36 protein-coding genes and 2 pseudogenes (2 of these 38 cut by a window edge) are annotated in these 57,671 nt (G+C 69.1%); 22 read left to right on the plus strand and 16 right to left on the minus strand.

The genetic code is table 11. From position 1 onward, the window contains the following. Positions 1-2,919: the 5' portion of a DEAD/DEAH box helicase gene (locus SSP24_RS06690; protein ID WP_141307858.1), read on the minus strand. Its footprint begins 39 nt before the window's first position; 2,919 of the gene's 2,958 nt are visible here — the first part of the coding sequence; its start codon is at positions 2,917-2,919; the stop codon falls past the left edge of the window. A gap of 43 nt (positions 2,920-2,962) precedes the next feature. Beyond that, complete coding sequence (locus SSP24_RS06695; protein WP_141307859.1) at positions 2,963-9,286, minus strand: protein kinase domain-containing protein; 6,324 nt, start codon at positions 9,284-9,286, stop codon at positions 2,963-2,965. Between the two features lie 122 nt (positions 9,287-9,408). Here SSP24_RS06695 and SSP24_RS06700 point away from each other — a divergent pair, with 122 nt between their 5' ends. Continuing rightward, positions 9,409-12,570 carry an AAA domain-containing protein gene (locus SSP24_RS06700; protein ID WP_218037068.1) on the plus strand — a complete coding sequence of 1,054 codons (3,162 nt, stop codon included), beginning with the start codon at positions 9,409-9,411 and terminating at the stop codon, positions 12,568-12,570. 154 nt (positions 12,571-12,724) lie between these two features. Then, entirely contained in the window at positions 12,725-13,765 is a 1,041-nt protein-coding gene (locus SSP24_RS06705; RefSeq protein WP_141307860.1) for a beta family protein, read from the plus strand. Between the two features lie 162 nt (positions 13,766-13,927). On the opposite strand, the gene SSP24_RS06710 is transcribed toward SSP24_RS06705, so the two are convergent. Next, positions 13,928-15,457: a helix-turn-helix domain-containing protein gene (locus tag SSP24_RS06710; protein WP_141307861.1), complete on the minus strand. Its 1,530-nt coding sequence runs from the start codon at positions 15,455-15,457 to the stop codon at positions 13,928-13,930. Positions 15,458-15,733: 276 nt separating this feature from the next. On the opposite strand from SSP24_RS06710, the gene SSP24_RS06715 reads away from it, so the two are divergent. Next, entirely contained in the window at positions 15,734-16,219 is a 486-nt protein-coding gene (locus SSP24_RS06715; RefSeq protein ID WP_141307862.1) for a MarR family winged helix-turn-helix transcriptional regulator, read from the plus strand. Positions 16,220-16,299: 80 nt separating this feature from the next. Here SSP24_RS06715 and SSP24_RS06720 read toward each other — a convergent pair whose 3' ends face one another. Further along, entirely contained in the window at positions 16,300-16,950 is a 651-nt protein-coding gene (locus SSP24_RS06720) for an FMN-dependent NADH-azoreductase (RefSeq protein ID WP_141307863.1), read from the minus strand. A 162-nt stretch (positions 16,951-17,112) separates the two neighbouring features. Between SSP24_RS06720 and SSP24_RS06725 the strand changes: the two genes are divergently transcribed. Together SSP24_RS06725 and SSP24_RS43920 are read left to right on the plus strand one after the other, a co-directional pair. Then, positions 17,113-17,781: a nitroreductase gene (locus SSP24_RS06725; RefSeq protein ID WP_141308226.1), complete on the plus strand. Its 669-nt coding sequence runs from the start codon at positions 17,113-17,115 to the stop codon at positions 17,779-17,781. Between the two features lie 4 nt (positions 17,782-17,785). Beyond that, positions 17,786-17,914, plus strand: a pseudogene (locus SSP24_RS43920) (LysR family transcriptional regulator); the annotation flags it as partial. Between the two features lie 51 nt (positions 17,915-17,965). On the opposite strand, the gene SSP24_RS06735 reads toward SSP24_RS43920, so the two are convergent. From SSP24_RS06735 to SSP24_RS43925, 5 genes and pseudogenes are all read right to left on the minus strand, one after another. After that, positions 17,966-18,211: a DUF6368 family protein gene (locus SSP24_RS06735; RefSeq protein WP_268255073.1), complete on the minus strand. Its 246-nt coding sequence runs from the start codon at positions 18,209-18,211 to the stop codon at positions 17,966-17,968. A 173-nt stretch (positions 18,212-18,384) separates the two neighbouring features. Beyond that, on the minus strand, positions 18,385-19,275 hold the full coding sequence (locus SSP24_RS06740) for an aminoglycoside phosphotransferase family protein (protein WP_174864623.1): 891 nt from the start codon (positions 19,273-19,275) through the stop codon (positions 18,385-18,387). 70 nt (positions 19,276-19,345) lie between these two features. After that, entirely contained in the window at positions 19,346-20,077 is a 732-nt protein-coding gene (locus SSP24_RS06745; RefSeq protein WP_141308228.1) for a class I SAM-dependent DNA methyltransferase, read from the minus strand. A gap of 385 nt (positions 20,078-20,462) precedes the next feature. Then, positions 20,463-20,813, minus strand: a complete 351-nt coding sequence (locus SSP24_RS06750; RefSeq protein ID WP_141307866.1) for a hypothetical protein — start codon at positions 20,811-20,813, stop codon at positions 20,463-20,465. Between the two features lie 198 nt (positions 20,814-21,011). Further along, positions 21,012-21,251 (minus strand): annotated as a pseudogene (locus tag SSP24_RS43925) (hypothetical protein); the annotation flags it as partial. A gap of 243 nt (positions 21,252-21,494) precedes the next feature. On the opposite strand from SSP24_RS43925, the gene acnA reads away from it, so the two are divergent. Together acnA and SSP24_RS06765 are read left to right on the plus strand one after the other, a co-directional pair. After that, complete coding sequence (gene acnA / locus SSP24_RS06760; RefSeq protein ID WP_141307867.1) at positions 21,495-24,212, plus strand: aconitate hydratase AcnA; 2,718 nt, start codon at positions 21,495-21,497, stop codon at positions 24,210-24,212. A 270-nt stretch (positions 24,213-24,482) separates the two neighbouring features. Continuing rightward, positions 24,483-25,583, plus strand: coding sequence for a lytic polysaccharide monooxygenase (locus SSP24_RS06765; protein WP_141307868.1), 1,101 nt, complete (start codon positions 24,483-24,485; stop codon positions 25,581-25,583). A 79-nt stretch (positions 25,584-25,662) separates the two neighbouring features. Here the strand turns inward: SSP24_RS06765 and SSP24_RS06770 are convergent, their stop codons facing one another. Beyond that, complete coding sequence (locus tag SSP24_RS06770; protein ID WP_141307869.1) at positions 25,663-27,252, minus strand: alkaline phosphatase D family protein; 1,590 nt, start codon at positions 27,250-27,252, stop codon at positions 25,663-25,665. A 236-nt stretch (positions 27,253-27,488) separates the two neighbouring features. Next, positions 27,489-31,238: a GH92 family glycosyl hydrolase gene (locus tag SSP24_RS06775; RefSeq protein WP_141308230.1), complete on the minus strand. Its 3,750-nt coding sequence runs from the start codon at positions 31,236-31,238 to the stop codon at positions 27,489-27,491. Positions 31,239-31,652: 414 nt separating this feature from the next. Between SSP24_RS06775 and ngcE the strand changes: the two genes are divergently transcribed. From ngcE to SSP24_RS06825, 10 genes are all read left to right on the plus strand, one after another. Then, on the plus strand, positions 31,653-33,116 hold the full coding sequence (ngcE, locus tag SSP24_RS06780; protein WP_141307870.1) for an N-acetylglucosamine/diacetylchitobiose ABC transporter substrate-binding protein: 1,464 nt from the start codon (positions 31,653-31,655) through the stop codon (positions 33,114-33,116). 59 nt (positions 33,117-33,175) lie between these two features. Then, on the plus strand, positions 33,176-34,102 hold the full coding sequence (locus SSP24_RS06785) for a carbohydrate ABC transporter permease (protein ID WP_141307871.1): 927 nt from the start codon (positions 33,176-33,178) through the stop codon (positions 34,100-34,102). A gap of 3 nt (positions 34,103-34,105) precedes the next feature. After that, complete coding sequence (locus SSP24_RS06790; protein WP_141307872.1) at positions 34,106-35,029, plus strand: carbohydrate ABC transporter permease; 924 nt, start codon at positions 34,106-34,108, stop codon at positions 35,027-35,029. Positions 35,030-35,219: 190 nt separating this feature from the next. After that, positions 35,220-36,431: an ROK family transcriptional regulator gene (locus SSP24_RS06795; RefSeq protein ID WP_141307873.1), complete on the plus strand. Its 1,212-nt coding sequence runs from the start codon at positions 35,220-35,222 to the stop codon at positions 36,429-36,431. 133 nt (positions 36,432-36,564) lie between these two features. Continuing rightward, positions 36,565-37,671, plus strand: coding sequence for a substrate-binding domain-containing protein (locus SSP24_RS06800; RefSeq protein ID WP_167529536.1), 1,107 nt, complete (start codon positions 36,565-36,567; stop codon positions 37,669-37,671). A 164-nt stretch (positions 37,672-37,835) separates the two neighbouring features. Next, on the plus strand, positions 37,836-38,627 hold the full coding sequence (locus SSP24_RS06805; RefSeq protein WP_167529532.1) for an ATP-binding cassette domain-containing protein: 792 nt from the start codon (positions 37,836-37,838) through the stop codon (positions 38,625-38,627). Continuing rightward, a complete protein-coding gene (locus SSP24_RS06810; protein ID WP_141307875.1) occupies positions 38,624-39,919 on the plus strand; it encodes a sugar ABC transporter permease in 1,296 nt (431 codons plus the stop codon). The genes SSP24_RS06805 and SSP24_RS06810 overlap by 4 nt, the downstream gene beginning before the upstream one ends. Positions 39,920-40,044: 125 nt before the next feature. Then, on the plus strand, positions 40,045-41,967 hold the full coding sequence (gene dxs, locus SSP24_RS06815; RefSeq protein ID WP_141307876.1) for a 1-deoxy-D-xylulose-5-phosphate synthase: 1,923 nt from the start codon (positions 40,045-40,047) through the stop codon (positions 41,965-41,967). Positions 41,968-42,121: 154 nt separating this feature from the next. Further along, positions 42,122-43,645, plus strand: coding sequence for an amino acid permease (locus tag SSP24_RS06820; RefSeq protein ID WP_141307877.1), 1,524 nt, complete (start codon positions 42,122-42,124; stop codon positions 43,643-43,645). A 74-nt stretch (positions 43,646-43,719) separates the two neighbouring features. Then, complete coding sequence (locus tag SSP24_RS06825) at positions 43,720-45,192, plus strand: glycosyltransferase family 39 protein (RefSeq protein WP_141307878.1); 1,473 nt, start codon at positions 43,720-43,722, stop codon at positions 45,190-45,192. On the opposite strand, the gene SSP24_RS06830 is transcribed toward SSP24_RS06825, so the two are convergent. Continuing rightward, on the minus strand, positions 45,189-45,554 hold the full coding sequence (locus SSP24_RS06830) for a PIN domain-containing protein (RefSeq protein ID WP_141307879.1): 366 nt from the start codon (positions 45,552-45,554) through the stop codon (positions 45,189-45,191). The genes SSP24_RS06825 and SSP24_RS06830 overlap by 4 nt on opposite strands. A 68-nt stretch (positions 45,555-45,622) precedes the next feature. Here SSP24_RS06830 and SSP24_RS06835 point away from each other — a divergent pair, with 68 nt between their 5' ends. Together SSP24_RS06835 and SSP24_RS06840 are read left to right on the plus strand one after the other, a co-directional pair. Next, a complete protein-coding gene (locus SSP24_RS06835) occupies positions 45,623-46,648 on the plus strand; it encodes a PLL family lectin (RefSeq protein WP_141308234.1) in 1,026 nt (341 codons plus the stop codon). Positions 46,649-46,792: 144 nt separating this feature from the next. Beyond that, positions 46,793-47,938 carry a DUF8189 domain-containing protein gene (locus SSP24_RS06840; RefSeq protein WP_141307880.1) on the plus strand — a complete coding sequence of 382 codons (1,146 nt, stop codon included), beginning with the start codon at positions 46,793-46,795 and terminating at the stop codon, positions 47,936-47,938. A gap of 63 nt (positions 47,939-48,001) precedes the next feature. On the opposite strand, the gene SSP24_RS06845 is transcribed toward SSP24_RS06840, so the two are convergent. The 4 genes from SSP24_RS06845 to SSP24_RS06860 all read right to left on the minus strand — a co-directional run bounded on the left by SSP24_RS06845 (position 48,002) and on the right by SSP24_RS06860 (position 54,874). Further along, positions 48,002-50,131: a 3-hydroxyacyl-CoA dehydrogenase NAD-binding domain-containing protein gene (locus SSP24_RS06845; protein ID WP_141307881.1), complete on the minus strand. Its 2,130-nt coding sequence runs from the start codon at positions 50,129-50,131 to the stop codon at positions 48,002-48,004. Then, positions 50,128-51,348, minus strand: coding sequence for a thiolase family protein (locus tag SSP24_RS06850; protein ID WP_141307882.1), 1,221 nt, complete (start codon positions 51,346-51,348; stop codon positions 50,128-50,130). Before SSP24_RS06850 ends, SSP24_RS06845 begins: the two co-directional genes overlap by 4 nt. 131 nt (positions 51,349-51,479) lie before the next feature. Further along, positions 51,480-52,508: a LacI family DNA-binding transcriptional regulator gene (locus SSP24_RS06855; RefSeq protein WP_141307883.1), complete on the minus strand. Its 1,029-nt coding sequence runs from the start codon at positions 52,506-52,508 to the stop codon at positions 51,480-51,482. After that, positions 52,505-54,874: a glycoside hydrolase family 2 protein gene (locus SSP24_RS06860; protein WP_141307884.1), complete on the minus strand. Its 2,370-nt coding sequence runs from the start codon at positions 54,872-54,874 to the stop codon at positions 52,505-52,507. The genes SSP24_RS06855 and SSP24_RS06860 overlap by 4 nt, the downstream gene beginning before the upstream one ends. Before the next feature lie 158 nt (positions 54,875-55,032). On the opposite strand from SSP24_RS06860, the gene SSP24_RS06865 reads away from it, so the two are divergent. The 3 genes in view from SSP24_RS06865 to SSP24_RS06875 are tightly spaced (each overlapping or abutting the next) and all read left to right on the plus strand, a layout consistent with a single transcriptional unit that may run on beyond the window. After that, entirely contained in the window at positions 55,033-56,349 is a 1,317-nt protein-coding gene (locus SSP24_RS06865; protein ID WP_141307885.1) for an ABC transporter substrate-binding protein, read from the plus strand. Then, complete coding sequence (locus tag SSP24_RS06870; protein WP_141307886.1) at positions 56,349-57,296, plus strand: carbohydrate ABC transporter permease; 948 nt, start codon at positions 56,349-56,351, stop codon at positions 57,294-57,296. The genes SSP24_RS06865 and SSP24_RS06870 overlap by 1 nt, the downstream gene beginning before the upstream one ends. Further along, on the plus strand, positions 57,293-57,671 hold the 5' portion of the coding sequence (locus tag SSP24_RS06875; protein WP_141307887.1) for a carbohydrate ABC transporter permease. 452 nt of this gene lie beyond the right edge of the window; the window shows 379 of its 831 coding nt (coding positions 1-379); the start codon lies at positions 57,293-57,295; the stop codon falls past the right edge of the window. The genes SSP24_RS06870 and SSP24_RS06875 overlap by 4 nt, the downstream gene beginning before the upstream one ends.

Genomic DNA, 57,671 nt, shown 5'->3' on the forward strand with positions numbered 1-57,671 from the left:
CGGCAGGTAGACGTACACGCCGAGGACGTCGGCGGGCTCCTGCGGGACGACCTTCAGACCGCGGACGATCTCCTCGTTGGCCTTGCGCACGCGGCGGTGCGAGGCGTCGAGTTCGGCGGCCAGGCGGGTGCCGTACTCGGTGAGGTGCGCGGACAGGTCTGGCAGGCCGTCGAGGGCACGGGTGATCTGGTTGCGGGCGAGCTGCTCGTGGGTGTTGGCGGCGGCACGGGCCGCCAGGAGGGCGGCTGCCGCGTCGTCGTCCAGCCAGCGGGCGCGCGACGGCATCCCCTCGTAGGCGAGCAGCCGGGCGTCCTCCGCGACCAGCTGCCGCTCGCCGGTGCGGGACGGCAGTGTGAGGTGGAAGCGGTAGCGGACAAGGAGGAGCGTGGTGCGGATCGTCACCGCGTCCGTCGTGACCACACCGCAGCGGCGGGCGGGGCGAGGGCCCGGGGTGTTCGCGTCGAGCGCCGAGTCCAGGACGTACGAGGCGATGGCGCCGATCGCCGGGTCGGTGCGGACCAGCGCAACCTCGCCGCGGGCGATCGCCGGTGTCGTACGGAACGGGATCTCCCGGTCCTCCTCGATCAGCCGTCCGCCGAGGGTCGCGGCGAGCGCGTCACGCAATCCGGCCGGGGCGCCGCCGGCCTGGGCGGTGAAGTCGCCGGTGCCGTCAGGCGGTTCGCGGACCAGCGCGTCCAGGTCACGCAGTGCCTCCAGGGCGAAACCGCGCACCTCGTCGGCGCCGCCGAGTGCGGCCCGTACGGCGGTGACCTCTCGGGCCACCTCCTCCGGGTGGATGGCGCGCTGGGCGTACTTGGAGCGGGAGGTCTTCTCCCGCTCGGCGGCCGAGTTCCACTCGCGCTCGACGCGGTCGAAGGACTCCTGGTGGCCGTCGAGGTCGAACAGGCTCTCCTGGCTGCCCTGCCGTCCGTGCAGCAGCAGCCACTCCACGACAGCGTCGGTGACGCCGGAGGCGGTCTCGTCGGGGACGGAGACGGAGATGCCCAGGTCCTTCTTGATCTGTCGGTGCTTCTTGAACAGCACCTCCAGGACCTTGCCGTCGATGCCGTTGTCCTCGCCGTACATGGTGATGACACGGACCTGGTCGCGCTTCTGGCCGTAGCGGTCGACGCGGCCCTCCCGCTGGTCGTGGCGGGTGGGGTTCCAGGCGAGGTCGTAGTGGACTACGGCGTCGAAGTGGTGCTGGAGGTTGACGCCCTCGGAGAGGCAGTCCGTGGCGATCAGCACGCGGCGGACGGCCGGGTCGCCGGCCTCCTCGCCCGATGCGTCGGACTCGGCGGCTAGCTGCTCGATGCGCTCCAGACGCTGCTGCGGGGAGAGGGTGCCGGTCACCGCGGCGATCTTCGTCCTCTTGCCGAGCTTGCCCTCCAGCTGCGTGGCCAGGTACTCGGCGGTGGGGATGTAACGGCAGAAGACGATCGGGTGATACCCGTCGGCGATCAGGCCCTTCAGATGCCGGGTGAGCGCCTTCAGCTTCGCGTCCTCGGCCGGACCGACCAACTGTGCGGCCCGCTCGGCGAGTTCGAGCAGCCGGGCACCCGCCTCCTCCGACTCGGCGGCGCCCGGCGCGACGTCCATGCCCTCCAGCCGGTCGTTCTCGGCGGAGTCGGCCGCCACCGGGGCGCCCAGCGCGTCCGCCTCCTGCGCGGTGCGAGCGGTGGCGGACTCCGAACGGGTCTTCAGGGTCTGTGCGGCGGCGGCCGGTGAGGACACCATCGAGCGCAGCAGCGCGATCACCGACCACCAGGCGATACGGGCCTCCCGCTTGCCCTGCTCGCCGGCCGCCGTCACGCGGTCCCGTGCGTAAGCGATGGCGTCGTCGAGCAGCGCCCGGTAGGCGGGCGTCAGCTTGTACGGCTCGTCCTTGGTCCAGCGGTCGGACGGGAAGGCGGTCCGCTCGGCCAGGGAGTCGTCGGCGAGGCCGTCCTCCTTGGTGAGGTAGTCGCGGACGTCGGCGCGCTTGCGGGCCACAAAGTGCTCGGCGAGCTTCGCACGCCCCGCCGGGGACTCCAGGTCCAGCGTGGCGAGTTCGGGACGCACCAGGCCGAGCAGGTTGCGGAACGCGGACTCCTTGCCGGAGTGCGGGGTCGCGGTCAGCAGGAGCAGGTGCCGGTCGGCCTTGGCGGAGATCCTGCGCAGCAGCTCGTACCGGAGTTGGTTCGCGGCGGACGACGCGCCGCCCTGCGCGGTGTCGTCGGCCGCCACGCAGGCGTGGGCCTCGTCGACGATCACCAGGTCCGGGCAGTGCCGTACGAAGTCCTCGCGGTGGCGGGTGGACTTGATGAAGTCCGTCGAGATGATCGTGCAGGGGTGCTTGTCGAACAGGGACTGGCCCAGCTCCAGACCGCGTTCGAGGCGCGACACCGTGGAGGCCAGGACCAGTTCGGCGTCGATGGAGAACTTCTCCCGCAGCTCGCCCTGCCACTGCTCGGCCAGGGCGGGGGAGCAGAGCACTGCCAGCCGGGTCGCCTCGCCCTGGGCCAGCAGCTCCTTGGCGATCAGACCCGCCTCGACCGTCTTGCCGATGCCCACGTCGTCCGAGATCAGCAGCCGCACTGTGCGCTGCCGCAGCGCCATCAGCAGCGGGACCAGCTGGTAGGCCCTTGGCTCCACCGCGATCGACGCCAGCGAGCGGAACGGGCCCGCTCCTGAGCGGAACCCGATGCGCAGCGCCGTACGCAGCAGACCGGCGGCCCGCTGGTCGCCCAGGTCGGCCGGGCTCGGCGCCGCGAACTCGGCCGGACGCACCTCCTCGAAGGTGGGGAACACGGCCGCGATGTCGTCCTCGCTCCCGCCCAGGGGGCGCAGCACCAGCATGTCGGGGGCGCTCTCGGGCAGCACCACCCATTCCCGGCCACGGGCGGCGACCAAGGAGCCGGCTGTGTACGTGAGGCTCATGAGATGTCTCAGTTCCTAGAGGTCGAGAGGGGCGGCGAGGCGATCAACGGAGGTGGAAGTAGGCGGCGTTGTGGTTCACGATGGCGTCCCAGTCCGCCTCCGCCGGGAAGCGCAGGACGTCCCAGCCGGCCTCCTCCAGGCGATACCCCGCCTCGACGTCACGGGTGGAGTCGGGCGAGTGGCCGGGGGCGTCCACGAACACGGCGAGGTTGGCGCCGTCCAGGCGGAAGACGAGGTCGGGGCAGGCCCCGGCCTCCGGGACGAGGACTTCCACCTCGTCCGGCAGCCGATAGCCCTTCGCCCGCAGCCAGCCCAACAGATCACCCCGCGCGACCAGGTCCGCGAGGTCCGCCTCCACCGGGGTCGGCGAGGCCCCCGGGGCCAGCCTGCGGAACCGCTCGCTGCGGGACTCGCCGCGGCCCTCCCGCTCGGTACAGGAGTTGGCCAGCCGTACCAGCAGCGGCTTGGCAGCGTGCCGACTCAGCTGACGGTGGTGGGTCTGGTTGGCGTACGTCAGCAGACAGGCGTAGCAGCCGCGGGCGCACTTCTCGCCGTCCGCCGGTCCGCCCTCGTCCTCGCCGGTCTCCGGGTCGAAGTGGCAGATGTCCAGGGCGGTTTTGGCGGCCTTGGCGAGAGCGTGCTTGTCGTGCTGGATCCGGCGCAGCACACCGGCACCGCCCTCGGCGGCCTCCGTGAACAGCATGCGGCGGCGCGGCCCCTCGTCCGGCGGCAGCAGCTCCGCGGTCAGTTCGGAGTCCTCCAGCTCGAACGCCGCCTCGATGCCCCGCTCCAGCGCGTACAGGAACGACAGCGCCACCGGCTCGGGCAGCGGCTCCTCCAGGGTGACCACGAGGATGTTGCGGCGGTCCTCCACGAAGGGCAGCACCCGCTTCTTGCGGCGCTTCTCGTTGCCGTCCTCGTCGACCACCGGCATGCCGGTGCCCTCGATGGCGTCCGCGGCTGCCCGGTCGTTGAGCCAGCGGCCGTCGCCCAGGTCCAGCCAGTAGCCGTCCGGCTCGCCCTCCTTGTCGCGGACGCGGCCGAGGTTGGTGATGCGCACGGTCGCCGAGTCGCCGTAGTCCAGGTCGAGAACGGGTGCCCCGCCGGCGTCGGTGACATGCGAGGTGAGGCGTCCCTTGCGGGCGCCGTGGTCCTGGAACGCGTACGAGGTCTCCAGGCGGAAACCGGCCCGGCGGCGCTCCTCCTCGTCGGAGGAGATCCGCTCGCGCGGTGTGGTGTACACCGTGTGCAGGTGGAGCAGGCCGGTGCGCTTGCCGCGCAGCTCCTCGCCGCACATCGTGCACTTGTCGGAGCCGGGCTTGACGACGTAGTGGTAGCCGCAGCCGTCGCAGCGCCTGGCCTCAGCCGTCGCCAGCTCGCCCGAGGCGTCCGGCGGCAGCTGAACCCGGGTGACCTGGTAGCGGGCGCCCTCGTGGTAGATGAGCGCGCCGGGGCCGAACTCGCGGATCGCGAGGAACCGGGGACGCTGGAGATAGTCGCCGTCGGCGTTGCGACGGTTGCCGGAGCGCGGGATGTAGGCGGCCAGCGGCAGCCGCGGGAAGCTGTAGCCCGGCAGGAACCCCTCGGACGCCAGATAGCGGTACGGATTGAAGTCGCTCATCACCGACTTGCTGTCGGTGGAGCGGTTCAGCAGCAGGTTCGTCTGTGTCTCGGCCTCCCGGCGGCGAGAGCGCGCCCGGCTCTGCTCGCCCGGGGAGAGAGTGTGGTCGACGACGCGCTTGTTCTGCTCGTACTGGTCGATGACGGCCGCCCGGAACAGGTCCCGCCACCGGTCGAAGGCGGCGTTGAACTCATCCGGAGCCCGCTCGATCCGGTCCTCGATCCACTCGTCGTACCACCAAGTCGTCGACTCGAAGTCCGCGATCAGCGGGGCGAGGACGGTACGGGCGGTGGCGGCCGCGCGTCTGCGGGCGTCCTCGTCCAGGGACCGGTTGAGGATGTCGGAACGGAGCGGCAGCGGCATCTGCGGATCGGGGCGGTCGTTGCCCTCGGGATCGTAGGTGACGTCGATGACCTCCGGGATCGCGGTGCCGAGCTTCATCTCGGTCTCCGCCAGCCAGATGCCCTGGAGATGCGAGCGGACCAGATCCTCGTTGGCCAGGTCGAGCCGCGGCGGGGCCACCTGTCCCGACACCATGTCCTGGGAGCGGCGGAAGTAGTACTGGTCGTGGCTGTTGCCCGTGGCGCAGTACGTCGTCACCAGCGCAGGCTGGCCCGAACGGCCGGCCCGACCCGAGCGCTGCGCGTAGTTCGCCGGGGTCGGCGGCACATTGCGCATCAGCACGGCGTTGAGCGAGGAGATGTCCACGCCCAGCTCCATCGTCGGCGAGCAGTACAGCAGGGGCAGTTTGGCCTCCCGGAACTGCTCCTCCCGCTCCAGCCGGTCCTCCGGAAGGACCTGAGCGGTGTGCTCCCGCGCGAACAGACCGGCCAGCTCGGCGGCCGCGGTCCGGTACAGGTCTCGGAAGAACGGGTTGACGCGCGGGCCCTCCCCGCTGCTGTAGGTGCGCGCGAGTGGGTCGACCGCGCCGCGTTCACCGTTCCCTGCGCGCCAGATCAGGTGGGCGGCGGACACCCGGTAGCCGGTGCGCTTCTGCGCCGCACGGCGACGGTAGGCCGGGCCGGAGGACTCGGGGGTCGCGTCCACCTCGCGCACCAGGTCGGCGTCGCGCAACACCTTCAGCAGGTCTTCGATGACGGACTGAACGTCGTCCAGGCTCACGGACGCCTCGCGCAGCTCGGGCATGTTGCGCCGCAGGTACTTGCCGAACTTGCCGCGGGCCGACAGGAACAGCGCGGTGCGCTCCATTCCCGGTCGTGAGCCGTACGGGTAGGCGGTTCCGACGGCCGGCCGGTCACTCTCGCTCAGCACCCACGCCCCGGTCAGCCGCTCCTCGCTCGCCCGCTGAAGGGTGTCGAAGTCGTCGCGGAAGTACTGCACGTCGATGGCGAGGGCCCGACGCATGAAGTCGAGCAGCGTACGGGCGATCTCCTCGCGCAGCGCCGGATCGGCGTCGCGCAGCACGGCGTGCGCGGACTGCCAGCGCTCGTCGTTGGCGGCGAGCCAGTCCAGATCCTCGTAGTCGATCCGCAGCAGTCCCGTCTGCTCCAGGTTCGGCATCGTGATGCGCCAGCCACGCTCCAGGTCGCGGTAGAGGCGGTATCCGACGACGTCCCGGAAGGCTTTGACGGCCCGGCGCTCCATAGCGGGAGTCAGGTCCGCGCCGTCGGTGTACTCGCGGGGGGTCAGGCCCATCACCTCGGTGACGGCCTCGGCGAGGTCGTCGTGGCCCAGCCCCTCCTCACCGGCCCGCACCGCGGCCTGGTAGAGGGCGCCACGCAATTGGGTCACCTGAGCGAAGTCGTTGAAGTGCCCGGCCTGGAGCGAGGCGTCCTGCCGGTTGTCGACGAAGGTGAGGAGCTTGCGCGCTTCCTTGCTGAGGCTCTCCTCCGGCACCGCCCGCAGGGACTTCACGATCGATGCGGAGATCAGCGACGTCGCCGAGGAACGGCCCTCCTGGTCCAAGGTGGCCAGCTTGGCGAAGTCCCGGCCGCGGGTCTGCTCGTAGGAGACCTGGCAGTGCACGCAGAACAGGAACGGTGCCGGGACGAACGCCGCCACGAGCCCCTCGCCCGCCTCGTTTCCGTAGGCGTCCACGAGGACACGCTTGGGCAGCCGCGGTCTGTAGGACTTCTTGACGACCGTCACGCCCTGCGCGTCCGGCTCCAGCCACGACTCCGGCAACCGTCTGTCGTCCACGGCCTTCTGCGGATCGGCCGGCCACTCGTAGTCCTCGCCGGGCATGCCCAGGTACAGGTAGCCCTCGCCCGCGCGGCCCCCGGAGGCGGAGGTGTCCCGGCGCGGCTCGTACCGGAACGCGCCGCCGTCCTCGGTGCGCCAGACCGTCAGGTACTCCTGGCCGCACTCACGGCAGAACGCCAGCGGGAACAGCGGCTTGCCATCGCTGTCCGGCTGCTCCAGCTGGTAGGTGCGGGTCAGCGGCCGGGTGAGCGGATCCTCGAGCGTCGTGTAGACGGTGTCGCCCTTGGAGAGGAACTGGTGCAGCCGGAACGCGAACAGCGGCCGCTCCGTCACCGGGTGTTTGGCCTGCGCGCCCGCCTCCAGGGTCGTGCGGATCGCCTCACGCACGCTCTCCTCGGGCACCCCGGACTCTTCGGCCAGCTCGGCCGCCGCCTCCTCGACGGTGCCCGGAGGGCAGCGGCGCAACCGCCCCGTACCCTCTTCCTCCTCCAGACCGAACCGGGACTCCACCCAGCGAGCCAGGGGATCCTTCGTCAACGCCTCGTACGAGCGGGGCGCCGCCGGCACCCGCAGCCGCTCGGCGGGCACGGACTCGGGGGCCTCCCCGGTCGCCCGGACCAGGGTCTCCCCGATGACCCGCTTCGGCAGCACCGTCGTACCGAACAACCGGCCCGCGACCCTGGCCACCTCACGCTGCTGGTCCTCCCAGGACCCCTCGGTGGACATGGTCGCCGAGGTGCCGATGCACTGCAGCGTCGTGGACGCGCGACAGGCCTCACGCACCCGGCGGATCAGGAACGCCACGTCCGCGCCCTGCCGGCCCCGGTAGGTGTGCAGCTCGTCGAAGACGAGGAACTGGAGCCCCTCGGCCATGCGGATCAGGCTGGACCGGTCGTCCGGCCGGGTCAGCATCAGCTCCAGCATCACGTAGTTGGTCAGCAGGATGTCCGGAGGGTTCTTGCGCAGCTGCCGGCGGTCCTCGTCGGACTCCTGGCCGGTGTAGCGGGCGAAGGTGACCGGCTCGCGCCCCTTCCCGAAACCGTGGCGCAGGTACTTCTCCAGCTCCCCCAGCTGCGAGTTGGCCAGCGCGTTCATCGGGTAGACGACGATCGCGCGCACCCGGCCGCCGGCGCCCGGCCCCGCCGCCTGACGCTCCTTCAGTACGTGGTTCACGATCGGGACGATGTACGACAGGGACTTGCCGGAACCGGTGCCGGTCGTGAGCACATAGGAGTCGCCTGCCTGCGCGGCCTCGATCGCCTGCCGCTGGTGGAGGTGGAACGTCAGCGGCCGGCCGTCCGGGCGCTGCGAGGTCTCCTTCTTGTCGGCCTGGAAGATCTCCGCGCACTTCGGGTGCAGCACTCCGTCGCGCACGAGGTCGGTGACCTGCCCGCCGTCGGCGAAGAACGGATTCAGCGACAGCCACGGGTCGGGCCATTGCGACTTCGCCGCCAGATCTTCCTCGACGAAGTTGTCGATCCGGGCGTCCCGGATCACCGTCGCGCTCTTGGTGAAGTTCTTGTACTCGCTGATCAGGTCGGCATGGATGCCGAAGACGTCCATCGCCTCGGGCAGGCGCGGCTCCCTGCGCGGCACGGGTGCGGGGGCGGCCGTGACAGGCTCGGGGAGCAGGGCACGCAGCTGTGCCACCGGGTCCATCACCTGCCAGTGCGGAGCCAGCAAAGCGGCCGTGTCGTCCGGCGCGAGCGCGAGCGGGACCAGCGCCTCACGGACCAGGGCGGCGTTCTCGGGCCGCAGTTCGGAGTCCTTCTCCAGAAGCCGGTCCACCAGCCGGACCAGTTCGGCAGGCAGGTCCGGGCGCACCAGAGTGAGCCGCGGTGGCTTCTCGTGCTGGTGCTGTTCGGAGAGTTCGTAGGGGGTTCTGGCGGAGAACGGCGGCCGCCCTATCAGCAGCTCGTACAGGATGCAGCCGAGTGCGTAGAGGTCGGCCGACGCGGAGACCCGTTCGGCACGGAACTGTTCGGGCGCCATATAGCGAGCCGTGCCGACGCTGACGCCCGTGCTGGTCAGACGGGTCTGGTCGGGATCGTCGACGACCGAACCCATGCCGAAGTCGAGGACCTTTATGGTGCCGTCGCGGGTCAGCATCGCATTGGCCGGCTTCAGATCGCGGTGGACGACCCCGGCGGTGTGTGCGGCGGCGAGACCGGCGGCGAGCTGCGCCCCGATGGCGGCGACCCAGGAGACCGGCAGCTGAGGCTCCTCGTCGATGAGGTCAGCGAGCGGATGGCCGTCCAGCAACTCCATGGCCAGGTAGGGCAGGCCGCTGCCGCCCGGCGCAGTGTCCACGCCACCGGCGATCAGCAGGGTGAGGTTCGGGTGGCCCTGGGAGAGCATGCGCATGATCCGCACTTCGCGGCGGAAGCGGTCGATCTCCTTGCCGGACCCCGAGGCGTCGACGGCGACTCCGGTCCGGCTGCGCAACACGGTCTTGACGGCGACTTCCCGGTGCGGGGAGTTCGGGGTCGCCTGAAGGTCTTCGGCCCGGTGCACCTCGCCCATGTTCCCGCGGCCCAGGATCCCCACGATCCGGAACCGTCCGTCGACCGTCTCCAGGCGCACTTGCCCTCCCCGTTTCACCCGTCGCACACAAGGTGGGTACATTCCGTAGGGAGCGTATACCTTCACCTGTTGCGAGCATCACACGGTTCTGTTGACGTTGTCAACGCGTTGCCCTTGGCGCCTTGGCCGGAAAGCCTCGCTCCTTTGTTCCCCGCGCTTACAGTCATCCTTTTCGGCGCAGGTCTCGAGGGAGGCCGGGGCCGGCCAGGGCTGAGGCGCGACAGGGGGCGGGGTTGAACAAGCCTGCAGGATTGCCGTATCCGGTCAAGGAACTGCTGACGGCCGCGCGATTGGAAGTCGCCGCGGAACTGCGCAGCGACGGCAAGGACGGCAGCAAGGCCTCGCTCTCGGCGGGGCGCCGGGTGTCCAGTGCCGACGGCAGGCACGAGTACCTGTTCGACTGCAAGAGGTGGCTGGACGAACTCGATGGCAAGGCGGCGCTTGTGCGCACGTCGAGATCGACGGGCGTGTGGACACCGGCAGAGGTGTCGCGCATGCCCGAGGGCAAGGTGCGCGTCGTGACCGAGGCGGACCTCGGAGCAACCCCCTCCCATGTGCAGATCCGGGAAGACGACGCGGCTCCCTGGCGCGTTCTCGTAGAACGGCTGGAGACGGTGGGCCAGCCGAATCACCCGGTCCGGGCGGAACGCGCGGCCTGGACCCTCGGACAGGGCGACCCGCGGCCGGGGAAACGTGCAGGAGCCACCGCCCAATGGGTCGCGAACTGGGCGTCTCTCAAGCTCAACCCCCGTCAGCGCCAGGCGGTGGAACAAGCCCTCGACGGAGACGTGCTGTTCCTATGGGGCCCACCGGGGACAGGGAAGACCGATGTTGTCGGGCACATCGTCGAAGGGTGCTACCGCCAGGGGCACTCGGTGCTCTTCCTGGCTCCCACCAACGTCGCCGTGGACCAGGCTCTGGAACGCATATGCGAGCTGCTCTCGAAAGAGGAGGGGTTCGACAACGGGCTCGTGCAGCGCGCGGGGGCCATCACCGGCGTCTCGCTGCGGGACACGTACGGAGACCAGGTCGACGCCGAACGGATCGCGGCGCGACTGAGCGCCCACCTCGATGAGTCCCTCACACAGCTCGCCGCGGCCTTGCGGCAGACCCGAGCGGGCATAGCCGTCCACGACAGGGTGGATGGCCTTCGTACGGACCTCGCCGCTGCTCGGCGTGCTCAGACCGATGCGGGCATCAGCCGGACGGGCCACGCTCAAGCCCAGAACACCGCTCGATCCGTGATCGCCGCCCAAGAGGAAGTGATCAGGAAGACAGGAGCCCCGACCGGCATCTTCGCCGGCCGTAAACAGGCCCAGCTCGACAAGGCGCACGCCGCTCTCCGCCAGGCCCGCATCGACGTCCAGCAGGCGTCGACGGGGCTGGCGGCAGCGGAACGTGACCTGCGCCGGGCCGCGGCCGAGGTCGACAGGCTGGACAAAGCGCTCACAGCCGAACAGCCGAAGCTCTCCGGGCTGCCCGCCCGCTCGACCCTGCTGTCCCAGGCCGAGCACATCCAGCAGCAGATCGGCGAACTGGAGGAACAGCGCCGGAAGATCAAGGAGACCGTGCGCTCGAAATGCCGGGTCCTCGGTGCGACGGTGACCATGGCCGTGCAGGTGCGCAAACTCCTCGACCGAGTGGACGTGGTCGTCGTCGACGAGGCCGGGATGGTCAATCTGCCGTCCGCCTGGTACGCCGCCGGACTGGCAGGGAAGCGGATCGTGTTCGCAGGGGACTTCCGCCAGTTGCCGGCGGTGACGAAGGGGGACAGCGACCGCAAGGCAACGGAGGCCGAGCAGGAGCACGCTCGTCAATGGACGGCACGGGACGTGTTCTCCAGTGCCGGCCTGGTGAGCGCGGGCGGATCGGTGATGCCGGATGCCCGGCTCGTCGCACTCGACACCCAGTACCGCATGCGGAGCGCGATCTGCGACCTCGTCAACACCGTCGCGTACCCGGATGCACCACTGAAGACCGGCCGCGACGACGATTCGCGGATTCCGTTCAACGGACTGGTCGACGCGCCACTGATCCTCGTCGACACCTCGCACCGGCGCATCCGTGGTCGCGATCACCAGACCAACACCGTTCATGAGGCCGCCGTCCACGAACTCGTCCGCGGACTTCAGTACGAGGGCGTGCTGCCCGGCCGCAAGTGGGACGACGTGCCGGTCGGGGAGAGGGCAACTGACCGCCTGGCCGTGATCGCCCCGTACAGAAAGCAGGTCCAGGCGCTCAAGAGCAGCCTCGGCTACCGTTTCGGGGAACAATTCGAGGGCCTGGTCGACACTGTGCACCGCTTCCAGGGCAGCCAGCGCCCCATCGTCATCGTCGACACGACGGCCGGGGCCGGCACCCATCCCGGCTACTTCTTCCAGGGCACCGGACTGTCCTCGAACACCTGCCGGTTGCTCAACGTCGCGCTCAGCCGGGCCCAGGACCACCTCATCGTCATCGCGGACGTCGAGCATCTACGGCAGCACCTGTCCGCGACCAGCGAAGCACGACGAATGCTCGACCATCTCGAAGCGCACGCCCAGCGCATCTCAGTAGACCAGCTCATCCCCGTCCGTGAGGCCGCACAACTCGCCTCCCTCTCCGAGGAAGAACTCGCCCGGCCGGCCTTCTTTCCGGCCGACGAGGTGCCTCGCGCCGTGAGCTGGGACATTAACCGGGCCGCGCGCAGCATCGAGGTCTACTGTCCCTTCCTCGATCCACGCCCCGTGCGCACGTGGGCTACGCAACTGGCCAAGCGAGTGGCGGACGGCGTCAGCGTGACCGTCCGCACCAGGCCGCCAGAGGAGCAGTCCTCGGACGCAGCTGTGCAGCGTGTCCGCGGACTCGTCCAGGAACTGCGGGCGGCCGGATGCCAGGTGGAGTTCCGTGAACGCATGCACGAGAAGGTGCTCATAGTCGATGCCGCCGTGCTGTGGCACGGTTCGCTCAACTTGCTGGCGAACTCGGGCCCGACGGATCTGATGATGCGCCTCACGGACCCCGCCGCATGCAAACGCGTAGGGCGCGTGATCGAGCGGGCACGCAAGGAGCGCGCCGCGTGGAATCCAAGGACCTCTCGTCCGTCGGACGGCCCGACCGCGACGCGGGGTGGAAGTCGGCTCTACCTGAATGTTCCCTATGCCGAGAAGGACGAGGCGAAGCGGTTGCTCGGAGCGCGGTGGGACAGCGCGCGCCGCCAGTGGTATGTGGACGCGGACCGCGTCAGCCGCGAGCAGGCGTCGAGATGGTTGCCTAACCGCCTTGACGGAGACGGCGATTCCTGAGGGCACGCCCCTTCTGCCGAGCCGGGCGAGATGTACGTCATGCAGGTGTGCAGGCAGGTGTTGGCCGATTGGCGCCCTTTTCGGGCCTCGCCGATGGTTTCACCCTGAAGGAACGTGAAGGAAGCCGCGCACGGGCAGCGCTGAGGGGGACGCCATGTCCGTACCGCTCTACGCTCCCGTGCTGCCGACTCGGCCGCATGCTGTGTCCGCCTACCGCGCGTTGACGCCGGACATACAGCGCCGGATCGCTCCGTTGTGGACGTTGCCACCTCGTCCCGGTTTCCTGCCGACCCCGCTGGCCCAACGGATCCGGAAGGAGGCCGGTGACGTCACCAGTGCCCATCGTCATGGGTCCGGCTGGCTGGACGCGCCGTTCGCCGACGACATCGAAGCCGACGCCCTGTCCGACGCTCTCTCTCCTGATTGGTGGGATCACCGCAATCTGTGGCCCGTCACCGGACCGGGGCGCCCGGGCGCACAACAATCGCTGGCCCTCGCCGTGGCACGACGACGCGAAGACGGACTTGGATTGCGGGTCAGGGTTCCTGGCGCGTGGAACGACAGCACGACTTCGGAAGTCCTTGACCTGCTGCATCGACTTCCGCCGAGGTACCCCGTCGACCTGCTCCTCGACCTCGGCACTGTCCTGCCCGACCGCCCCGATGCGGCAAAGGAGGGCTTGCTCGCCCTGGATACCCTCGTCCCGCTCACCTCCTGGCGCATGATGACCTTTATGGCCGGTGGCTTCCCAGATCCGCCGTCCGACTTCCGTGAAGGCGTCCCGTACGAGGCGCCCCGCTCGGACTGGGAGACCTGGGAAATGATCCAGCACAGCGAACGTATGTACCTTCCCCGACTTATTTACGGCGACTACGGCATTCATCCCGCCACATATGTGGCACAGGTTCCGCCCGCGCGCAACGGGGGTCCGCCGTGGGGTGTCCTTCGGTACACGACCGCCCGCTCCTACCACCTGTCCAAAGTGCCGCACGGTACCAAGTACGACGACACCAACCGGGACGCCGCCGGATCTCTCACCCGCCTCGCGGACTTCCGGGGCCCCGGGGCGGGCGCAGGGGAGAGGTGGCTGCGAGACCGGACCCAGGGCAGAACCAGCACAGGCAACCACACCGTCTGGAATCGGGTGGGGAACGTCCAGCACCTGACCTTTGTGGCTCGAAGTCTCGCAGGGTGATAGCGGATTGCTCCAAATGCGACGGCTGCCAATCGCGGCCAACTGGGAGCACTCCCAATGAGGCCGCGAGTCCCTGAGAAGTCCCAGACGCGCCGCCGCATCCACCCCGACCTGTGTTTGTACTGGTCCAAATGGGTGCGGCGCCGTTCATCCGGAGATGCGTCAGATGTCCCGGAAGATCTCGATCTGCGCCCCGATGGAGTTGAGCCGCTCCGCCAGATCCTCGTAGCCCCGATTGATGACGTACACGTTCCGCAGGACCGACGTCCCCTCCGCTGCCATCATCGCCAGCAGGACGACCACGGCGGGGCGCAGGGCGGGCGGGCACATCATCTCGGCGGCGCGCCAGCGGGTGGGGCCCTCGACCAGGACGCGGTGGGGGTCCAGGAGCTGGAGTCGGCCGCCGAGGCGGTTCAGGTCCGTGAGGTAGATCGCGCGGTTGTCGTACACCCAGTCGTGGATGAGCGTCTTGCCCTGCGCAACCGCCGCGATCGCCGCGAAGAACGGGACGTTGTCGATGTTCAGACCGGGGAACGGCATCGGGTGGATCTTGTCGATCGGCGCCTCCAGCTTGGAGGGCCGGACGGTGAGGTCCACCAGCCGGGTACGGCCGTTGTCGGCGACGTACTCGGGCGTGCGGTCGTGGTCGAGGCCCATCTCCTCCAGGACCGCCAGCTCGATCTCCAGGAACTCGATCGGCACCCGACGCACCGTCAGCTCCGACTCCGTCACCACCGCGGCGGCGAGCAGGCTCATCGCCTCGACCGGGTCCTCGGAGGGGGAGTAGTCCACGTCGACGTCGATGGTCGGCACGCCGTGCACGGTGAGCGTGGTGGTGCCGATGCCCTCGACCTTGACGCCGAGCGCCTCCAGGAAGAAGCAGAGGTCCTGGACCATGTAGTTGGAGGAGGCGTTGCGGATCGTCGTCACGCCGTCGTGCCGCGCGGCGGCCAGCAGCGCGTTCTCGGTCACCGTGTCCCCGCGCTCGGTCAGCACGATCGGCCGGTCGGGCCGCACGGACCGGTCGACGACGGCGTGGTACTGACCCTCCGTCGCCGCGATGTCCAGCCCGAACCGGCGCAGCGCGATCATGTGCGGCTCGATGGTCCGCGTCCCGAGGTCGCAGCCGCCGGCGTACGGCAGCTTGAAGTGGTCCATACGGTGCAGCAGCGGACCGAAGAACATGATGATGGAGCGGGTCCGTACGGCGGCGTCGGCGTCGATCGCCGCCATGTCGAGGTCGGCCGGCGGCACGATCTCCAGGTCGACGCCGTCGTTGATCCAGCGGGTACGGACACCGATGGACCCGAGCACCTCCAGGAGGCGGTACACCTCCTCGATGCGGGCGACCCGACGCAGCACCGTACGCCCCTTGTTGAGCAGCGATGCGCACAGCAGAGCCACGCACGCGTTCTTGCTCGTCTTCACATCGATGGCCCCGGACAGCCGACGACCGCCGACCACCCTGAGATGCATCGGGCCCGCGTAGCCCAGAGAGACGATCTCACTGTCGAGGGCTTCACCGATTCGGGCGATCATCTCAAGGCTGATGTTCTGGTTGCCGCGCTCGATGCGATTGACGGCGCTCTGGCTGGTTCCGAGCGCTTCGGCAAGCTGCGACTGCGTCCAGCCGCGGTGCTGCCGGGCGTCACGGATGAGCTTGCCGATGCGTACGAGGTAGTCGTCTGCCATGAGGCTGAGGTTATCTCAGATATGAGATGGCGCTTCCTGGGGGGTCCATTCGGGTGATGGTCCGTCAACGGCGCCACGCAGAACGGGTCCAGTGCCACCCGAAAGATTCGGATAAATCCACCGATGTCGCACGACATCCGGTGCTGCTGCCCGTCGCCGGCCTTCCCGGCTCACCTTCGGTTACCCCGACTTGGCGTGCTGATAGGTGCACAGACGCGGCGTATTTGGTTTCAAGCGAGACCGTATCGAATGAATGGATGGCGGTACTGTGGCTGCATGACCGCCGACGTTCCCGACCGAACCACCGCCTCGCGCGCGACCGACCGCCCCGGGGACGAATCACCCTTCGCTCTTGGCCTGCTGCTGCGCCGGGCGCACTGGCGTGCGGCCGCGGTGATGGGAGAGGTGCTCCGGCCGCTCGGTATCGAGTTGCGGCATTTCGCGGTACTGATCGTGCTGGTCAACCGCGGACCCACGGTCCAGCGGGACTTGGCGACGGCCACGGGGTCGGACAAGGCCGGAATCATGCGGGTCGTGGACGACCTGGAGCGCAAGGGGCTGGCCGTACGCAAGAACGTTCCGGGGGACCGGCGCGTGCGGGCGGTGGAGATCACGCCTCAGGGGCTGGAACTCTTCGACGCGGCCCATGTCGCGGCGGAGCCACTGGCCGCCCGTTTCGCTGCCGAACTGGGTCCCGGCGAGAGCGAGAAGCTGACGGAGCTGCTGACGAGGCTCGCCTATCCCGCGGCTGACGAGGCGTAAGCGCCCCCGCCGTTCGCGACGAGGGGGACGCCGTATGACGTCCTGGGCCGAGGCGTCACACGGCGTCCATGGCTCAGGGGTTACGCGGCGAGGCGCTCCGCGAGTTCCTTCGCCTTGGTGGCCGCGTCCTCGAAGGCACGCTCGCGGGAAGCCTCATAAAGGGGCACAAGTGTGGACATGGCCGGGTTGCGGGGGGCCATGGTGAGCTCCGGGACGATGAAGTCGAGGTCCAGGCCGAGGGTGCGCTCGAGGACGGCCTCCAGGTAGTTCTGTACGAACTCGAAGCCCTCGCGCGGCGTGCCCGGCGCGTACGAGCCGCCCCGGCTGGCGACGACGACGACCGGAGTGCCCTGGGCGGAGGGCGTCTCGCCCGCGGTGCGGCCCAGCAGGAGCACGCTGTCCAGCCATGCCTTGAGGGTCGATGGGATCGAGTAGTTGTGCATGGGCGCGCCGATCAGAACGGCGTCCGCCTGCTCCAGCTCCTCGATGAGCCGCACGCGCGCGGCGAACGCCGCGGCCTGCTCCGGGGTGCGCTCGGACGGGGCGGCGTAACCGGCGGACCAGGCGTCGGCAGTGATGTGCGGGACGGGGTCGGCGGCGAGGTCACGGTAGATCACCGTGCCCTCCGGGTGCTGCTCCTCCCAGACCCTGCGGAAGGCGGCCGTGACCGAGCGGGACGAGGACGCCTCGCCGGGAAGTACGGACGAGTCGATGTGCAGCAGTGTGGCCATGGACGTTCTCCAGGTGCAGAGCCCGAGGCGGGGAACCGGGGCTGGGGATTCATGCTCGACGATAGTTAAACACGAGACGGTATTGAGTGATACTATCTCGTGTGTACCAAACGGAATCGGATGCATCGAGCGGACGCGTCGAGCGGCTGGAAGCAGGCGATCATGGACGTCTACGAGGCGGTCACGAGCCGACGGGCGGTGCGCGGATTCACCGACCGGCAGGTCCCGACGGACGTGCTGGAGCGTGTGCTGTCCGCCGCGGCCTGGGCGCCCTCCGGATCGAACATCCAGCCGTGGCACGCCTACGTGCTGACCGGCGCACCACTGGCCGAGCTCAAGAAGCGCACCAGCGAGCGTCTAGCGGTGGGCGACCCCTGGGACAAGCCGGAGTACGAGCAGTACCCGCCCGCGCTGAAATCCCCGTACCGCGAACGCCGCTCCGCCTTCGGTGAGCAGCGCTACGGCGCACTCGGCATTCCGCGCGAGGACCTGGAGGCGCGCCAGCGGGCCGCTGCCGCGAACTGGGACTGCTTCGGCGCGCCCGCCGCCCTGTTCTGCTACATCGACCGGGACCTGGGCCCGGCGCAGTGGTCCGACGTCGGCATGTATCTGCAGACCGTCATGCTGCTGCTACGCGCCGAAGGCCTGCACAGCTGCCCGCAGATGGCGTGGGCGAAGTTCCACAGGACCGTCGCGGAGGTCGTGTCACCCCCGGACGAGCTCGTCCTCTTCTGCGGCATGTCGATCGGTTTCGAGGACGTCACGGTGGGTTACGCCCGCACCGGCCGGGCGCCGCTCGACGAGACGGTCACGTTCGTCGACGGTCGCTGACACCGCCGTCCTGTCCTGGACCGCCGCCGCCGACACCGTCCGGCTGCCCGCCACGCCGATCCAGCCGATCGCCGCCAAAGAGGTGGCAGGCGAGGTGGCACAGGTCGCCGCGGGCGCCGCGCTGGGTCGCATCCTGCCGCCACCGCATCTCACACTCCGAGGCAACCGGACCGGTTCGCAGCGATCAGTCCTGGCGGGTCGTATTCATGACGGTGGCGGTCAGCAGTGTTGCGATGGTGTGGTCCACTGCCCGGTTGGCCATCGCGATGACGTTGACGGCGTGGGTTGGGCGGAAGCCGATGAACGGCGCCGGGTCGGGATTGTCTGCGTGCTCGGCCTCGAAGACGTCGGTGTCGCCGAGTCCGGGCCCCATGGCGGAGACGACAAATGGCCGGCCGCCATCTGCCGATTCAGCTGCCGGAACGCCCAGGTGTTCACAGGTTCACTAGCAGGTGGTGCAGACTCTGCAGTCGTTGGGCGAAGATTGCCTCCGCCGACTCGATCACCAGCACGGGCCCGGCCATGGAGCCGAGAGTCTGGGTAGTCAGCGGCGGCTCCATTCTCGTGCGATCGTCTTGTGCACGGCCCGCAGCCGGGGCGACATCACTCCATCGACTCCAGAATGCGGTCGAGTGTCCGGCGCCCCATCCTGCTCATCGTCGGATTGCTCTCGACGTAGTACCAGACGACGCCCATCGCCTGTTCGAACGCCCATGCCTTGCCGCGCTCCCACTCGAGATCGTCACAGCCCAGTGTCCGCCGGAGCACTTCCCGCGGACCCCGCTGCAGCAGATGCCAGGCACTGACCAGATCCAGCGCGGGGTCGGCCGGGCCGAAGCCGCCGGTGTCGAGTACGCCGCTGAGGCGGCCGCCCGCGACCAGCACATTGCCAGGGATCAAGTCACGATGGCTCATCACGTCGGCACTCTTGCGTGGCAGCTCCCGCAGGTGGCTCCACACCTGGCGCAGCCGGGGCACGTCGAGCAGCCCCTCGCTCTCCTCGAAGCACTCCTCCATCCATTCGTTGTGGTGAGTGAGAACGCCGCCACGACCCTCGCCGCTGAAGCGCCGCCCCCGCGTCTCGGCCTTCCGGAGGGAGGCTATGAAGGTCGCAAGGTCCTGTGCGAAAGCGTCCGACCCACTCGGGTCGGCGTCCGAGGCGACCGTTCCCGGCTGCCACGTCTGGACCGACCACGGCATGGGGTAGCCCGCTCCAGGCTCTCCCAGGGCCACGGGTTCCGGGGTGGGGAAGGGAGACACCTGCGCCAGCTCCGCGCTCGCTTGGGCTTCCTGCTCCAGAACCGCCCGCGTCTCTGCGGCATCGGCCAGACGCAGTGGGAAACGTGCCGAGAGGTCGTTCCCAATGCGGAAGATGGTGTTGACCGTCCCGGTCGACTGCAGGGGGCGGATCTCCTTGCCGCTCCACTGAGGGAACTGTTCCTGGATCAAAGTGGCAACTGTCTCGGTGGTCACGTCCACTTGATCACCGTGCATGGTCACCTTTCGCACATTCCTTCGGTCCTTCGCGTTCCCCGGCGTGAGTCGGTCGTCATAGTGGGAGCCGTCACAGCTTCTCGTATACGGATACGTGGCTGCGGCTCGCTCCGGTGAACGGGCTGCGGTCCCAGCCGGCGTAACGCTCGCGCAGGCGCATGCCGGCGAGCTGTGCCATCAGGTCCAGCTCGCTCGGCCAGCAGTAGCGGAGCCGCAGCGGTCGCAGCGTGGTGCCCTTCGCGTCGAACGTCACGCGCTGATAGGTGATCGCCTGCTCGACGGGGTCGTGGAGCAAGAACTCCATGTTCACCGCGGACTCGGACAGGGCACGGGTGGCGACCCGCTGATTGCGGTCGAATTCGGTCACGTCCTGGATGAAGCACTCGATCACGAACAGCCCGCCGGGTTCGAGGACCTTGGCGACGTTGTGGAAGCAGTCGACTTGGCGTGCCTGGCTGGGCAGGTTGAACAGTGTGTTGAAGACCAGGTAGGACATCTGGAAGGGACCGTCCACCGCGACGTCGGCCATATCGCCGATCGTTACCGGGATCTCTGGGCCGCCGGGCTTTGCGCGCAGCTGCTCGACCATCGCGGGCGAGCCGTCGATACCTTCGACCGAGATCCCGCGCGTGGCGAGGGGGAGCGCAACTCGGCCCGTGCCGATGGCGAGTTCCAGGACGCGTCCGCCTGTCGGGACCAGCCCGGCCAGGAAGTCGACGGTCTGTGTGGGGTCGTAGGTGTGGCGCCCGTCGTATTCGTGGGCGTAACGGTCGAAGAACGCAGGATCGTTCAATCCGGTCACGGCGGAGGAGTCAATCACCACGCTTCGAGCCTCGCCAGCGAATAAGTGGCAGGGTCAGGCTCACAAGGTCCGGCTGGGTCGGTCGTCCGTGCGGCGTCCGGCCTGGAGCAGACGGGCTGGGCGGTGGCGCGGGTGCGGGCGGCGACCCGGCGGCCGCGCCGCCAGGCGGCCTTGGGCCCTTTCGGCGTACTGGGTCCGCTGTCCGGTCCGCAGGCCATCCGGTCCAGACGCACGCCCCCGCGTGCCGGCGAATTTCACCGCATCACGCTCGCCGATCTGCCCGTCCGGACGGACATCCACGGAAGTCCGCTGCACCCGTCCCGGCCCACGCAGACCCCAATCCCGAGAAGGACTGAGACTGTGGCGGGTTGTCCCGTCTCCGACCTCACAGCCAGCGCTGAGCCGCTTCGACGCTGTCTCCGCCACTGGTGTTGAACGCGATGGCGGCCTGGGGCGCGTGTCGGCGGATCAGGTTCACGATCTGTTCGAAGAGCGGAAGCAGTGGCTCGGTCTTGCGAATACCGCCCCCGACGACGACCACATCCCACGGACGTTGGGCTAGCGACGCTACGAGTGTGGACTCGGCCGACTCATCGAACACGACCAGGGTCATGGCCGCGTCGATGCCGTGCTCACCGAACCGTGCCAGCTCCTTGTCCAGGGCGGCGTGAAGGGCCTCCCCATCGACGCCGGGTATCGCTTGCGGATCGTAACCAACGACAAGTACGGAAGGCATGCCGCCAACCTACTGGAGGTTTCCTGTACTTGATCTCCCGGACAGGCCCTGATGAGGCCCCTGGCCGAAAGTGAGCCGGCCTTGACGAAGCATCGAACGGCCTGATGGATCCGATCACGGGGGCTCAGGCGAATCGGCCCTGGCGGGACCGGAAGTAGGCGTTGATAGTCCATGAGCCGGGTCCAGACCTCTCTGGGGTCGAGGTGTGGCGCGGACATCCACGACCACCGCAGAGCCGTCCGCGCGGCGCACGAAGTAGTCCGGAGCATGCTCCAGCCACGACTCGAAGCCGACGTGCTGCCCGGTCGTCGCCGCCCAGTACCAGCCCGAGAAGTGACGCTCACCACGCGACCAGCGAAACGGCCGTACCGCGGCCACGTCCTCGAACCATCCAGCAACCCCCAGCACGTCACCTCGTACGACTGGGTTCGCCGGCAAGGAAGGCGGAACGACTGGGTTCGCTGTCAAACGCCTCGATTGGATGACAGCGGACACCGAGTCCGGGCATGACCATCCAGCCCGCATGTACTAGAGTTATCTCGACATCGAGATATCTGCCGAGGCGCACTGCGGTCGCCACCCCAGTAAGGGTTACCTAACTTAGCCTCACCTTAGCGGATCGGCCAAGAAGGCGTGGCGGCAGGATGCGGTGGTACGCGCACATGAATGAAGGAGACTGTCGTGTCGGCGAACAGCTTCGACGCCCGCAGCACGCTGCAGGTCGGCGACGAGTCGTACGAGATCTTCCGCCTGGACAAGGTGGAGGGCTCGGCCCGGCTCCCCTACAGCCTTAAGGTCCTGCTGGAGAACCTGCTCCGCACCGAGGACGGCGCGAACATCACCGCCGACCACATCCGCGCCCTCGGCAACTGGGACTCGCAGGCCCAGCCGTCGCAGGAGATCCAGTTCACGCCGGCCCGCGTCATCATGCAGGACTTCACCGGCGTCCCCTGTGTCGTCGACCTCGCCACCATGCGCGAGGCCGTCAAGGAGCTCGGCGGCGACCCGGCGAAGATCAACCCGCTGGCCCCGGCCGAGCTGGTCATCGACCACTCCGTCATCGCCGACAAGTTCGGCACCAACGACGCCTTCAAGGTGAACGTCGACCTGGAGTACGGCCGCAACAAGGAGCGCTACCAGTTCCTGCGCTGGGGCCAGACCGCCTTCGACGAGTTCAAGGTCGTCCCGCCCGGCACCGGCATCGTCCACCAGGTGAACATCGAGCACCTGGCCCGTGTCGTCATGGTCCGCGACGGCAAGGCGTACCCGGACACCCTGGTCGGCACCGACTCCCACACCACCATGGTCAACGGCCTCGGCGTCCTCGGCTGGGGCGTCGGCGGCATCGAGGCCGAGGCCGCGATGCTCGGCCAGCCCGTCTCGATGCTCATCCCGCGCGTCGTCGGCTTCAAGCTGACCGGCGAGCTGCAGCCCGGCACCACCGCCACCGACCTCGTGCTGACCATCACCGAGATGCTCCGCAAGCACGGCGTGGTCGGCAAGTTCGTCGAGTTCTACGGCGAGGGCGTCGCCGCCACCTCCCTCGCCAACCGCGCCACCATCGGCAACATGTCCCCCGAGTTCGGCTCCACCGCCGCGATCTTCCCGATCGACGATGAGACGCTGAACTACATGCGCCTGACCGGCCGTTCCGAGCAGCAGGTCAAGCTGGTCGAGATGTACGCCAAGGAGCAGGGCCTGTGGCTGGACCCGGCCGCCGAGCCTGACTTCTCCGAGAAGCTGGAGCTGGACCTGTCGACGGTCGTCCCGTCGATCGCCGGTCCGAAGCGCCCGCAGGACCGCATCGTCCTCGCCAATGCCGCCGAGCAGTTCAAGCAGGACGTCCGCAACTACGTCAACGACGAGTACGAGGCCAGCAAGGAGTCCTTCCCGAGCTCCGACGCCCCCTCGACCATCCCGAACGGCGCCCCGTCCAACCCGGTCCCGGTGACCGCCCCCGACGGCACGACCTACACCCTGGACCACGGTGCGGTCACGGTCGCGGCCATCACCTCCTGCACCAACACCTCCAACCCGTACGTCATGGTCGCCGCGGCGCTCGTCGCCAAGAAGGCCGTGGAGAAGGGCCTGACCCGCAAGCCGTGGGTCAAGACCACCCTCGCCCCGGGTTCGAAGGTCGTCACCGACTACTTCGACAAGGCGGGCCTGACCCCGTACCTCGACAAGGTCGGCTTCAACCTCGTCGGCTACGGCTGCACCACCTGCATCGGCAACTCCGGCCCGCTGCCGGAGGAGGTCTCCAAGGCCGTCAACGACCACGACCTCGCCGTCACCTCGGTCCTGTCCGGCAACCGCAACTTCGAGGGCCGGATCAACCCCGACGTCAAGATGAACTACCTGGCGTCCCCGCCGCTGGTCGTCGCGTACGCCATCGCGGGCTCCATGAAGGTGGACATCACCAAGGACGCGCTGGGGACGGACCAGGAGGGCAAGCCGGTCTACCTGTCCGACATCTGGCCGTCCGAGGCCGAGGTCAACGACGTCGTGGCGAACGCCATCGGCGAGGACATGTTCAACAAGTCCTACTCCGACGTCTTCGCGGGCGACGCCCAGTGGCAGGCGCTGCCGATCCCGACCGGCAACACCTTCGAGTGGGACCCGCAGTCCACGTACGTCCGCAAGCCCCCGTACTTCGAGGGCATGACGATGGAGACCACCCCGGTCTCCGACATCCCGGGCGCCCGCGTCCTCGCCAAGCTGGGCGACTCGGTCACCACCGACCACATCTCCCCGGCCGGCGCCATCAAGGCCGACACCCCGGCGGGCAAGTACCTCACGGAGCACGGCGTCAAGCGCGCCGACTTCAACTCGTACGGTTCCCGCCGCGGCAACCACGAGGTCATGATCCGCGGTACGTTCGCCAACATCCGCCTGCGCAACCAGATCGCGCCGGGCACCGAGGGCGGCTACACGCGTGACTTCACGCAGGAGGGCGGCCCGGTCTCCTTCATCTACGACGCCTCGCAGAACTACCAGGCGGCCGGCACCCCGCTGGTCGTCCTCGCGGGCAAGGAGTACGGCTCCGGCTCCTCCCGCGACTGGGCGGCCAAGGGCACCGCGCTCCTCGGCGTCAAGGCCGTCATCGCCGAGTCGTACGAGCGCATCCACCGCTCCAACCTCATCGGCATGGGCGTGCTGCCGCTGCAGTTCCCGGAGGGCCAGTCCGCCGCGTCCCTCGGCCTGACCGGCGAGGAGACCTTCTCCATCACCGGCGTCACCGAGCTGAACGACGGCACCACGCCGCGCACGGTCAAGGTCACCACCGACACGGGCGTCGAGTTCGACGCGGTCGTCCGGATCGACACCCCCGGTGAGGCCGACTACTACCGCAACGGCGGCATCATGCAGTACGTGCTGCGCAGCCTGATCCGCAAGTAACGGATCCGGTAGGGCGTTCGGGCCGCATCCCCGGTCAATGGGGGTGCGGCCCTTTGCCGTACCCGTTTGTCGTACCCGAATTTTTTGGGGCGGAGCGGCCGTTTACAAGCGAGCCGCTCCGCGCTAGCTTCCGAAACAGGTGGGTGGGAGCGCTCCCATATGACGGCGGGCGGACCGGAACCCGCGTGCCCGGGTCCGCTCCCACCTCGCCGAAAACACACTCACGAACGGTTTTCTAACGACCTTTCCGCGAAGGGACGTTGATCTGTCATGCTCACAACACTCCCCGACTCGCCACCCCCCGACCGGCGATTACCACGCCGAGCCTTCCGCCCCACCGCCCTCCTCCTGGTCCTGCTCTCCCTGCTCGCGACGATCCCCGCCGTCGGCCTGATCGTCCTCAGCTCCGGCAGCCCGGCGGAGGCTCACGGCACGCCCATGAAACCGGCCAGCAGAACCTTCCTGTGCTGGCAGGACGGCCTCACCGACACGGGTGAGATCAAGCCGGTCAACCCGGCGTGCAGGGCGGCGCAGCAGGTCAGCGGGACGACCCCGTTCTACAACTGGTTCTCCGTGCTGCGCTCGGACGGCGCCGGCCGCACCCGCGGCTTCGTACCGGACGGCGAGCTGTGCAGCGGCGGAAACACCAACTTCACCGGGTTCAACCTGCCGCGCGACGACTGGCCGCTCACCCACCTCACCTCGGGCGCGACCGTCGACTTCTCCTACAACGCCTGGGCCGCGCACCCGGGTTGGTTCTACGTCTACATCACCAAGGACGGCTTCGACCCGAACCGGACCCTCACCTGGGACGACATGGAGGAACAGCCGTTCCTCAGCGTCGACCACCCGCCGCTCAACGGCAGCCCGGGCACGGTCGAGGCCAACTACTCCTGGACCGGAAAGCTCCCCGACAACAAGTCGGGACGCCACATCATCTACATGGTCTGGCAGCGCTCCGACAGCCAGGAGACCTTCTACTCCTGCTCGGACATCGTCTTCGACGGCGGCAACGGCGAGGTCACCGGTGTGAAGGACCCCGGCAACCCGCCGACCGAGCCCCCGCCCGGCACCTGCACGGCCACCCGCGGGACCACCGGCAGCTGGAACGGCGGCTACCAGTCCGAGGTCACCGTCACCAACACCGGGGACGTTCCGATGCTCGGCTGGATGGTCGACTGGACGCTGCCGAGCGGCCAGCGGGTGGAGAGCCTGTGGAACGGCACTCCGACCTACAACGGCCAGGCCGTGATGGTGCACAACGCCGGCTGGAACGGATCGCTGGATCCCGGAGAGAGCACCACATTCGGTTACGTCGTCTCCGGCTCCGGCGGTGATACGACGGCGAGCCTGCCCTGCCGGGTCGGCTGACCCACGCCGCCCACGGCGGACCCGGTGGTCGCCGAGCCGACGACCACCGGGTCCAACCGTTTCCGAAGGATCCGCCGGATCAGGCGGGCTGCACCCCCGCCACCCGGTCCTGCACGACCACGCTGGCCCGCGTGCTGATCGGCGAGCCGGGGCGGGTGACGTAGTCCAGGACGCGGAAGTCGTTGCGCCACACGTCCGGCGTGACCGTCACCGACGAGTAGCCGCGCTGGGAGTTGAAGAACTTCATGTGCGGGTTGGCGTCGAGGTACGTACGGTCGAGGTCGTAGCCGTCGCCGCCGCTGGTGATGGACGTGCCGACGAACTCCGAGCCGACGACGGCGGAGTCGGGGTCGGCGTAGTTCAGATGCAGGTCGGCGGCGTAGTTCTGGTGCCGGTCGCCGGTGATGACGACCAGGTTGCGCACGCCCTGCTGCTGGGCGGCGGCCAGGACGCGGTTGCGCTCGGCGACATAGCCGTCCCAGGGGTCGTACCAGACGTCGGTCACCGCCGGATCGGGGTTGCGGTCGGTCTGGATCATCGGGGCCTGGTTGCCGAGGATGTGCCAGCGGGCCGAGGACCTGCGGAAGCCCTCCAGCAGCCAGGCGCGCTGCTTGCCGCCGAGCATGGTGCGGTCCGGGTCGAACCGGTCGGCGCAGTCGGTGCCGCCGCCGTCGCCGCACGGCTGGTCCGAGCGGTACTGGCGGGTGTCCAGCATCGTGAACTCGGCGAGGCGTCCGTACGGCAGCCTGCGGTGCAGGCGGATGTCGGGACCGGAGGGCATCTGCGCGGCCCGCATCGGCATGTTCTCGTACATCGCCTGGAAGGCGTCGGCCCGGCGCTGCAGGAAGCGCTCGGTGGTGTCGTTCTTCTGCTTCGGGTCGGCGTTCTCGGGGATGTCGTCGGCCCAGTTGTTGTCGACCTCGTGGTCGTCCATCGTCTGGATCCACGGGAACGCGGCGTGCGCGGCCTGCAGCGGGGCCTCCGACTTGTACAGCGCGTACTGCAGCCGGTAGCGGGACAGCTCCACCGTCTCGGTGTGGAACCGGGGGTCGGTGGTCACACCGCGCTTGTTGGTGCGCACGCCGTACTCGTAGAGGTAGTCGCCGAGGTGTACGACGAGATCCAGATCCTCGTTCGCCATGTGCTCGTACGCGGTGTAGTAGCCGTCCTGCCACGCCTGGCAGGAGGCGAAGGCGAACCGCAGCCGCCGCGGCATGGCGTACGGGTGCGGCGCGGTACGGGTACGGCCGACCGGGCTGATGTGGCGGCCGACCCGGAACCGGTAGAAGTAGTCCCGGGCGGGCTGCAGCCCGGACACCTCCGGGTGCACGGAGTGGCCGAGCTCGGGTGTGGCGACGACACTGCCGCGCCGTACGACGGCCCGGAACCGCTCGTCCCTGGCGACCTCGTACTCGACCCGGACCGGCCGGTCGGGCATGCCGCCGCTGCCGTCCTCCGCGAAGGCCTCCGGCGCCAGGCGGGTCCACAGCACCACACCGTCGTGCAGCGGGTCGCCGGAGGCGACGCCGAGGGTGAACGGGTAGGCGAGATGGGCCGGGGCCGCGTAGGCGGCCGAGGCGGTCCAGGAGCCAGTGCCGAGAAGTACCGCGCCGGCGCCTGCGGCGGAGAAGCCGAGGAAGCCGCGGCGGGACACTCCGGAGAACTGCATGACAGTCAACCTCACTGCGTCGGGCCGGTAGGACCCGGCGATCCCATCCGCGGCAGACGGCATCCAGCGGGCGTCGGGGCGAACGCACTTTGTCGCCTGCGGCAACAAAGCGGGCTGACGGTGTGTCAGGCACCGGAAGGCGCATCCCTCGGCTGTCACAGAACGACGACACGCCCGGCCCGGGGCCGCGACGAAAGCGGCCTCCGAACCGGGCGCAGGCCCTCTGACCGGCCGACTTACCGGCCTAGCAGCTCGACCTCCGAGAGCGTCGCCTCCCCTCCGCTGAAGACCAGGCGGTACTTCGCGTACTCACCGGCCCGTGCCACGGAGAACGCCCGCGTCTGCCGGTCCCACCGGAAGGCGTCCCCCGCACGCTCGTCCAGGGTCCGCCACCTCTTGCCGTCCGCCGACCCCTGGAGCTTCCACCCGGTCGGGGCCTTCGCGTGGTCGGACGAGGTGAGCGTGTACTGCACCGCCTTCGCCCGCCCCGACACCGGCAGCTCCACGGACGTCACGCTCGCGTCCGTCGCCGACGTGTTGTCGAAGAGGGCACCCTCGCCCGTGATCAGGTCGGCCCGCGGCGTCGGCACCTTGTCGTCCTTGGTGATGGAGACCGGCGCCGCGTTCTTGCCCGTGCCCCACTTCGACGGCCTCGGCCCCATGTCGAACTCCAGCACCCCGCCCTTGGCGAGCAGCGAGTGCGGAAGCGACGTCGACGTCCAGCTGCGGCCGTTGACCTTGAGACCCTGCACGTAGATGTTCTTCGCGCTGTTCTTCGGCGCCCGGACCACCAGGTCCCGGCCGTTCTCCAGATGGACCGTCGCCTTGGTGAACAGCGGTGAGCCGACCGCGTACTCGCCGCTGCCCATCACCAGCGGGTAGAAGCCGAGCGCGGAGAACAGGAACCAGGCCGACTGCTCGCCGTTGTCCTCGTCACCGTGGTAGCCCTGGCCGATCTCGCTGCCGGTGTAGAGACGGGACAGCACCTCACGGACGTTCTTCTGCGCCTTCCAGGGCTGACCGGCCGCGTCGTACATGTAGATCGCGTGGTGGGCGACCTGGTTGGAGTGCCCGTACATGCCCATCCGGACGTCCCGCGCCTCCGTCATCTCGTGGATGACACCGCCGTACGAGCCGACGAACTCGGGCGAGGCCGTCTCCGGCGTCGCGAAGTACTCGTCGAGTTTCTCCGCGAGCCCGCTCCGCCCGCCGTACAGGTTGGCGAGCCCCCGGCTGTCCTGCGGGGCGGTGAACGCGTAGCCCCAGCCGTTGGTCTCGGTGTAGTCGTAGCCCCACACGCGCGGGTCGTACTTCGAGGACTCCACCCGCCAGTCGCCCTGCGCGTTCCGGCCCTGGAAGAAACCGGCTTCGGAGTCGAAGAGGTTGACGTAGTCCTGGGCGCGGTCGAGGAAGTACTCGGACTCCTCCTTGTAGCGCTTGTCCCCGGTCTTCTCGTACAGCGCCCGGCCCATCCGCGCGATGCCGTAGTCGTTGAGGTAGCCCTCCAGCGCCCACGACAGGCCCTCGTGCGTGTCGGTGCTGGTGTAGCCGAGGAAGGGTGAGGTCGCCATGCCCTTGCGGCCCACGCCCGACGACGGCGGCACCACCGTCGCGTTCTTCACCGCCGCGTCGTACGCCGCTTTCGCGTCGAAGTCGACGCCCTTGACGTACGCGTCCGCGAAGGCGACGTCCGACGAGGTGCCGGTCATCAGGTCGGCGTAACCCGGCGAGGACCAGCGCGAGGTCCAGCCGCCGTCCTTGTACTGCTGCACGAACCCGTCGACCATCTCGCCCGCCTGGGACGGCGTCAGCAGCGAGTACGCCGGCCAGGTCGTCCGGTATGTGTCCCAGAAACCGTTGTTGACGTACACCTTGCCGTCGACGATCTTCGCGCCGGTGTGGGTCGGCGTGTCCTGACCCGGCATCGGGGAGAACGGGGAGGCGTACTTGTACGTGGAACCGACCTTCTCGAAGCCGGAGTTGGGGTACAGGTACAGCCGGTACAGGCTGGAGTACAGCGTGGTCAGCTGGTCCGGCGTAGCGCCCTCGACCTCGACCTTGCCGAGCAACCGGTCCCACTGCCGTTGCGCCTTCGCCTTGACCGCGTCGAAGGAGGTGCCGTCGGGGATCTCCTGACGCAGGTTGTCCTTGGCCTGGTCGACGCTGATCAGCGAGGTCGCCAGGCGCAGCGTGACCGTGCGGTCGGCGCCCGCGTCGAAACGCAGGTAACCCTTCACCCCGCTGGACGAGCCCTCGGTCACCGGCTTGTCGAAGGTGCCGTAGACGAACAGCCGGGTCGCGCCGGTCGACAGGCCGGACTTCACGTCCGAGTAGCCGGTCACCACGCCGGTCTCCTTGTCGAGGCTCAGACCGGCCTGGTCGGTCACGTTGTCGAACAGGACGCTCGCGTCGTCGCCGGGGTAGGTGAACCGGAGCATCGCCGCGTGGTCCGTCGGGGTCATCTCGGCCTTCAGACCGTTCTCGAAGCGCACCCCGTAGTAGTGCGGCCGCGCGACCTCGTTCTCGTGCTTGAAGGCCAGGGCCCGCGCCGTCCGCCCGATGTCCGGGGTGCCGGTGGCGGCGGACGGCATCACCTGGAAGGTCTGCCGGTCGCCCATCCAGGGGCTCGGCTCATGACTGGCGCTGAACGCCTGGATCGTGGGCAGGTTGTCCGCGTTGTTGGCGCGGGCGTAGTCGTAGAGCCAGCTGAGCGAGCCCGCGTTGGTCACCGGCGTCCAGAAGTTGAAGCCGTGCGGCACGGCGGTCGCGGGGAAGTTGTTGCCGCGTGAGAAACCGCCGCTGGAGTTGGTGCCGCGCGTGGTGACCGCGTAGTCCGACAGGTGCGCCTTCGGCTTCTCGGGAGCCTTCACGGCCAGCGACACATCGTCCACCCAGCCGCGGAACTTCGCCGGTCCGGCCGGGGAGTCGTACGCCACCAGGATCCGGTCGACGGTCTTCCCGGCCGCCACCGAACCGATCCGTGAGACGACATTGTTCCACTGGTTGACGTACAGCACCTTGGCCTCGCCCTGCCCGCGCGGGGAGAGCCGGAAGCCGTGCTGGTCGCTCGCCCCGAGGTCGCTCAGGTGGGTGCCGTCGGTGAAGGCGAGGTCGACGGAGACGTTCGTGGCGTCGTAGTCCCGGTCCCCGTCCGCCATCGACGGGAAGATCCGGTACGACAGTTCGGTGTCGCGGCCCACGGCCACGTCGACGTCAAAGATCTTGTTGTACGAGTAGGCCCGGCCGTCCGTGGTGTGCCGGCCGGCGTACCGCAGCGCCCGCTTGCCGGTGAAGCCGGCGCCCGCCTTCGCGGTGGGCGAGCCGCTCGGGCCGCGGTCGACCAGCGACAGCATGTCCTGCGGTACCGGGCCGTCGCTGCCGCCCGTGGAGAACTGCACATCCGCCAGCTGAAGAATGGTTCCGCCGTTGTTCTTGGTGACGTCCAGCCGATAGTGCTGGAACTCGGCGGCAGCGGTTTCCGCGATGTCGTACGTCTTCGTCTGGAAACGCTCCGAGAACGCCTCACCGGCGCGGCTGTCGAGCGTCTTCCAGTCCTTGCCGTCGGTGGAGCCCTGCAGGGTCCAGTCCACCGGGTCGCGTTCGTTGTGGTCGTTGGCCGAAGTAAGGGCATACCGGGCGAGTTTCACCGGTTTGTCCAGGTCGAACTCGACCCAGCCCGTGGGCGTGAACGTCAGCCACTTGGTGGTGGGCTCGGTGTCGACGAGGTTCTCCTTCACCTCGCCGGCGCCGCTGTTCTCGCCGTTCGCCCGTACGTCGGTGACGTGGTCGGTCACATTGCCGGGAATGCCGCTGCTGTAACCGCCGTCCACGCCGGCGGCCCGCTTGCTGCCGTCCGGTGCGGTGTCGACGGTGTTCAGCCAGTCCGGTGCGGGCTCCCCCGTCTCGAACGAGGACGTGAACTGCCGGTCGGCGGCCGTCGGTGCGGCGGGCAGGGCGACCGCCGCGCCCTGCGAGCCCACGGCCAAAGCAAAGGCGGTCGCCGTCACGACCGCCGGACCCCATCTGTACCGAGCTCTCTGCTGCTTCAACGGGTACCCTCCCTGCGCGCCGGACAACGTTGTCAGCTTCGCTGCGCAAGGACCAGTTGTGGCTCAAGTGCCGGGCCTTGTCAAGGGTGTTGGCTGTGGCATTCGGGGCCTTTGCCACGGACTTTTCCGGCAAGGCGCCCACAGGCCGCTCATATTTCCGCGAGGTCTCAACTCGGAAAAGACCGTTGGCCAACCTTGCATTTGATCTTGCTCCGCCGACCGGAAGTGGACTATACCTGTCGGCACTTCGCATGATTCCGCACTTCCTGCACGACCCCAGCTTGACCCGATCGCGGTGCCGGGGAGGATCCGGTTCACCGCCTGAGTCCTGGAGAAGGCGAGGACTTGAGCATGGGATCCACTTCCGCCCAGAACCCTGAGAACAACGGCTCCGCGGGTGTAGGCCGCCGCGATCTGATCAAGCGTTCTGCCGCGCTCGGCCTGATTTCCGTACCGACGATGAGCTTTTTGTCCGCGTGCGCCAGCAGCGGGGGAGGCGACAACGGGGACAAGGCGAAGGAGGGCGAGAAGACCGCGAAGAACCCGCTCGGCGTCAATGACACCGCGCCGATGGAGTTCGTGCTGTTCGACGGCGGCTTCGGCAAGGAGTACGCCGAGGACGCCGTGAAGATCTACGAGCAGAACTTCCCCGAAGTGGACGTGAAGTTCTCCGCCACCCAGAAGATCCAGTCCACGCTCCAGCCCCGCTTCAACCAGGGCACCCCGCCGGACCTCATCGACAACTCCGGTGCCGAGCAGATGGACATGGGCGTCCTCTCCAGCAAGAACCAGCTCGCGGACCTCACTCCGCTGCTGGACGCCCCGTCGTACGACGACCCCAACAAGAAGGTCCGCGACACGCTGCGCCCCGGCATCGTGGAGATGGGCCAGCTGGACGGCGACCCGGTCTGGATCATGTACTACGCCTACACGGTCTACGGCGTCTGGTACTCGCAGAAGGCCCTGGACTCGCTCGACGAGCAGTACCCCGAGACCTGGGACCAGATGCTCGCGGTCTGCGAGAAGGCCAAGAAGAAGGGCATGGCGGGCTGGACGTACGCGGGCAAGTACCCGTACTACCTCCCCTTCTCGCTCTACCCGATGATCGGCAAGGTCGGCGGTGTCGAGGTCCTGGACGCCATCGACAACCTGGAGCCGAACGCCTGGAAGCACCCGGCGGTCAAGGCGTGCTTCGAGGCCTACTACGAGCTCTACAAGAAGGGCTACGTCCTCAAGGGCACCCCCGGCCTGGACCACATCCAGTCGCAGACCGCGTGGGCCCAGGGCAAGGCGCTGTTCATCCCGAACGGCTCCTGGGTGGAGAACGAGTCGGCCAACGTGATCCCGGCCGACTTCAACCTCGCGGTCTCCGCGCCGACCGGTATCGACAGCTCCGACAAGCTGCCCTTCGGCACGATCTGGGCCTCCGGCGGTGAGCCGTTCATCGTCCCGGCCAAGGCGAAGAACCCCGCGGGCGGCATGGAGCAGCTGCGCATCATGCTGAGCGAGGCGAGCTCCAAGAACTTCACCAGCAAGGTCAAGTCCCTGACCGCGTACAACGGCGGCACCGACGGCATCACCCTGACCCCGGGTCTGAAGTCCGGCGTCGCGGCGCTGGACAAGGCCGGCGAGAACGTGGTGAACCCGCGGATGCAGGACTGGTACGTGCAGCTTCAGAAGGAGAAGATCGGCGTCTCCTGTCTCGGCGAGATGATGGCCGGGCGTCTCACCCCGGCCGAGGCCATCAACAAGATCCAGGGCTTCGCCGACGAAACCGCCAAGGACTCGTCGATCAAGCACTACAAGCACCAGTAGGTCCGGTGAGGATCCGTCACCAGCGGCTGCGTCCGCGCGCAGATCGGGGTCGATAGCACATGCAGCACGGCAAGTACCGGTTCATCGTGGGGTTCCTCGCGGTGCCCCTGGGGCTGTACGCGCTCTTCGTCATCTGGCCGTTCATCCAGTCCATCTACTACTCGTTCACGGACTGGACCGGCCTGAGCCCCGAGTTCAAGATGGTCGGTTTCGACAACTACGAGCGGATGCTCGACGACGACATCTTCTGGAAGTCGTTGCAGCACAGCCTGTTGTTCGCGTTGCTGCTGCCGCTGGTGACGCTGAGTTTCGCGCTGTTCCTCGCCTTCATGATCAATGTGGGCGGACGACGCAGAAAGGGCGGCCCGGCGATCACCGGTGTCCGCGGGTCCTCGTTCTACAAGATCGTCTATTTCTTCCCGCAGGTGCTGTCGATCGCGATCGTCGCGCTGCTGTTCGCCTTCGCGTACAACCCGGACAGCGGCGCGATCAACTCGATCCTGCGCGGGATCGGGCTCGACAGCGTCCAGCCGCTGTGGCTGGGCGACCCGAACCTCGCCCTGTGGGCCGTGATGGCGGTGATCGTCTGGTCCACGGTCGGGTTCTTCGTGGTCCTGTTCTCCGCCGGGATGGCCTCCATTCCGGCGGAGCTGTACGAGGCCGCACTGCTCGACGGCGCCGGCCGTGCCGCCACGTTCTTCCGCGTCACCCTGCCGCTGCTGTGGGACACCGTGCAGTCCGGCTGGGTCTACATGGGCATCCTCGCCCTGGGCGCCGAGTCGTTCGCGGTCGTACACATCATGACGACCGGGCCCGGCGGTCCCGACTACTCGACCACGGTGATGGTCCTGTACGTGTACCAGAAAGCGTTCCGTGACGGGCAGGCCGCCTACGCCACCACGATCGGCGTGGCCCTGCTCATCGTCACGCTGGCCTTCGCCGCGATCATCATGCGGCTGGGACGGCGCGAGCGGCTGGAGTTCTGACAGATGAAGACGACCGAGACCACCGCTCCCGTACCGGCCGAGTCCGGTATGCCCGTCACCAAGACCGGCCTGCCGTCCGAAGTGCCCTCCCGCGACAAGAAAGAGGGCGCCGTCCTCAACGTCTTCTCGCACGGCGTTCTCGTCATCTGGGCGTTCATGGTCGTCATGCCGCTGCTGTGGGCGGTGATGACGTCCTTCAAGGACGACCGCTCCATCTTCGGCTCGCCCTGGTCGCTGCCGGACACCCTGCACTTCTCGAACTGGTCGCGGGCGTGGACCGAGGCCAACATGAGCGACTACTTCCTCAACACCGTCCTGGTGGTGGGGGGTTCACTGGTCGGCACGCTGGTGCTGGGCTCGATGGCGGCGTACGTCCTCGCCCGCTTCGAGTTCCCCGGCAACCGCCTCATCTACTACCTGTTCATCGGCGGCATGAGTTTCCCGATCATGCTCGCGCTGGTCCCGCTGTTCTACGTCGTGAACAACATGGGCCTGCTGAACACGATCCACGGCCTGATCCTGGTCTACATCGCGTACTCACTCCCGTTCACGGTGTTCTTCCTGACGGCGTTCTTCCGCACGCTGCCGACGTCGGTGGCGGAGGCGGCCTTCGTCGACGGCGCCTCCCACACCCGGACGTTCTTCCAGATCATGCTCCCCATGGCCAAGCCCGGCCTGGTCAGCGTCGGTATCTTCAACTTCCTGGGCCAGTGGAACCAGTACATGCTCCCCACGGTCCTCAACACCGACCCCGACAAGCGCGTCCTCACCCAGGGCCTGGTTCAGCTGGCCGTCAGCCAGGGGTACAAGGGCGACTGGTCCGGCCTCTTCGCCGGTCTGGTGATGGCGATGCTGCCGGTGCTGGCGGCCTACATCGTCTTCCAGCGCCAGGTGGTGCAGGGGCTGACGGCGGGGGCGCTGAAGTAACGGCAGTAGCACTCCGTAATCGATCGCACGCACACCGCTTCCCCCTCCGGGAGCGGTGTGCGTGCTGTGCGCGCGGTCCCGAAACTGTTCAACCTCTTGACGGGAGGCACCCCGTACGGCTCAGCTTAGAGTTCACTAGTTGGACATAGACGGGGCCTCATTGAAGCGGTCCCGCGCGCAGGAGGTCGTCGTGGAGACTCCGGGGTCGCAGTCGTCGCTGCACCGAGCCAACCTGGAGCGGGTGGTCCGAGCCGTACGGCTGGCCGGATCCCTCACGCAGGCGGAGATCGCAAGGACGACCGGTCTGTCCGCGGCGACGGTCTCCAACATCGTCCGCGAGCTCAAGGACGGCGGAACGGTCGAGGTCACGCCCACATCGGCGGGTGGCCGCCGGGCCCGCAGCGTCTCGCTCAGCGGCGACGCCGGCATTGTCATCGGCGTCGACTTCGGGCACACCCACCTGCGCGTCGCGGTCGGGAATCTGGCCCACCAGGTGCTCGCCGAGGAGTCCGAGCCGCTGGACGTCGACGCCTCCGCCGCGCAGGGCTTCGACCGGGCCGAAGAGCTGGTCAACCGGCTGATCGCGGCGACCGGGGTGGATCGGGCCAAGATCGCCGGGGTGGGCCTCGGCGTCCCCGGGCCGATCGACGTGGAGTCCGGGACGCTGGGCTCGACCGCCATCCTGCCCGGCTGGACCGGCGCCCGGCCCGCCGAGGAGCTGCGGGGGCGGCTCGGCGTACCGGTGCACGTGGACAACGACGCCAACCTGGGCGCCTTGGGCGAGCTGGTGTGGGGCAGCGGCAAGGGCGTGCGGGACCTGGCGTACATCAAGGTCGCCAGCGGTGTCGGCGCCGGGCTGGTGATCGACGGGAAGATCTACCGAGGTCCCGGCGGCACCGCCGGAGAAATCGGACATATTACACTCGACGAGTCCGGCCCCGTCTGCCGCTGCGGGAACCGGGGCTGCCTTGAGACCTTCGCGGCCGCCCGCTATGTGCTTCCGCTGCTCCAGCCCAGCCACGGCAACGACCTGACCATGGAGGGCGTCGTACGGCTGGCGCGGGACGGTGACCCGGGCTGCCGTCGGGTGATCGCCGACGTCGGCCGCCACATCGGCAGCGGAGTGGCCAACCTGTGCAATCTGCTGAACCCGAGCCGAGTGGTCCTGGGCGGTGATCTCGCCGAGGCCGGAGAGCTGGTGCTCGGGCCGATCAGGGAGTCCGTCGGCCGCTACGCCATCCCCAGCGCCGCGCGCCAACTGTCCATTCTCCCAGGGGCACTTGGCGGCCGTGCGGAGGTGCTCGGAGCGCTCGCCCTCGCCCTCAGCGAGATGGGCGATTCGACACTTTTGGACGGCAGTGCCGCCGGCAAGCTTCCCGTTGCCGCACCTGCCTTCACTTAGAGAACGGATGGCACCGTTGCCAACCCGTTAAGGATTTACTTCTTGACGTCGCACGTGTGGCCGAGTTGACTTCCAGCCACCTCGGCCGCAACGACGCGGCCTCGTCAGGGAGGTTATGAAGTTGAACACGCGTATGCGTCGTGCCGCCGTTGCCATCGCCGCCGGTGCGATGGCTGTCTCGCTCGCCGCCTGTGGCAGCGCTGAGGAAGCGGGCGGCGACACCGACGCCACCGGCTCCGCCGCCGCCAAGGGCGACAACATCAAGGTCGGCCTCCTCCTTCCGGAGAACAAGACCGCGCGCTACGAGAAGTTCGACCGGCCGCTGATCGAGAAGAAGATCAAGGAGCTGACGAACAACAAGGCGGAGATCCAGTACAACAACGCCCGCCAGGACGCCAACCTCCAGGCGCAGCAGGTCGACACGATGATCACCAACAAGGTGGACGTGCTGATCCTGGACGCCGTGGACGCCAAGGCGATCAAGAACTCCGTGCAGAAGGCCGCGGACGCCGGCATCAAGGTCGTCGCCTACGACCGCCTGGCCGAGGGCCCGATCAGCGCCTACACCTCGTTCGACAACGAGGAGGTCGGCCGGACCCAGGGTGAGGCCCTGCTGAAGGCCCTGGGCGACAAGGCCAAGGACAGCCAGATCGTCATGATGAACGGCTCGGTCACCGACCCGAACGCCGCCCAGTTCAAGAAGGGCGCGCACTCCGTCCTCGACGGCAAGGTGAAGATCGGCCGCGAGTTCGACACCAAGGAGTGGTCGCCGGACAACGCCAACGCCAACATGGAGGCGGCGATCACGGCGCTCGGCAAGGACAAGATCGCCGGTGTGTACTCCGCCAACGACGGCATGGCGGGCGGCATCATCACCGCCCTGAAGGCCGCCGGCATCGCCGACATCCCGGTCACCGGCCAGGACGCCGAGCTCGCCGCCGTGCAGCGCATCATCACCGACCAGCAGTACATGAGCGTCTACAAGTCCTACCCGCAGGAGGCCGAGGTCGCCGCCGAGATGGCGGTCGCGCTGGCCAAGGGCGAGAGCCTGGACTCCATCGCCAAGGACAAGGTCTCCAGCGGCAGCGCCAATGACGTCCCGTCGGTCCTGGTCCCGGTGGTCTCCCTGACCAAGGACAACATCAACGACACCGTGATCAAGGACGGCATCTACACCGCCGACGAGATCTGCGCCGGCAACTACAAGTCGGCCTGCGACAAGCTCGGCATCGACGGCTGAGTTCATCGGCGGCTGAGTTCCGGTACAGGACGGCCGTATCTTAAGGCTCCTCCGGCGCCCCGGCGTCACACACAGCCCCGCAAGCTCGACCCGGGGCGCCGGACGGAACATCCCCCCAGTCTTTCTTTCTGCACAACCTCCCGCCGGGTCAGGCGGCGAAGGAGATGGTTCACGTGTCCGCTACGCCCGTGCTGGCGTTGCGCGGGGTCTCCAAGCGGTTCGGTGCCGTTCAGGCGCTCACCGACGTAGAGCTTGAGGTCCACGCCGGTGAGGTGGTCGCCCTGGTCGGCGACAACGGCGCCGGAAAATCCACGCTGGTCAAGACGATCGCCGGCGTGCACCCCATCGATGAGGGCGTCATCGAATGGGAAGGCAAGGCCGTTTCGATCAACAGGCCGCACGACGCCCAGGCCCTGGGCATCGCGACCGTCTACCAGGACCTCGCGCTGTGCGACAACATCGACGTCGTCGGCAACCTCTTCCTCGGCCGTGAGCTGAGGAAGTGGGGCGTCCTGGACGAGGTCGAGATGGAGCGCCGCTCGCGCGAGCTGCTGAAGACGCTGTCGATCCGCATCCCCAGCGTGCGCATCCCGATCGCCTCGCTCTCCGGCGGTCAGCGCCAGACCGTGGCCATCGCGCGCTCGATGCTCGGCGAGCCCAGGCTCGTCATCCTCGACGAGCCGACCGCCGCCCTCGGTGTCGAGCAGACCGCCCAGGTCCTCGACCTGGTGGAGCGGCTGCGCGAGCGCGACCACGCGGTCATTCTCATCAGCCACAACATGGCCGACGTCAAGGCCGTCGCCGACAAGGTGGCGGTACTGCGCCTCGGCCGCAACAACGGCGTCTTCGAGGTCAAGACGACCTCGCAGGAGGAGATCATCTCCGCCATCACCGGCGCCACCGAAAACGCCGTGACCCGCCGTGCGGCGCGCACGAACGGGGAGGTTTCCAAGTGAGCATCGACAAGACCTCCACGCCCGCGGCGGACGCACACGCCGTGGAGAACCCCGAGGCGGCGGCCGCCGCGGTGACCGCGGTCGACCCCCGGCTGCTGGTGCGCGAGCAGGGCCTCGCCGGCTACCTCGGTGAGTTCAAGCGCAAGATGAAGGCGGGTGAGCTGGGCTCCATCCCGGTCGTCGTCGGCCTGATCGTCATCTGCGTCGTCTTCCAGAGCCTGAACTCCGCGTTCCTGTCCGCGCAGAACATCAGCGACATCACCGTCACGATGGTCGGCACGGGCATGATCTCGGTCGGCATCGTCTTCGTACTGCTGCTCGGCGAGATCGACCTGTCCGTCGGCTCCGTCAGCGGCGCGTCCAGCGCCATCGCGGCCGTGCTCGCGGTGAACCAGGGCTGGCCCGAGTGGCTGGCGGTGCTGTTCGCGATCGGCGCGGGTGTCGTCATCGGCGCGGCGCACGGCTTCTTCTTCGCGGTGCTCGGCGCTCCGGCGTTCGCCGTCACGCTGGCCGGTCTGCTCTTCTGGCTGGGCTTCATGCTCCAGACGCTGGGCGAGAACGGCACGATCAACCTCGACAGCGACGGCCTCATCGGCAAGCTGACGACGTACTTCTTCACGGACATCGCCGCCGCGTACGGTCTGGCGGCCGTGGTGACCGCGATCTTCTTCATCACCTCGTTCCTCGGCAACCGGCGCCGTGAGGCGGCGGGCGTCCCGTCGCGGCCGCTGAGCGACACGCTCCTGCGGACGGGGCTGCTGGCGGTGGTCTCCTTCGCCGCGGCGTTCATGTACAACCAGTACAAGGGTCTGCCGCTGGCGACCGTGATCTTCCTGGTGTTCCTGGTGGGCACGGACTTCCTGCTGCGCCGGACCTCGTACGGCCGTAAGGTCTTCGCGCTCGGTGGCAGTGTCGAGGCGTCGCGGCGTGCGGGTATCAACGTCACGGCGGTACGGATCTCCGTGTTCGCGATCTCCGGTGGGTTCGCGGCGATCGGTGGTCTGTTCCTGGCGTCGAAGATCGCGTCCGCGAACCAGAGTGCGGGTACCGGTGACCTGCTGATGAACGCGATCGCGGCGGCGGTGATCGGTGGTACGTCGCTGTTCGGTGGGCGGGGGCGTACGTGGAACGCGCTGCTCGGTGTGCTGGTGATCGTTTCCATCCAGTACGGGTTGCAGCTGGAGTCCATCGCCGAGCCGGTGAAGTACATGATCACCGCGGGTGTGCTGTTGACCACGGTGGTGATTGACTCGATCACCCGCAAGACGCAGAAGACGGCCGGTCGCGCATAGTCGCACCGCCCTGACCGTGCCCGGTGCCTCATGGGTGCCGGGCACCGTCGTGTCGTACGTTGGCGGAACATTAGACTCGTCGAGCCCGGTAACAGCTCGAACAGCTCTACTGCAAGGAGGCACGGGTGCCGCTGCTGACCCGCATCAGGGGACCGCGCGATCTGGACCGGCTCAGCCTGGAGGAGCTGGACCAGCTGGCGGAGGAGATCCGGACCTTCCTTGTCGAGGCCGTCTCCAAGACCGGCGGCCACCTCGGCCCCAACCTCGGCGTGGTGGAGCTGACCATCGCCCTGCACCGGGTATTCGACTCGCCGAAGGACAAGGTGCTGTGGGACACCGGCCACCAGGCCTACGTCCACAAGCTGCTCACGGGCCGGCAGGACTTCTCCCGGCTGAAGATGAAGGGCGGCCTGTCCGGCTACCCCTCGCAGGCCGAGTCCGAGCACGACGTCATCGAGAACAGCCACGCCTCCACGGTCCTCGGCTGGGCCGACGGCCTGGCGAAAGCCAACCAGCTGCGCAAACGCGACGACCACGTGGTCGCCGTGATCGGTGACGGCGCGCTCACCGGCGGTATGGCCTGGGAGGCGCTGAACAACATCGCCGACGCCAAGGACCGCCCCCTCGTCATCGTCGTCAACGACAACGAGCGGTCGTACGCGCCGACCATCGGCGGTCTCGCCAACCACCTCGCGACGCTTCGGACGACCGACGGCTACGAGCGGTTCCTCGCCCGCACCAAGGAGGTGCTGGAGCGCACCCCGGTCGTCGGCCGGCCGCTCTACGACACCCTGCACGGCGCCAAGAAGGGGCTGAAGGACTTCATCGCGCCGCAGGGCATGTTCGAGGACCTCGGCCTGAAGTACGTCGGCCCGATCGACGGCCACGACATCGAGGCGCTGGAGTCCGCGCTGGCCCGCGCCAAGCGGTTCGGCGGCCCCGTGATCGTGCACTGCCTCACCGAGAAGGGCCGCGGCTACCAGCCCGCCCTCCAGGACGAGGCCGACCGCTTCCACGCCGTCGGCAAGATCCACCCCGACACGGGCCTGCCGATCGCCTCCTCCGGCGCCGACTGGACCTCCGTCTTCGGCGACGAGATGGTCAAGCTCGGCAAGGAGCGCGAGGACATCGTCGCCATCACGGCCGCGATGCTCCAGCCGGTCGGCCTCGACCGGTTCGCGAAGATCTTCCCCGAGCGGGTGTACGACGTCGGCATCGCCGAGCAGCACGGCGCCGTCTCCGCGGCGGGCCTGGCCACCGGCGGACTGCACCCCGTCTTCGCCGTGTACGCCACCTTCCTCAACCGCGCCTTCGACCAGGTCCTGATGGACGTCGCCCTGCACAAGTGCGGCGTGACCTTCGTGCTGGACCGGGCGGGCATCACCGGCACCGACGGCGCCTCCCACAACGGCATGTGGGACATGTCGATCCTCCAGGTCGTCCCGGGCCTCAGGCTCGCCGCCCCGCGCGACGCCGAGCAGGTGCGCGCCCAGCTGCGCGAGGCCGTCGACGTCGACGACGCGCCGACCGTGGTGCGCTTCTCCAAGGGCGCCGTCGGCCCCGCCGTACCCGCCGTGGGCCGTATCGGCGGCATGGACGTACTGCGCGAGCCCGGCACCACCACCCCGGACGTGCTGCTCGTCTCGGTGGGCGCCCTCGCGCCGATGTGCCTGGAGATCGCCTCCCTCCTCGACAAGCAGGGCATCTCCACCACCGTCGTCGACCCGCGCTGGGTCAAGCCCGTCGACGAGGCCATGGCCCCGCTCGCCGAGCGGCACCGCGTGGTCGTCACCGTCGAGGACAACTCCCGCGTCGGCGGTGTCGGCTCGACCATCGCCCAGGCCCTGCGGGACGCGGGCGTCGACGTACCGCTGCGCGACTTCGGCATCCCGCCGCGCTTCCTCGACCACGCCTCCCGCGCCGAGGTCATGGCGGAGATCGGGCTGACCGCCCCGGACATCGCCCGCCAGGTCACCGGCCTGGTCTCGCGGCTCGACGGGCGCTACGAGCGGGCCGCCGCCGACGAGATCGAGGCCGCGCGGGACTGACTCCCACGCAGCACCGAAAGCCTCTGAATGGGCCGGTTTCACCACTGCCAAGAGTGGTGAAACCGGCCCATTCGCGTGAGACGGCTCGCGTCGGGGCATACGCATTAAGCCCCCTCTCGATCATGTCGAGGACGACAAGCGTGGGAGGTACGCCGTGAGCAGCACCCTTTTCCGGACGAAGAAGGTCGAGCAGTCCATCCTCGATACCGAGGAGCCAGAGCACGCGCTCAAGAAATCCCTGTCCGCCCTGGACCTGACGGTCTTCGGCGTCGGTGTGATCATCGGCACCGGCATCTTCGTCCTCACCGGCGCCGTCGCGAGGAACAACGCCGGACCCGCCGTCGCGCTGGCCTTCGTCGCGGCCGGCGTCGTCTGCGCCCTTGCCGCGCTCTGCTACGCCGAGTTCGCCTCCACCGTCCCGGTGGCCGGCTCCGCGTACACCTTCTCGTACGCCTCCCTGGGCGAACTGCCCGCCTGGATCATCGGCTGGGACCTGGTCCTGGAGTTCGCGCTCGGTACGGCGGTGGTCGCCGTCGGCTGGTCGGGGTACATCGCGTCGCTGATGGACAACGCGGGCTGGCAGCTGCCCGAGGCGCTCGGCACCCGGGAGGGCGCCGACGGCTTCGGCTTCGACATCCTCGCCGCCGCCCTGGTGCTGGTGCTCACCGCCATCCTCGTGGTCGGCATGAAGCTCTCCGCGCGGGTCACCTCCGTCGTCGTCGCCATCAAGGTGACCGTCGTCCTCGTCGTGATCATCGCGGGCGCCTTCTTCATCACCGGCAGCAACTACGACCCGTTCATCCCCGAGCCGGTGCCCGTGGAGGCCGGGCAGAACCTGGACGCGCCGCTCATCCAGCTGATGTTCGGCTGGGCGCCCTCCAACTTCGGCGTGATGGGCATCTTCACCGCCGCCTCCGTGGTGTTCTTCGCCTTCATCGGCTTCGACATCGTGGCCACCGCCGCCGAGGAGACCAAGAACCCGCAGCGCGACATGCCCCGCGGCATCCTCGGCTCCCTGTTCATCTGCACCGTCCTGTACGTGGCGGTGTCGATCGTCGTCACCGGTATGCAGCACTACAGCCAGCTGTCCGTGGACGCCCCGCTCGCCGACGCGTTCAAGGCCACCGGGCACCCCTGGTACGCGGGCTTCATCAGCTTCGGCGCGGCGGTGGGCCTGACCACGGTCTGCATGATCCTGCTCCTCGGCCAGACCCGCGTCTTCTTCGCGATGAGCCGTGACGGACTGCTGCCCCGCTTCTTCTCCCGCGTCCACCCGCGGTTCAGGACCCCGCACCGGCCGACCATCCTGCTCGGCGTGCTCATCGCGGTCCTCGCGGGCTTCACGCCCCTGCAAGAACTCGCCGCACTGGTGAACATCGGCACGCTGTTCGCCTTCGTCGTAGTCGCGATCAGCGTGATCATCCTCCGCAAGACCCGCCCCGACCTGCACCGCGCCTTCCGCACCCCCTGGGTGCCCGTGCTGCCGATCGTGTCCGTGCTGGCCTCGCTGTGGCTGATGCTGAACCTGCCCGCCGAGACCTGGGTCCGCTTCGCCATCTGGATGGCGGCCGGGTTCGTCGTCTACTTCCTCTACGGCCGCTCCCACAGCCGCCTCGGCCGCCACGAGGAAACCACGGTCGAGGAGGTCATGAAACCCGAACGCGGCAACGAAGGGTGAGCATCCCGTTCTGATCACCCGGCCTCGTATGTCCTGCTTCAGTGGGACATACGAGGCCGGATAGCGTACGGCCCATGCGCGCCGAGCCCCTCGCCCTGCCACGCTCCGTAGCCGCACCGCGGGTGGCGCACCGCTACTGGACCGGGCTGCTGCCCCTGCTGGCCGCGCTGGCCTGCCTCACCCGCGCGCCCTCCTTCGCACGACCGCTGTGGAACCCCGACGAGGGCTATCTCGCCGTACAGGCACGGATGCTGGCGCACGGTGGAGAGCTGTACGAGACGGTCGTGGACCGCAAGCCGCCGCTGGTGCCGTGGCTGTACGAGGCGGCCTTCGCGCTGGCCGGGTCCGAGTCGCTCGCCCCGGTGCGGGCGCTGGCGGTGCTCGCACAGCTGCTCACGGCCGTCCTGCTGGCGTCACTCGCGCGGCGGCGATGGGGCGATGGCGCGGGTCGTACCGCCGGGGTGCTGTACCTGCTGGTCTCCGTCGGGCTCAACCCCGAGGACGCGCAGGCCGCCGGATTCGAGGTGTTCATACTGCCGTGCACGGCCGCCGCGATGTGGTGCGCGGACCGGCGCCGCTGGGGCGCGGCGGGCGCGGCCGTCGCCGGGGCCTTCCTCGCCAAGCAGACCGGGGCGGCCGTACTGCTGCCGGTGATCTGGCTGTACGTCCGTACCGGCGGCGGTGCGCGGGGTGGGCTGCTGTGGCTCGCGGCCGGGTTCGCCGTACCGGTGCTGTGCGCGGCCCTGGTCACCGATCCGGCGGGCTTCCTGTTCTGGACGGTGACCGGATCGCGGGCGTACGCCTCCTTCACCGGCTCCGAACTGCACGTCCTGGCCCGGGCACTGGCCAACACCGCGATCCTGGGCGTCGGATGCGTGGGGCTGCTGCCGCCGGTGGTCCGGGTGCTGCGCGTGGCCCGCACCGGGGCGGGGGAGCTGTGGCTGTGGCTGGCCGCGTCGGCCGGGGCGGTGCTGGCCGGGTTCCACTTCTTCGGCCATTACTACCTGCAACTCCTGCCGCCGCTCGCCCTGTTGGCGACCGCCGCCCTGCAGATCCTGCCCCGCGACCGCCTGGTGACCGCCGTCGTCACCTCGGCCTGCTGCTGCGGCCTCTTCCTCGCCTGGGGCCTGTTCGCCCCACGCCCCGAACTCGCCCACGCCCAGCGCCTCGCGGAGGCCACCGCCCGCCGCACCGATCCCGGCGACCGCGTCCTGGTCTGGGGCATGCACCCGGAGACGTACTGGCTCGCCGACCGCGCCCCCGCCAGCCGCTACCTCACCGCCGGTCTCCTCACCAACTACAGCGGCGGCCGCGACGGCCCACAGGTCGGCGAGAAGCACGCCGTCGAGGGCGCCTGGCCGACGTTCCGCGCGGAACTCGCCGCGCATGCCCCGGCCCTGATCGTGGACGACTCCCGCGGCAAGCCGTACGCACCGCAGCGGGTGCCGAGCCTCAGGAAGGTGCTGGTGGCGGGGTACGAGGAGGTGGGGGAGGTGGACGGGGCGGTGCTGTATGCCCGAACGGCCGGGAGTGCGGACCGGCCCTAGCGGTGCACCGTCCGTGGTCCCGCCACCTCCGCGCCCAGTTCCGTCACCCGGCGCCTGAGTTCGCGGTCGGCGGTGACGACCAGGCAGGGGCGGTCGCCGGCCTCGGTGACCAGCTCGACCATGCGGTCGTCGCCGCTGCCGGACGCCGCGTCGACCCGTACGCCCGGCACGGACTCCACCCCGCGGGCCGCGCCCTCCACCACCAGGACGATGTCCACCGGCCCCGCGTGACCGGGCAGGCCGTCCGCCGCCAGCCGGTCGCGCAGGCGTTCGGCCGCGCCGTGCCGGTCGCGCCACCAGCCGTCGGGTACCGAGCCGACCACGTTGGCGGCGTCCACGATGACCAGGAGCGGGGCAGTCATGTCACCCAGGGTCGCACGAGCCACCGAGGGGAACCCGGGGGATGCCCGATTAAAGTAGGAGCGTGTCAATGGTCCCTGCGGTGAACGGCGACTGGCTGATACGAGGCCGAGACGGACGGCTCAGTGCCTACGCCCTCAGCGGCGAGGCCGTCCATTGCCGGGCCGAGCGCCATCCGGGCGGCGCGTGGCTGCCGTCCCGCAGGATGGGCGGCGAACAGCGGCTGTTGCCCGGCCTCGCGGTCGGCCAGGGAGCCGACAGTTACGCGCACCTCGTCGCCTGGCGGCCCACTCCGGGCGGTGAGGCGGGCCTGGTGCACTCCACGCACTTCCGCCCGCACCTCGCCCCGCTGGATTGGCTGCCGATCGGCCACCCCAACAAGAAGGGCGAGCGGACCGGGATGCCCGCCGTGGCCGTGGACGCAGAGGGGCGCGCCTACGTCTTCGTACGCAATCGCGGCAAGGGCGTGCAGACCATCAACCAGAAGGAGCGCGGCGGCTGGAACGGCTGGCACGACCTGAAGGGCTCCCGGGTCGACGAGGAACTCGTCGCCGTCACGGGCGAGTCGGGCCGGGTCGAGGCCTACGCCACCAACCCCGACGGCATCCTGCGCTGGCACCAGCAGGAGCCGGGCGCGCGCCCGGTCGCCGCCGATCCGCTGCCGGTGCGGGTGGCGCCGGGTTCGCTGAGCGCGCTGCCCACCTCGAAGGAGTACACGACGCTGTACTTCACGGACCCCGAGGGCACGCTGTACGCCTGGCGTCCCGACGGTGACCCGATCGCGCTGATCGCCGCGGCCGGGCCGGGGCCGGTGGCGGTCCTGCGCTGTGTGCTGGAGGGCCACGACTGCACCCTGCTCGCCCAGCGTTCGTCCTCCGGGCGGGTGGCCTTCGCGGCGTATCCCACCGAGCAGGAGTCGGCGGGCCTGTGGTGGACCGAGTCCGGGCCCCAGTTGCCGGTGGGCTCGCGGGTCGCGCTGGCGGAGGACGCCGAGGGCCGCGTCGTCGCCGCGACGTCCACGGCGGACGGCGAACTGCGCCTGGCCCGGCAGAAGGAGGAGCCGGGGCTGGCGTTGGCGGCGTGGCAGGTGGTCTGACGTCCAGGGGATGGGCGTACATGTTGCCGCCATGCTCTGTTCACCGAACGCTCATCCTATGATGGGCCAGCTCGGCGTCCCGTACACAGGTTCGGGATGGGCAGGTCAGCCGTGTCGAGGGTCAGGGAAAGGGCAGGTCACGTCATGCGGACGGGATCCGGGCGCCTCGCCGTCCGAGGGAGAACGAGAGCGGTCGTCGGCACCGAGGAGGCGTCGGCGGCGAGGCAGGCGGGCACCCCACGCCACGCGGCCCAGTACACCCCGTCCGGCCGGTGGCTCGTCCTCGGCAAGGACGGCCGGCTGACCGCCTACGCCCGCACCGACGCGGGGCTGCTGCGCTGGACCGAGCTGCGGCCGGGCGGCCCGGCCTGGACCGGCCCCGACTTCTTCCCGATACCCGGCCTCACCCATCTGTCGGTCGCTCAGGGCGCCGACGGCTACGTGCACTTCCTCGGGCGGCGCGAGGTCCGCAAGGGCGACGGGCCGCCCGTCGTCGACGTCGTGCACGCCATCCAGTACCAGAGCGGCAGGCCGGTCACCGAGTGGCGGTCGCTGGGCAACCCGCACCAGGACCCCGAGAAGGCGGCCCGCTTCGGCGTGCCCGTGGCCGCGGTCAGCGCCTCGGGCCGGGTGTACGTCTTCGCGCGCAACGCCGGAGGCGGAGTGATGCTGCGCCGGGAGTCGCCCACGGGGAAGTGGGAGGCGTGGCGCGACCTCAATGGCAACCGCGTGCGGGACGGGCTCGCCGCGGTCGCGCATGCCTCCGGGCGCATCGAACTGCTCGCGGGCGGTGAGCAGAACGTCATGTGGTGGCGCCAGTCCCAGGCCGACGGCGACTTCGGGCGGGAGCCGAACATCCCGCTGCGGGTGGCGCCGGGCACGGCGACGGTGCTGGAGACGGGCCCGGACCGGGCGACGTACTTCTGGGCCGACCCACAGGACGGCGGGCTCCTCGCCCACCGCCCCGGCGGCTCTCCGATCCCCCTCGGCGGTGCGCCGGCCGGGGACCCGGTGACGGCGCTGCGCGCGGTCCTCGACGGCTACGACTGCACCGTACTGGCCCACCGCGACCTCGACGCGCACGTCATGCTCGCCGCGTACGGCACGGAGAACGAGCAGGCCGGCGTGCGGTGGTCCCCGACCGGCCAACATTGCGTCGGCGCCCCGGCGTTGGCGCTCGACGGCCACGGCCGGGTGGTCCTGGCGACGCTGGGCCACGACGGCGCCCTGCACGTGTCCCGCCAGACCGGCGAACCGGGCCTGTCACTGGCTCCGTCGATGCGCGTCTGAGAAGCCGAGGACGATGAAAAGAGGGCCCCCGCCACGGCGGAGGCCCTCTGTCGCATCAAGCGGTTACGCCGGGACGCTCGCGACCCCAGCCTGAAGGAACCGCTTCCCGTTCACCCGCTCGGAGACGCCCTCGCGGTCCAGGTACGGCGTGATGCCGCCCAGGTGGAACGGCCAGCCGGCGCCGGTGATCAGGCACAGGTCGATGTCCTGCGCCTCGGCGACGACGCCCTCGTCGAGCATCAGCCCGATCTCCTGCGCCACCGCGTCCAGCACGCGCGCCCGTACCTGCTCCTCGGTCAGGACGCTGTCGCCCTGCTTCAGCAGCGCGGCGACCTCCGGGTCCAGCTCGGGCTTGCCGCTGTCGTAGACGTAGAAGCCGCGCTTGCCCGCCTCGACGACCGCCTTGAGGTTCGGGGAGACCGTGAAGCGGTCCGGGAACGCCTTGTTGAGCGTCTCGGAGACGTGCAGCCCGATCGCCGGGCCGACCAGCTCCAGCAGCACCAGCGGCGACATCGGCAGACCCAGCGGCTCGACCGCCTTCTCCGCCACGTCCACCGGCGTGCCCTCGTCGATGACGTTCTGGATCTCGCCCATGAAGCGGGTCAGGATGCGGTTCACGACGAACGCCGGGGCGTCCTTCACCAGCACCGCCGTCTTCTTCAGCTTCTTGGCCACCGCGAAGGCGGTCGCCAGCGAGGCGTCGTCCGTCTTCTCGCCGCGGACGATCTCCAGCAGCGGCAGCACCGCGACCGGGTTGAAGAAGTGGAAGCCGACGACCCGCTCGGGGTTCTTCAGCTTCGACGCCATCTCCGACACGGAGAGGGACGAGGTGTTCGTCGCGAGGATCGCGTGCGCCGGGGCGACCGCCTCGACCTCCGCGAACACCTGCTGCTTGACGCCCATCTCCTCGAACACGGCCTCGATGACGAAGTCCGCGTCCGCGAAGCCCTCGGCCTTGTCCAGGACACCGGTCACCAGGGCCTTCAGGCGGTTGGCCTTGTCCTGGTTGATGCGGCCCTTGCCGAGCAGCTTGTCGATCTCGGCGTGGACGTAGCCCACACCCTTGTCGATGCGCTCCTGGTCGATGTCGGTCAGCACGACCGGCACCTCCAGACGACGCAGGAAGAGCAGCGCCAGCTGAGAGGCCATCAGACCGGCGCCGACGACGCCGACCTTGGTGACCGGACGCGCCAGGTTCTTGTCCGGGGCGCCCGCCGGGCGCTTGCCGCGCTTCTGCACCAGGTTGAACGCGTAGATACCGGCGCGCAGTTCACCACCCATGATCAGGTCGGCGAGCGCCTTGTCCTCGGCGTCGTAGCCCTGCTGGAGGTCGCCGTTCTTGGCGGCGGCGATGATGTCCAGGGCGCGGTAGGCGGCCGGGGCGGCGCCGTGCACCTTGCCGTCGGCGAAGGCACGGCCGCGCTCGACGGCCTGGTCCCAGGCGTCACCGCGGTCGATCACCGGGCGCTCGATCTCGATGTCGCCCTTGAGGACGGACGCCGTCCAGATGAGCGACTGCTCCAGGAAGTCGGCGCCCTCGAAGAGCGCGTCGGCGATGCCGAGTTCGTAGACCTGCTTGCCCTTGAGCTGCTTGTTCTGGTTGAGGCTGTTCTCGATGATCACCGAGACGGCCTTGTCGGCGCCGATCAGGTTCGGCAGCAGCGTGCAGCCGCCCCAGCCGGGGACCAGGCCGAGGAAGACCTCGGGCAGGGAGAACGCCGGGAGGGCCGCGGACACCGTGCGGTAGGTGCAGTGCAGGCCGACCTCGACGCCGCCGCCCATCGCGGCGCCGTTGTAGTACGCGAACGTCGGCACGGCGAGGCCCGCGAGCCGCTTGAAGACGTCGTGGCCGCCCTTGCCGATGGCGTAGGCGTGGTCCCACTCCTTGAGCAGCTCGACGCCCTTGAGGTCGGCGCCGACGGCGAAGATGAACGGCTTGCCGGTGATGCCGACGCCGACGATGTCGCCGTCCGCGGCCTCCTTCTCGACCTGGTCGATGGCGGCGTTCAGGTTCGCCAGCGATTGCGGGCCGAAGGTGGTCGGCTTGGTGTGGTCCAGGCCGTTGTCCAGCGTGATCAGGGCGAACCGCCCGGCGCCGAACGGCAGGTCGAAGTGGCGGACGTGCGCCTGGGTCACGACCTCGTCCGGGAACAGCTCGGCCGCCCCCTTCAGGAGCTCAGCGGTGGTGCTCACTTGTTGCCTCCGTCGAAGTGCGGGTTCTCCCAGATGACCGTCGCGCCCATGCCGAAGCCGACGCACATGGTGGTCAGGCCGTAGCGGACGTGCGGCTGCTCCTCGAACTGGCGGGCCAGCTGCGTCATCAGGCGGACGCCGGAGGAGGCCAGCGGGTGGCCGAAGGCGATGGCACCGCCGTACTGGTTGACGCGCTCGTCGTCGTCCGCGATGCCGTAGTGGTCGAGGAAGGCCAGGACCTGGACGGCGAAGGCCTCGTTGATCTCGAAGAGGTTGATGTCCTCGATGGACAGGCCCGCCTTGGCGAGGGCCTTCTCGGTGGCCGGGATCGGGCCGTAGCCCATGACCTCCGGCTCGACGCCCGCGAAGGCGTAGGAGACCAAGCGCATCTTGACCGGCAGGCCGTGCTCGCGCGCGAAGTCCTCGGAGGCGATGATCGAGGCGGTGGCGCCGTCGTTCAAACCGGCCGCGTTACCGGCGGTGACCCGGCCGTGGACGCGGAACGGGGTCTTCAGACCCGCCAGGTTCTCCAGCGTCGTACCCGGGCGCATCGGCTCGTCGGCGGTGACCAGTCCCCAGCCCGTCTCACCGGCCTCCGCGTTCGTGCGGCGCACCGAGATCGGCACCAGGTCGGCCTGGATCTTGCCGTTGGCGTACGCCTTGGCGGCCTTCTCCTGCGAGCGCACGGCGTACTCGTCGGCGCGCAGCTTGGTGATGTGCGGGTAGCGGTCGTGCAGGTTCTCCGCGGTCATGCCCATGAACAGGGCGGACTCGTCGACCAGCTTCTCGCTGACGAACCGCGGGTTCGGGTCGACGCCCTCGCCCATCGGGTGGCGACCCATGTGCTCGACACCACCGGCGATGACGGCGTCGTACGCGCCGAATGCGATGGAACCGGCCGTGGTGGTCACGGCGGTCATCGCGCCCGCGCACATGCGGTCGATGGAGTAGCCGGGCACCGACTGCGGCAGGCCCGCGAGGATGCCGGCGGTACGGCCGATGGTCAGGCCCTGGTCACCGATCTGCGTGGTCGCGGCGATGGCGACCTCGTCGATCTTCTTGGGGTCGAGACCGGGGTTGCGGCGCAGCAGCTCCCGGATCGCCTTCACGACAAGGTCGTCGGCGCGGGTCTCGTGGTAGATGCCCTTCGGGCCCGCCTTGCCGAACGGGGTGCGGACGCCGTCGACGAAGACGACGTCCCTGACGGTACGAGGCACGATGGCTCTCCTCCAGGGTGCGGGACGCTGAGCGCTTGCTCATACTCATGCTACTTATGAGTAACGTAGCTGCCCAGTCCCCGCTGGTCGAGCGGCGAAGGTCACATCGAAACCGCAGACCGGTACGGCGCTCACCGAGACGGCGGCGCCGTCGACCCCCGAGGTGTCAGCACCGGCGTGGGAACGGGGTGCGACCCCGGTCCTTCCCCCGTAATCACCCCGAACAACGTCCGCGCCACATCCGCCCCGAACCCGTGCACGTCATGACTCATCGCGGACAACGTCGGATGCGTCAGCCGGCACAGCTGCGAGTCGTCCCACGCCAGCAGCGACACGTCGTCCGGCACCTTCAGCCCCATCTCGGCGGCCACCGAAAGCCCGGCCACCGCCATGATGTCGTTGTCGTAGACGATCGCCGTCGGCCGGTCCGGCGCGGCCGCGCTGAGCAGTGACCGTGTCGCCCGCGCCCCCGCCTCGCCGGAGAAGTCGGTCGCCACCTGCCACGCCCCGGCCGGCGCCAGCGCCCGCGCCGCCTCGTCGAACGCGGCCGTGCGGATCGCCGTGTGCCCGAGGGCGGCCGCGCCGCCGACCCGGGCGATCCGCCGGTGCCCGAGCGCGGCCAGATAGCGCACCGCCTCGGTGACGGCGGTGGCGTCGTCGGTCCACACGGAGGTCAGGCCCCCGGTCAGCGACGGATGCCCCACGGCCACCACGGGCAGCCCCAGCCGCTCGGCCACGGCCACCCGGGGGTCGTCGGCCTGGAAGTCCACCAGGATCGACCCGCCGATCTGCCGCCCCTTCCACCACGACTCCAGCAGCCCGGCCTCCTGCTGAAGGTTCCGCACCAGCCGCAGCAGCAGCGAGCAGGAGTGCTCGGTCAGCACGCTCTCCACACCCGAGACGAACTCCATGTAGAACGGTTCGAGCCCCAGCATCCGCGCCGGCCGGCAGATCGCCAGCCCCACCACGTCCACCCGCGCCCCCGCCAGCGACCGCGCGGTCAGGTTCGGCGCCCACCCCAGCTCCCGCGCCGCCCGGAAGATGCGCTCCCGGGTCGCCTCCGACAGCCCCGGTTTGTGGTTGAAGGCCAGCGACACCGCACCCTTGGACACCCCGGCGCGCGCGGCGACGTCCTTGATGGTGACGCGGGATGCGGTCATCGCGCGGGCTCCACGCAGTACAGGGCGGCCCGGGCGGCGGCCGCGTCCGGAGCCCGCCAGCCGCTGACGCCGAAGGTCACCCGCTCACCGGGCAGCAGCGTCACCAGCCCACGATCGGCCCGCGCGTCCGGGTCCAGCCGATCGGCCTGCAGCAGCAGATCCCGTACGAGGGTGTGGGCAGTCACCGCGATCCCGCCCGGCACGAGTTCGACGTCGAACTCCGGCCGCGGGTACGGGATCTCCCGGTCCGGCGCCGGAAACCGCAGCGCCCGCAACCCTTGCGCGTTCGCCACCAGGAACTCCTTCGCCCCGTCCGGCTCCAGCTCGCGCGGCACCCGCACCAGGGCCACCTCCCGAGCCCCGGCCGTGAATGCCACGCTGGCCCCGCCGAGCACCCCGCCGTCGACCGACATCCGGCGCAGCGTCACCTCACCGGTCCACTCCCGCGCCGCCTGGTTCACCACGGCCACCACCAGCCCGCCGCCCCGCTCCTGCACGGTCAGCAACCGGTCGGCGTACAGCCGCCGCAGCTCGTGGTAGAGCGGTTTCTCCCGCCCGTCGCCGTCGATCGCCGCCCAGGACGTCACCGGCCAGCAGTCGTTCAGCTGCCACACCACCGTCCCCGCACACACCGGCCAGTGCGAACGCCAGTGCTCGATCCCGGCGGCGATGGCCCGCGCCTGGTTGACCTGCGTGAGGTAGTGCCATCGGTCGAAGTCCCCCTCGGGGAAGGCGAAATGCCGCTCCAGTCCCCGGCGCAGCTTGCCGTTGCCGTCCTCCGCCTTCTGGTGGTGCAGCATCCCGGGGGAGTCGGCGGCGAGTTCCTCACCCGGCAGCGCCCGCCGCAGCGTGGCGTACGCGGGCGGCGCCTGCCAGCCGAACTCCGCGACGAACCGCGGCACATGGAGCCGGTAGTCGGCATAGTCGGACCGGTTCCACACCTCCCAGGAGTGGTGCGTCCCGTGCGCCGGATCGTTCGGGTGGTGCCGCCAGGACCCGGACCACGGACTCCCCGCCGCGTACGGCCGCGTCGGATCCAGCTCGGCCACCACCCGCGGCAGCAGCCCCAGGTAGTACCCCTCGCCCCACGACTCCCCGGCGAGTCGCCGCTCCCAGTCCCAGTCCCGGAAGCCCCACAGGTTCTCGTTGTTCCCGTTCCACAGCACCAGCGAGGGATGCGGCATCAGCCGTACGACGTTCTCCCGGGCCTCGGCCTCCACCTCGCCCCGCAGCGGCTGCTCCTCCGGGTAGGCCGCGCACGCGAACGGAAAGTCCTGCCACACCAGCAGCCCGAGTTCGTCGCACGCGGTGTAGAAGTCCTCGCTCTCGTAGATCCCCCCGCCCCACACCCGCACCAGGTCCACCCCGGCATCGGCGGCCTGCCGCAACCGCTTCCGGTACCGCTCCCGCGTGATCCGCGAGGGAAAGACGTCGTCCGGAATCCAGTTCACCCCGCGCGCGAAGAGCCGCTCACTGTTGACGACCAGCGTGAAGCCGGTTCCGTACGCGTCCGCCGACGTGTCCAGCTCGACGCTGCGGAACCCGATGCGCCGCCGCCACACGTCGAGCGCCTCGTCCCCGTGCAGCAGCGTCAACTCGACGTCGTACAACGCCTGTTCACCGTACCCACGTGGCCACCACAGCTCGGGATCCGCCACTTCCAGCCGTACGACCCCCTGGGAGCCGTCGATCTCCGCCCGCGCCCGCGCCTCACCCACCCGGGCCTCGACGACCAGCTCGGCCTCGACCCGCGTGCGCTCCACGTCGACGTGCAGCTCGACCCGCCCCGTGCCCTCCTCGACCGTCACCAGCGGGCGCACCCGGGCGATCCGGGCCGTCGACCAGTGCTCCAGTCGCACCGGCCGCCAGATCCCGGCCGTCACCAGGGTCGGCCCCCAGTCCCAGCCGAAGGAGCAGGCCATCTTGCGGAGGTACTGGTAGGGCTCGGCGTAGGCGCCCGGCCGCTCACCCAGCCGTCCGCGCACGGCCTCGGCCTCGGTGTAGGCGGAGGCGAACCGCACGGTGAGCCGCCCCTGGAGACCGGTCACGTCGAAGCGGTACGAGCGGTGCATGTTCCGTACCCGGCCGAGGAGTTGACCGTCGAGCAGGATCTCGGCGGCCGTGTCGAGCCCCTCGAAGACGAGGTCGGTCTGCTCCTGCGCGGAGCCCGCGTCCAGCTCCCGCTCGTAGGTCCACTCCCGCCGCCCGACCCACGCCACCTCGGCCTCGTTCCGCCCGAGGAACGGATCCGGGATCACCCCCGCGGCCAGCAGATCGGTGTGCACACAGCCGGGGACCTCGGCGGGGAGGGCGTCCCCCTCGTGCCGCAGGATCCATCCGTCGGTGAGCGGTGCGGCCTCCAGCATGCGCTCTCTCCCTAAACCGGTCTATTCCAGCTCCCCCGCAGTGCCACCAGCCTTGGCGAGATTGGGACTTTACCGGTTGAGAAAGCGCTGTCAGAGTGCCGAATCAGCCAACCCGCAGTGCTCGTCCGGTCCGGCATTCGAGAACGGAGCTGATGCACATGAACCGCCGTACAGTCCTCGCAACGGCCGCGGCGACGGCCGCCCTGCTGCTCGCCGCGTGCACCGGAACCGGAGGCACGTCCAAAGGCGCGGACGCGAAGGCGCCCGACGACCCGTCGAAGGTGAGCGGGACCATCACGGTCCTCACCCAGCGGACCGACCTCGTGCAGGACGGCACGATGGAGAAGTACGCCGCCGAGTTCAACAAGACCTATCCCGGGGTGAAGGTCGAGTTCCAGGCCCTCACCAACTACGAGGCCGAGGTAAAGATCCGGATGAACACGGAGAACTACGGCGACGTCCTGATGATCCCCGCGGTGATCAAGAAGGCCGACTACCCGAAGTTCTTCGCCTCGCTCGGCACCGTGGCCGAACGCAGTAAGAAGTACCGTTTCACCGACTTCACGGCCGTCGACGGCAAGGTCTACGGACAGAGCCCGATCGGCGTGATGCCCGGCTTCGTCTACAACAAGCGGGTCTGGCGGGAGGCCGGGATCACCGAGTGGCCCACGACTCCCGATGAGTTCCTGGCCGGCCTGAAGGCGATCAAGGACAAGACCGACGCGATCCCGTACTACACCAACTTCGCCGCCGGATGGCCGCTCACCTCCTGGACGTACGTCAACGGCTCGGTCCACTGCGACACCCAGGCGACCACCAAGCTCGCCGAGGGCGACCCTTGGGCCGAGGGCGCCGAGCTGGGCGTCGGGGACACGCTGCTGTACGAGATCGTGCGCCGGGGCCTCGCCGAGAAGGACCCGACGACCACCAACTGGGAGGAGTCAAAACCCCGGTTGGCCAAGGGCGAGATCGCCACGCAGTGGCTCGGCACCTGGGCGATCATCCAGTTCCAGGACGCCGCCCGGCAGGCCGGGGTGAACCCCGACGACATCGGTTTCATGCCGTTCCCGGCCCAGGCGGACGGCCGGTTCTGCGCGGCCCTCAGCCCCGACTACAACCAGGCCGTCAACATCCACTCCGAGCACAAGGAGGCGGCCCGCGCCTGGATCGACTGGTTCACCGACAAGTCCGGCTACGTCGAGGACAACCTGGCCCTCTCCCCGCTCCAGAACGCCCCGCTGCCCGAGGTGCTGAAGCCGTACGAGGACGCGGGCGTCAAGCTCATAGAGCTCGACGACGCGGCGGGCGCGCAGGTCAAGGAGATCGACGCCCAGTCGGAGGTCGGCATCTACGCCCCCGACTACCGCCAGGACCTCGTCGACCTCGCGCGCGGCGCCCGGCAGGGCAGCCTGGACGGTTTCCTGGACGACCTCGGCGAGAAGTGGACGGCGGCGCAGGCGAACGCGGGGTCGTGATGACGGACACGACGCACAAGGCGGCGCGGCCCTCGCCGGTTGCGCCCCCGGCCCCCGTACCGGCCAAGGCCCCGCGCGGCGCCCGCCGGTGGCGGGGCCTGACCCCCTGGCTGTTCCTGCTCGCCCCGCTGGCGCTGCTCCTGGTCTTCACCTACGCGCCGATCGTCAACATGGTCGCCTACAGCTTCACCGACTGGGACGGCGTGAGCCCGGAACTGCACTACACGGGCGTCGGCAACTACGTCGAGATCTTCACCCGCGAGGACCTCTTCCAGGTCTTCTTCGTCTCCGGCTACTACCTCGCCGCCTCCGTCGTGCAGATCGCCGCCGCGCTGTACTTCGCGACGATCCTGGGCTTCAACGTCCGCTTCCGGAACTTCTTCAAGGGCGTGCTCTTCTTCCCGTACCTGATCAACGGGGTCGCGATCGGCTTCGTCTTCCTCTACTTCTTCCAGGACGGCGGCACCCTCGACTCCGTCCTCGGCCTGTTCGGCGTCCACACGGACCACGCCTGGCTCGGCACACCGACATCGGCGAACACCTCTCTGGCGGGCGTGTCGGTCTGGCGCTACCTCGGCCTGAACTTCGTCCTGTTCCTGGGCGCGATCCAGTCCATCCCGTCCGAGCTGTACGAGGCGGCCGAACTGGACGGCGCGAACCGCTGGCAGCAGTTCCGCCACATCATCGCCCCCGGCATCAAACCGGTCCTGACCCTGACCGTGATCCTCTCGATCTCCGGCTCGCTGTCGGCCTTCGAGATCCCGTACATCATGACCGGCGGCGCGACCGGCACCGAGACCTTCGTGATCCAGACCGTGAAGCTGGCCTTCCAGTTCAACAAGACGGGACTCGCCTCGGCGGCGGCCGTCGTGCTGCTGCTGATCATCCTGGCGGTGACGTGGGTGCAGCGGCGGCTCGTTCCCGACGAGAGGGTGGACCTCGTATGACACGCCGCGCGGTGGCCCGCACGCTGGTGTACCTGTCGCTGCTCGGGGCGACCGTGGTCGTCCTGCTGCCGCTGGCCGTGGTCTTCCTGACGTCGCTCAAGTCCGACGAGGAACTGGCGAACGGCAGCGGCGCCCTGACCCTCCCCGAGAAACTGTTCAACGTCGGCAACTACGTGACGGCGTTCCAGGACGGCCGGATGCTCTCGGCGTTCGCCAACACGGCCTTCATCCTGCTGTTCGCCATCGGCGGGACGGTCCTGATCGGCTCCATGACGGCGTACGCGATCGACCGCTTCCAGTTCCGCCTCAAGAAACTGGTGGTGGCGCTGTTTCTGATCGCCGCGCTGGTCCCCGGGGTGACCACCCAGGTGGCGA

The organism is Streptomyces spinoverrucosus (genome assembly GCF_006539505.1).
Taxonomy (GTDB): Bacteria; Actinomycetota; Actinomycetes; order Streptomycetales; family Streptomycetaceae; genus Streptomyces; species Streptomyces spinoverrucosus.

Bases quoted from the DNA above. Each gene is read 5' to 3' on its own strand.
- SSP24_RS06705 (WP_141307860.1), top strand. From the start codon at position 12,725: ATGTCCGTACCGCTCTACGCTCCCGTGCTGCCGACTCGGCCGCATGCT.
- SSP24_RS06710 (WP_141307861.1), bottom strand. From the start codon at position 15,457: ATGGCAGACGACTACCTCGTACGCATCGGCAAGCTCATCCGTGACGCC.
- SSP24_RS06715 (WP_141307862.1), top strand. From the start codon at position 15,734: ATGACCGCCGACGTTCCCGACCGAACCACCGCCTCGCGCGCGACCGAC.
- SSP24_RS06720 (WP_141307863.1), bottom strand. From the start codon at position 16,950: ATGGCCACACTGCTGCACATCGACTCGTCCGTACTTCCCGGCGAGGCG.
- SSP24_RS06725 (WP_141308226.1), top strand. From the start codon at position 17,113: ATGGACGTCTACGAGGCGGTCACGAGCCGACGGGCGGTGCGCGGATTC.
- SSP24_RS06740 (WP_174864623.1), bottom strand. From the start codon at position 19,275: ATGCACGGTGATCAAGTGGACGTGACCACCGAGACAGTTGCCACTTTG.
- SSP24_RS06750 (WP_141307866.1), bottom strand. From the start codon at position 20,813: ATGCCTTCCGTACTTGTCGTTGGTTACGATCCGCAAGCGATACCCGGC.
- SSP24_RS06765 (WP_141307868.1), top strand. From the start codon at position 24,483: ATGCTCACAACACTCCCCGACTCGCCACCCCCCGACCGGCGATTACCA.
- SSP24_RS06770 (WP_141307869.1), bottom strand. From the start codon at position 27,252: ATGCAGTTCTCCGGAGTGTCCCGCCGCGGCTTCCTCGGCTTCTCCGCC.
- ngcE (WP_141307870.1), top strand. From the start codon at position 31,653: ATGGGATCCACTTCCGCCCAGAACCCTGAGAACAACGGCTCCGCGGGT.
- SSP24_RS06785 (WP_141307871.1), top strand. From the start codon at position 33,176: ATGCAGCACGGCAAGTACCGGTTCATCGTGGGGTTCCTCGCGGTGCCC.
- SSP24_RS06790 (WP_141307872.1), top strand. From the start codon at position 34,106: ATGAAGACGACCGAGACCACCGCTCCCGTACCGGCCGAGTCCGGTATG.
- SSP24_RS06800 (WP_167529536.1), top strand. From the start codon at position 36,565: ATGCGTCGTGCCGCCGTTGCCATCGCCGCCGGTGCGATGGCTGTCTCG.
- SSP24_RS06805 (WP_167529532.1), top strand. From the start codon at position 37,836: ATGGTTCACGTGTCCGCTACGCCCGTGCTGGCGTTGCGCGGGGTCTCC.
- SSP24_RS06825 (WP_141307878.1), top strand. From the start codon at position 43,720: ATGCGCGCCGAGCCCCTCGCCCTGCCACGCTCCGTAGCCGCACCGCGG.
- SSP24_RS06830 (WP_141307879.1), bottom strand. From the start codon at position 45,554: ATGACTGCCCCGCTCCTGGTCATCGTGGACGCCGCCAACGTGGTCGGC.
- SSP24_RS06835 (WP_141308234.1), top strand. From the start codon at position 45,623: ATGGTCCCTGCGGTGAACGGCGACTGGCTGATACGAGGCCGAGACGGA.
- SSP24_RS06840 (WP_141307880.1), top strand. From the start codon at position 46,793: ATGCGGACGGGATCCGGGCGCCTCGCCGTCCGAGGGAGAACGAGAGCG.
- SSP24_RS06855 (WP_141307883.1), bottom strand. From the start codon at position 52,508: ATGACCGCATCCCGCGTCACCATCAAGGACGTCGCCGCGCGCGCCGGG.
- SSP24_RS06860 (WP_141307884.1), bottom strand. From the start codon at position 54,874: ATGCTGGAGGCCGCACCGCTCACCGACGGATGGATCCTGCGGCACGAG.
- SSP24_RS06865 (WP_141307885.1), top strand. From the start codon at position 55,033: ATGAACCGCCGTACAGTCCTCGCAACGGCCGCGGCGACGGCCGCCCTG.
- SSP24_RS06870 (WP_141307886.1), top strand. From the start codon at position 56,349: ATGACGGACACGACGCACAAGGCGGCGCGGCCCTCGCCGGTTGCGCCC.